This window comes from Sphingobium xenophagum NBRC 107872 (genome assembly GCF_000367345.1).
GTDB lineage: Bacteria > Pseudomonadota > Alphaproteobacteria > Sphingomonadales > Sphingomonadaceae > Sphingobium > Sphingobium xenophagum.
This window is the reverse complement of sequence record NZ_BARE01000006.1, coordinates 115,343-172,617: the sequence shown is the minus strand read 5'-3', so window position 1 is coordinate 172,617 and position 57,275 is coordinate 115,343. Positions and strand designations below refer to the sequence as shown.

Sequence of the window (57,275 nt, the reverse complement as noted above, 5' to 3'; positions counted from 1 at the left end):
GGCGGCCTTGCCCCGGTCGGCGCGATGCTCGACACGGTCGGCATCAGCCTTGGCAAGCGGCGCATCACCCTGCTTGGCCTGCTTTCCATCGCCGCGACCTGCGTCGCGCTCTTCGCGCTCGTCCGCCTCGCCAACCGGTTGATCGGGCGATCGATCGACCATACGCAGGGCTTCGACCCGACCCAGAAGCTGCTGGCGCAAAAGCTTGCCGCGATCGCGGTCATTGTCGCCGCCTTCTTCATCGGCGTCGACCTGCTGGGCATAGACCTCACGGCCTTTGCCGTCTTTTCCGGCGCGCTGGGCCTGGCCGTGGGCTTTGGCCTGCAAAAGACGTTCGGCAACCTGATCGCGGGGATCATCCTGTTGATGGATCGCTCGATCAAGCCGGGCGACGTCATCGTTGTCGGCGACAGTTTCGGCTGGGTGAACAAGATCGGCGTCCGTGCCGTCAGCGTCATCACCCGCGACGGCAAGGAACATCTGATCCCCAACGAAAATCTGATGACGCAGGAGGTTGAGAACTGGTCCTATTCCAACCGGAACGTGCGCGTCCGCATTCCCGTGGGAATCAGCTATGATTGCGATCTTGCGCTGGCGCAAAGCCTGATGCGGCAGGCCGCGCTCGATTGCCGGCGGGTGCTGCGCGAACCCGAACCCAATGTCTGGCTGATCGGCTTTGGCGACAGTCGCGTCGATCATGAGATTCTGGTGTGGATCAGCGACCCGGAAGGCGGCGTCAGCAATGTGAAGTCGGACGTCCTCAACCGGCTGTGGCACCTGTTCAAGGATAATGGCATCATCATCCCTTACCCCCAGCGCGTGATCCACGCCGCCCCGGTGCGCCCGGCCTCGCCCGGCCCCGACCTTTCGTCCACCTCGTAGCTTTACGGGTCGCGCCAGCGCGCCCGCCCGCCTATATGGATGCCATGTCGATCCTGCTGCCAGCCCTCGTCTTTCTAGCGACCGTCATTGCGATGGAGGGCTTTGCCTATGTCATGCACCGCTGGGTGATGCACGGGCCGGGCTGGTTCCTGCATGCCAGCCACCATCGCCCGCGCTTGGGATTGTGGGAGGCCAATGATCTCTATTTCGTGATCTTCGCCCTGCCCTCCATCATCCTGCTGCTGGGCGGGGTGCAATGGGGCTGGGGCAATCTGGCCACCGCTTGCGGCGCCGGGATCGCGGCCTATGGCGCAATTTACCTGGGCTTCCACGACATCATCGTCCACCAGCGGGTGAAGAACCGTTATGTCGCCCGTTCTCCCTATATGAAGCGCATCGTGCAGGCGCACCGGCTGCATCATGTGGTCGAGACCAAAGAAGGCACGGTCAGCTTCGGGTTTCTCGTGGCCCCGCGCCCGGAGGATCTGAAACGCGAACTTGCCAGCCGCAATCGGGCGGGCGTGCGGACAGCGACTGGCGCAGCGAAAGGCGGCTAACACAACAATGTCTATTTACTCCGCCGCGTCCGGCAACGCCCGCAGCGCCTCGGCCGAAGCTGGATCACGCACCAGCGCATCGACCGGCGCCAGTTCCTCCAATTCCTTGCCGCCCGTCTCGATATTAAGGTCGCGCAGCTTGCGCCCGGTCACCAGCACCCGGCTTTCGAAGCTGCCGACAAAGGCATTATAGTCGCCCACCGCGCCGTGCAGCCGGTTGCCAAGCTTCTTGAGCGATGCCGCCGCCGCCGCCAGCCGCTCATATAATTCCTTGCCCAACTGGCCGACCTGTCGCGCCTGATCCTGCAACTTGGCCTGCCGCCAATGCCCCGCCAGCGTCCGCGCGAGCGGCAGGAAGGTCGCCGGGCCACAGATGATGACCCGGTTTTTCGCCGCCCGTTCCCACAGGTCCATGTCCGCCTCCAGCGCGGCGGTGACGAAATTATCGCCCGGCACATACATGATGACGAAATCGGGCGCCTTGTCGAACTGCTCCCAATAGGCTTTGCGCCCCAGCGCGTCGGCATGGGTCCGCATTGCGCGGGCATGGTCGGCCATATGCGCGTCGCGAAGCGCGGGATCGACCTGATCGACGGCATTGAGATAGGCGACGAGCGAACATTTGACATCGACCACCATCTGCTGGTCGCCGGGCAGGCGGATGATGAAGTCGGGGCGCAAACGGCCATCCTCGACCGTCACCGAAACTTCCTCGCTGAAATCGACGAAGGGAGACAGGCCCGCCGTTTCGATCAGATTCTTGAACTGCTGTTCACCCCAGCGACCCCGCGTCTTTGGCGCGGCGCGCAGCGCATTGACGAGCTTGGCGGTTTCTTCGCGGACCTGCCCCTGCCCCAGTTGCACCTGGTTTACCGCCTCGCGCAGTTCGGCATAGCTGCCGACGCGATCCTTCTCGACCCGCTGGAGGCCTTCCTCATAGCGTTTGAGCGTCGTTTCGACCGGGGACAACAGCGTCTTGAGCTGCGCCTCGCTCTTCTCGTTCGCCTGGGCAAACCGCTGGTCGGCGCGATCGAGGAAGGTCTTTTGCGCTTCCCCCAACAGCTTGCCGCCAATTTCGCTGAACTGGGCCGACAATTGCTCCTTGGCGTCGCGAAGCGCTACGATCTGCGCTTCGAACGCTTCCGCCCGCGCCTGCGTATCCGACTGGAGCGCCGCCAGATCGCGCAAGGCTGCCTCGCGCTCGGCCTGCGTGGTGTCGAGCCGCTGGGCAAGCGCGGCCTGCGCCGCTTCCAGCCGCTGCGCCGATGCCGCCGCCTGCGCCACCCGCTCCTTCTCCACCGCCAGTTCGCTGATCGCTGCGTTGCGCTGACTGACCGCCATCTCCAGCCGGCCCGCAAGGTCGGTTTTCTCCGCCATCAGCGGGCCAAGCGCCTTCCCGCGCAGCAGCCAGCCAACCGCCAACCCGATGAGCAACGCAACGACAATCAACAGGATCGGCAGGATTTCCATGAGCAGCCCTTCTGGAACGAAAAGGGAACTTAGCGCCCTTCGCCAGACCCTGCAACCACCCGTCGGCGAAAGTCGGCCAGTCGCGCAACCGCCTCATCCAGCACAGCATCCGCCTTGGAAAAGCACAGACGGACCAGATGGGTGACGGGTTCGTCGGGATAGAAGGCGGAGATCGGGATCGCCGCGACCCCGGCGTCGCGCACGATGCGCTCGCAAAATTCGCGATCGTCCATGGCGATGCCGCTGGCGGGCAGATCGAGGCAGACGAACCATGTCGCCTGGCTGGGCAACAGGACAAACCCTGCCGCCCGCAGTCCCGTTACCAGCCGGTCACGCGACGCTTGATAGTCTGCACGCATCGCGCCGAACCATTCGGCCGGCTTGGCCAGCCCCTTGGCAACCGCCCATTGCAGGTTCGGCGGCGTGGTGAAGGTGAGGAATTGGTGCGCCCGCGCCAGCAGCGTGACAATCGGCGGCGCGGCGCACATCCATCCCACTTTCCAGCCGGTCAGGGAGAAAATCTTGCCCGCCGATCCGATCTTCACCGTCCGCTCGCCCATGCCCGGCTGCGCCATCAGCGGGTGGTGGCGCAAGCCGTCAAAGGTCAGATGCTCCCACACCTCGTCGCATATGGCGATCAGGTCGCGATCGACGCAGAAGCGCGCCAGCAGCGCCAACTCGCCGTCGCGCAGGACGATGCCGGTCGGATTGACCGGATTGTTCATCAACAGGAAGCGGGTGCGGGGTGACGCCGCCGCCTCCAGCGCCGCTTGCGTGATCCGCCACTCCGGCGGGGTAAGCCGCACGACCTTCGCCACACCCCCAGCCCGCTCGATCAGGGGCAGATAGGCGTCATAAAGCGGGGCCAGCACCAGCACCTCGTCGCCCGGCTGCACCAGCGCCAGCAAGGTCGCGGCAATCGCCTCGGTCGCACCGGACGTCACGATGACGTCCTGCGGGGTCAGCGCCAGACCTTGATGCGCCGCATAATGGCTCGCCACCGCAGCGCGCAGTTCCGGCAGACCAGCCATGGGCGGATATTGGTTGGACCGGCTGAGCAGCGCGTCGGCCGCGACGTTCAGAATATCCGCCGGTCCCGGCGTGTCGGGAAAACCCTGTCCCAGATTGATCGCCCCGGTTTCACGGGCGAGCGCCGACATCTGTTCGAAAATGGTGGTCGGCATGTCCCGATAGACGGGATGGCCAAGAGCGGCGCCGGTCATGTCAGTCTCCACCGCTGCGGCAGCTTGCGCAACCGGGGTAATCGGTGCCGTCCGATTATTCCCACTCGATTGTTCGGGAGCATATCAAGATATTGAATTCATTGTGGAGAATATCTTTCCCCAAATGGTGCCGACCTGGAGTCCGTAGCAATGCTATGCTGTTGATATCGCTGAGTTACTTTCAAAGACATCCGCAAACCATCTATCGGCTAATATCGTCCGGTCCTGATCCATTCCAGCCCTGACGGTTGACCCCCGATTGCGGCGAAAAATATCGCGAGCGCTAGCGGGCCGGTTAAGCGACCCTGATATTCGTTCGCGCTTGATAGCACCATTTTGAGAGCATCTGACTAGCGGTCAGGACCCATTGATATGACTGGCTCGATCTGATTCAGGCTTCGCGAGGAGATTGAAGATGAGCAACCTGCATTGGCTGACGGACGCCCCGAAAGCCATGGCAAACTGCGTGTTGACGATCGCCGGGTGTTGAGCGGAATCAATTTCGTCAACCGGAATGGGTTGCGCTGGAGGGATGCACCGAAGGACGACCGGCCGCACAAGACGCTTTACAATCGCTGGAAGCGGTGGGTTTCCTTCGGATGATGGAAGGTCTGGAAGCGCCTCAGGCTTCCGAACGCAGGACGGTGATGATCAACGCGACCTATCTCAAAACTGTCCTGAGCATGTCGAGTTCGACATAAATACGAATCAGATGCCCGACGAATGGTGGAACGGTCCCGTCATCCGGATTGGGTGGAAAGTTGAGTTGCTTAGGCCTCAAGACAAGTGCGCAGACCTGTCGAACCAGATACAATGCTCATCGGAATTATGACGTGCTTTGCCCATCAACACGCAACTAGACAAAATGGGGTGATCGCTTCGCCAGGAATGCGGCGACGCCTTCCCGGCCTTCGACTGCACCGGCGGACTTAGCGATCGAGGCGGCCTCGCGATCCAGTTGGTCGTGCAAGCCAGCGTTCGCCGATTCCATCAGCAAGGCGCGGCATCGGGCCAGGGCGCGGACTGGCCCCTTTGCCAGCGCCGTCGCAACCGCGGACGCTTCGACATGCAGTGCATCGTCAGGGACCACGCGCGTAACAAGGCCGATGGATACCGCTTCCTCCGCACCGATCCGTCGATTGGTGAACAGCATCTCCTGCGCCCGCCGCATGCCGATAAGCTGTGGCAGCCACCATGATGCGCCGCCGTCCGGCGTCAGTCCAACAGCGCTGTAGGCCGAAGTAAAATGGGCAGAATCGGCAGCAAGTGCGATATCCCCCATGATGGCAAGACTTAGCCCCGCGCCGGCGGCAGGCCCATTGATCGCCGTGACCAGAGGCTTTTCCATCGTGGCAAGCCGATAGATGCCGGCGTGGAAACTCCGCGCGAGAGCGCCAACCGCCGCTTCGGCATCGTCGCCAGCTGCAGAGAAGGCGTCAATGTCGCCACCGACGCAAAAAAATTTGCCGCTTCCGGTAAGGACGACACATCGTATCGCAGGGTCTGCCGCGCATCGCTCCGCCAGTTCATGGAGACGCAATGCGAATGCGGGATCGACCGAATTGCGCTTGTCCGGCCGCGCCAGCGTCAGCCATGCGACGCTGTCCTGGACGTTGAGCGTGATGGCCGGACTGCTCATCGGGCACCTGCTTTTTCCGCCTGCTGCCACGCAAGGCGCATAAGTTCCGGCAGCACCGCAACGCGCTCACGGGCCTGCGCGGAGGAGGCATTGCCGCGGATCACCCTGCCCTTGATGCCATGAAAAATCGCCGCGAGCCGAAAGAAATTGAAAGCCATGTAAAAGTCGTACCCCGGCATGTCCGCTAGTCCCCTGCGCCGACAATAGGCGGCGAGATAGGCCTCTTCATCGGCGATACCGAGTGCGGCCGGGTCCTGCCCGCCAAGCCCCGCGACGATATGGGGTGGCATGCGGTACATCATCGCATGATAGGCGAAGTCGGCGCCCGGATGCCCCAGGGTGGAAAGCTCCCAGTCGAGCACCGCCAGCACGCGCGGCTGCGTTGGGTGGAAGATCAGATTATCGATGCGAAAGTCGCCATGGACGATGCTCGTTTCTTCACCCGGCGGGATATGGAGGGGGAGCCATTCCACAAGACGGTCCATATAGGGATCACGGCCTGCCTCTGCATCTTCGGCATATTGGCGGGACCAGCGCGCGATCTGCCGTTCGAAATAATTGCCGGGCCGGCCATAGTCCGCCAGCCCGGCTGCGACATGGTCGATACTATGAAGATCTGCGATCGTCGCGTTCATCGCATCGAACAGCGCGGATCGTTCAGCGGTTGATATGCCCGGAACCGCTGCGTCCCAGAAGATGCGCCCTTCCACCATGTCCATGACATAGAATATGGTGCCGATAATGGCTGGATCGCTGCACAGGCCATGGACGGTGGCGACCGGGAAACCGGCGTGTGCAAGGCCGGTCAGCACGCGTGCTTCCCGATCGAGCGCATGGGCGCCCTTGAGCAAGGGGCCGGGCGGCTGCTTGCGCAAAACATAGGTCTTGCCGGGCGTGATCAGCTTGTAGGTCGGATTGGACTGGCCACCCTTGAACTGCTCTAAGCCGAGCGGTCCCGCATAATCGGCAACATTGGCGCGCATCCACAGGTCCAGCGCGCCTAGGTCCAGTTCGTAACCAGGGCGAACGGCGGCGGTGCCGCTATTGGCATCGACCAAAGCGCTCATCGCTCGCCCTGCTCCTGCGCAATGGCCGGCGGCAACCAATGGCCGTCGAGCATTTCCGGTTTTGGTCCATAGGCGCGAATGACGACGAAAAACGGCCCGGCCGGAGCGGGAAGCCAGTTCCCGCCGACAGGGGCTTTGTGCTGAATCCGGATGTCGATCGATCCATCCTTCTGCACCTTCAACCCCTTGGTCCGATCGCTTACCAAATAGCGGTTCAAAGGATTGGGATAGAGAGCGAATGTCTTTGCGTCGTATAGCGTGACGGACCAGAAGCTGTTGACGGGTGGCGGTGTTTGCAGCCGGAGCGTGTAGCGGGACGACGCGCCATCCAGCACCGCGCCCTTACCATCGACGAAAGTCGTGTAGGAGGCATTTTCTTCGCGCACATTCGCGCCCAGCCCCGCGATATTGATGACGGACCGGCGGACATAGTTGAATCCATAGACGCCCTTGTTGACCTTCATCCAACCAGTGCCGGTGGGTTCGCCCAATTGCGACTTGGCACGGGTAAGCATGGCCAGCGCCTCTGTATAACCGCTTTCAATCGCCGCCCGCGCCGAAGGGCTCAGCGCGGCGGGATCAAACCCCTTGTCACCCAATATGCCGATCGGCCGGAAGCGCGATACCAGCGCGTCCTCACCCGGCTGCCAGCCATCGGCCCGAAGAACATAGTCGAGAACGCGAAGATAGCCGATGGCCCCCGGCGCAGGCGGCGGCGGGGCTGGAATGCCGGATTCGTTCGCCATTCCAACGCCATGCGGACCAATAATCCTGACCGCGTCCTGAAAGGCCCGCGCCTTCTGCACATCGCTGTCGGACTGGGCGAAGGCGCGCATGAGTATCCAGAGCTGGGGCGTGGCCGCCCGATATATGCGCACGCCTTCGGGCGGGGTTCCACTCCAGTCACGCGGGACCAGCAGAAAACGACCGCCTTCAAATCCGATCGTCCGGTTGCTCAGATTGCTGGGATTACCGAAGATGTCGAAGATGTTGAGCGTGAAATATTTGAGCTGCGTCGCCGGAATATCGATTTCGACCGGCCCCTTGCTGAGGTCGATCCATGCGGTCGAATAGAGCGTATCGGTGTTGGGAACCTTGAACGTGGCATAGTCAGGCCCGGCAAGGTTGCGATCATGGGCGAAGCGGTTGAAGCCGGTGTAGTTGTCCGAACTGCGATCGAACACCTGCCGATAAAGCTGCTCATAATGCAGATAAGCCGACATGCCATAGACGGTCGCATCGAACGCGATGGTGTGAAGCAGGGCGGCGCGGTCCTTCTCGTCCCTTGGCAGCAGATCCTCGCCATAGCCGGATTGCGTGGCGGGGGCTTCGGGTGCGGCAAAATTCCCAGCCTGACCATGTAGCGACGTCGATGCCAGGAGTGGCAGGAGCAACAGCAGCGATTTCGCGGCGCGCGCATATCGTCCGGCGATCATGCCTGCCCCCCCTTCCAGTCCCGCTTTATCTTTTTGGCGAGGCTCCATTTGTGGACCTCGGTTGGACCATCATAGATACGAAAGGCACGGATTTCCCGGAACGCCTGCTCGACAATAGTGTCGCCAGACACGCCTGTTCCGCCCATCACCTGAACGCATCGGTCAGCGACACGGAACAGCGCGTCCGACACGGCGACCTTGGCCATCGAGCTTTCGGCGGTGCCGAGCGATCCGGTGTCGAGCACGCCCGCGCACCAGTCGATCATCAGTTCCGCCTGCTTCAGATCAATGAGATTGTCCGCCAGCATGAAGCCGACGCCTTCATGATCGACGAGCGGCTTGCCAAAGGCATGGCGACGGCAGGCATAGTCCGTCGCGATTTCGTGCGCGCGCATCGCAAGCCCGAGCCAGCGCATGCAATGAGACAGCCTGGCGGGGCTGAGGCGGATTTGCGCATAGGCAAAGCCTTCACCGCTCGCGCCCAGCATCTGGTCCGCCGACACGCGCAGGTCCACAATGTCGACTTCCGCATGCCCGCCGGGCATTGAACTGTCGATCGTATCGATCACGCGCACTGTTCGGATGGCAGGGTCGGGCAAGTCGACCAGGAACATGCATGCGCCATCGTCGGATCGGGCCATGACGATGCCCACGCGCGCACCATCCGCGCCGGTGATGAATTTCTTGCGGCCGTTGATCACCCAGTGATTGCCATCCAGACGGCAGGTCGTCTGCATCATCGACGGGTCGGACCCTGCCCCCCCGGTTTCGGCAGGCTCCGTCATGAAGAAGGCCGATCGCGCTTCGCCACTCACCAATGGTTCAAGAAAGCGCGATTTCTGTTCCGCGCTCCCGACCTTACCCAGCAAATACATGTTGCCCTCGTCAGGCGCGGCCGTGTTGCACGCGAGCGGACCGAGAGGCGACAGCCCCGTCTTTATGAGGACGATGGCTGTCTCCCGCTGCGTCAGATGCGACCCGTCTTGCAGGATATGCGGCGTGAGAACGCCCGCCATGTGCGCCTTTGCGCGCAACTCCCTGACCAGTGCATCCTCCGGGCCATGGAAACCCAGCCGACTGTCCTTTTCATAGGGGATTACTTCATTGCGGACGAAGGCTTCCACCTTCGTTGCGATGGCCATGGCTCGATCGGTCATTGTGCGGTGCTCCCCCCATCGATCACCAGTTCGGCGCCCGTCATGTAACGGGATTCATCGCTTGCCAGGAAAAGGATCCCGTCCGCGATCTCCTCCGCCTGCCCGATCCGGCCAATCGGGACGTCCGCCAGCAGGGTCTTGGCGATCTCCGCATCGGCATAGGCCGGCGCGGTCAGGGGCGTGGCGATGTGGCCGGGATGAATGGAATTGGCGCGTACCCCATTGCCGGCCTCCGCGCATTCAATCGCGGTCGCCTTGGTGAACATACGAACGCCCCCCTTCGCGGCACTGTAGGAACCGGTGCCGGCGCCGGCCACGATACCGCGAATCGAGGACATGTTTACGATCGCGCCATGACCGGAGGCAGCGAGCAAAGGCAGCATATATTTTGTCCCCAGGAACACGCTGTCCAGATTGACGGCCAGGATCGACCGCCACTGCGCCAAAGTCGTGTCGGCAATGGACGCGAATTTGCCGAACCCGGCGTTGTTCACCAGAATGTCTAGTTTCCCGAACCGTGCGCCGATCCTATCGGCAAGCGCCGCCCATGCCTGCTCGTCGGTTACGTCCATCGTCGCCATATCATGCCCGTCACCGCGCAGCGATGCGCAAGCCGTCGACAAGGCGTCGCCGTTGCGGTCCGCCAACACGACTTTCGCGCCCTCCTCCGCAAAACGCCGGGCCGTAGCGAGCCCGATGCCAGAGGCGGCGCCGGTAATCAGCGCGATCCGCGAGTCCAGCCTGCTCATAATTTTTCCTTATCCAGATCAGCCTTGCCTTCGCTGAGTGAGATCAAACTGTCGAACTGGGGATTTTCCCGGTTCAAAATGGCTTGCGTCCTTTGTGCGATCGCCCCGTCGTACCGCGCGGAGGTGAAGACGTAGAACTGATCCTTGCGGATACCGTCAAATGCCTCCGCGGCGACCTGTTCCGGAGACGGCGCGTTCTGGAACAGCTTGTCGGAAATAGACTGAAATTCGGGCGCTTCCACAGGGCGCCCAAGGGCTGATCGCAAATGGGCGGGCCGTGATCGCTCGGCCTCGTAAATGCGCGTCGCGACCAGACCAGGACATAGCATAGTGACACCGATCGGAGCATTGCGCGCACGCAGACCGGCATACAGGGCTTCGGTAACGCGCACGGCAGCATGTTTTGACGCGCCATAGACAGCCGAGCCTTCGCCACTCACGAACCCGGCGACGGATGCGGTATTCAAGATATGCCCCGACCGTCCCTCTGCCAGCATCCTGGGCACGAAGCTGCGGATGCCGTTAATTACGCCATCCACGTTCACGCCAAAAGCCCAGCGCCAATCCTCCAGCGCATATTCCCAGACGGGCCGGTGACGCCCCCCAGGCACGACGCCGGCATTGTTGCACAGCAAGGATACCTCACCAAAACGGGACCAAGCGCTGTCGGCAAGAGCCTGGACCGCCTCCGGGTCGGCCACATCGGTCCTTTGGAGCATGATTGCCGAACAGTCGATGGTCGCTGCTACCGCTTCAAGGTCGGCAAGATTGATGTCGGCAAGGACCAGGTTCATGCCCTCTTGCGCGGCGACATGCGCGAGCGCCGCGCCGATGCCGCTGCCCGCGCCGGTAATGACTGCCGTCCGGCCCTTGAAGTCTTTCATCGGGAGCGTACTCCTCTCATGTCGGCCGAATTGGATCGGCCCGTTATAGGGTGCGATGTAGTCGACCGTCCGGTCGGACGTCAACCACCTATGGGACAGTTGACCCCGCGCACGAAGCGGCATAGCCATGTTCAACCGACCGGACGGTCTGTATTTTATCGGAGAGACGATGTCTGATCATCTACCCACCCTCGCCAGTCTGGGCCGCCTGCGTCGCGACGCGCCGAAAACGGTCGCGGGCTTCCGTCGCTGGCGCTCCATCATTGATAGCGATGGCGCCGTTCCAGCAAAGGTGAAACGATTGTTCGTGGCCTGCGCAGCCACGGTGAAAGGCTATGGGGAGCTTGCAGCGCGGGAATTGGCGGCAGCGCAGGCGGCCGGGCTGACCGAGGCGGAAGCCGGTGCGGCGATCGCGATCCTGGCTAGCGTGCGCGGTGAGGGCGCGTCGTTGCGTTTCCATGCTCTTTTTTGCGAGATATATTCCGGAGCCGCAGATCCCGATTGGCCCGACGACGACATGATCGTGGAAGAGGGCGCAGCAGAGGCCAACTTCCTTCAATATTTCGGCACGATGCCGCCATCCTTGGCCAAGCTGTTGGAGGTCAAGCCGCTGGGTGCCGACGCATATTATCTGATGCGCGAGGGCACGTTATCAGGCACCGCGCTGGGGCCGATTTACGCCGAGTTGCTGCTCGTCACCGTGCTTGTCGCCGACTATAGTTCGTGGGCGTCCGTGCACATGAAAGGCGCGCGCACCGCAGGCGCCAGCGAGGAGGCGGTAGCGGAAGCCGTGATCTGCGCTGTGCCGACCGCCGGCCTCTCCGCTTGGGTGATCGGCGCGACAGCCATGGACGCCTGAAAGACGCCCCCGTTCAAAGGCCGCTTACGAGATGCCCGCCATCCACGGCGATGACGGAACCTGTCATGTAGCGCGACTGATCGGAACATAGCAGCAGCAGCGGCCCATCCAGATCCTGCATCTGACCCAGCCGCTTTTGCGGGATGCGCGAGATGAGTCGCTGGCCCGCTTCTGACGCGAAGAAATCCCGGTTGAGGTCTGTCTCGATATAGCCGGGCGCTAGCGCATTGACCCGGATGTCGAGCGTGGCCCATTCCAGTGCGAGCGCCTTCGTCAGCTGGATAAGGCCGGCCTTGCTGGCGGCATAGGCTGCCAGTCCCTTGGACACGCGCTCCCCAAGGATAGAGGCCACATTGACGATCGTGCCACCCCTGCCCCGCATTGCTCTCGCGGCCTGTTGGGCCACAAGGAACGCGCCGGTCAGATTGGGCTGAAGCACCTGTGCCCATTCGGTCGCGTCAAGATCGAGCGCCGCACGGGTATGCGCGACGCCCGCATTGTTGACGACGATCGAAAGCGCGCTTGGGATGTCCCGTTCAATCTGCCCAAAGGCTGCCATGACCGCCTCCGGATCGGTCACGTCCATGGCGACAGGGATGCAAGCTCCGCCCTCCTGCTCAATTTCATCGGAGAGCGCGCGAAGCGCGTCGATGCGGCGCGCCGCAGCCAAGACCGTTGCCCCCTCCCGCGCCAGCAGGCGAGCGAAATGCCGGCCCAAACCCGAACTGGCGCCGGTGACCAGCGCTGTCTTGCCTTCAAGTTGCATTGTTCGCGTCCTTATGCTTGCAATCCTGTGATCCAGCCGTCATCCCTAGAACGAACCGACCAGACGGTCGACTTACCTTTTGGAGAGGTGGGATGCATCCGCTCGGTCAGTTGGGTCATCATCGATTGTGATCCGGCGACCGTTCGGGCTATCCAATGGCCAGAACGAAAGGCGTCGGCCAGGCTGACCGGCGCAGACATAGGGAACAAAGCCGACAATGGCGCGACAAGCAGCAAAGAAACGGCAGACGACTGAAGCGCATGACGAAAAACGCAATGAGATATTGAGGCATTGCGCGGCGCTGTTCGACCGGGTCGGATATCACAAGGCGTCAATGCAGATGCTCGCCGACGAGGTAGGCCTCGGCAAGCCGACCCTTTATCACTATTTCCCAAGCAAGAATGCCATTCTCTTTGCGATGCACGATGCGCACATGAGCGCGCTGCTGGCCGGACTGGATGGCGAGGGAGAGTCGGACGATCCGCTCGATCGCCTGCGCGCCGCCTGTATCGACATATTGCGGCAGATAGCCGAGCATCCGGGTTATGTCCGGGCCTTCATGGATCATTATGAAGATCTTGAAGGCAAGATGCGCGACCATATCCGGACGCAACGCAACGCCTATCTTCAGCGGATGCGCGGGATTATCGAACAGGGGATCGCAAATGGCCATTTCCGGCAATGCGATCCCGGCCTTACCACGCTTGGCTTCCTGGGCATGTGCAACTGGGCCTATAAATGGTATCCTCCACTGGCGAAGCGCAGGCCACCCGAAGATGTCGCCGACGCCATCTGCCAGCCTTTCTTCGAGGGGCTGAGCCTCAAGAACCACTGACCATGTCCGCAACCAACCATTCCTGCACGATGCCGTCCCGCGATTTGATCGACGCGGTCCGCTTTTCGGAACCTGGCGGCATAGCACCGGCGGCGGAGCGGCTGCGCGACGCCGTGACGGAGATTTGCGGGCTAAGCACGGCAGTCACGCACAATGTGGCTTCACGCGAACCAATGCGCGACGACAATGGGGCTATTCTTGCAAGCGAGATATTCGGCTTTCGTGGCGCCGAATCGCGCTGGTGGGACGTCCCCCAACTCGCCCTTTCCTCCCCGATCGTTCACGCATGCCGGGTGGAAGCCGAACCCTTCTGGTGTAACGCGCACGGCTTTCGAACCCGCCTGCCCAACCCGCTGCTCGACATCATCGATCTGCACGATTTCCGCATCCGGGCAATGACGGCGGCGGCGATCGTGGTTCCGATCCACCTGCCATTCGGACAGATCGGCGCGGCGAGTTTCCTGTCGCCCGATCCGGAAACCAATGACCTATCCGATGCCTATGTCCGCGCCGCCGATACACTGGCGGTGCTGGCCCGCGCGTTCGTGCAAAGCTATGTCAAGGTGACGGCGCGCGCGAGACCGGGTCTGGGGAGCATATCGCTGACAAAGCGCGAAGTGGAATGTCTGCGCTGGGCGGCTGCCGGAAAGACGAACGAGGAAATCGGAATCATCCTGGGCCTGCAACGCACGACGGTGCGGTTCCACATCCGTTCGGCGTCAGTAAAGCTGGACGCCGTTAACCGCGACCAGACGATGTTCAAGGCGGCGCAGCTCGGCTTTCTGGGGATGATCAACTAGCCGCTGTCGCATTGGTCAGAAGCCGACCGAACGGTCGGGCGCTATATCTTCGGAAGGAGATAAGCCGTGCCCGAAACGATGTCCATTCCGATCGCCGATGACCTGATCTGCCCCTATGGCGCGGGCATTGCCCTGCTTGCATCCCGCGATCGTGCGACCGGTCGGCTCAGCTTCCCGGCGCGGCCAGCGAATGACACGCGCTACGCCCAAGTGGTGCTGCCAGGAACCGGCCGGCTTTGGTCGTGGACGGTGCAGCGGTTTCGCCCCAAATCGCCGCCTTATGCTGGCCCGGAAGCGTTTGAGCCTTACGCTGTGGGCTATATCGAACTGGACGACGCCTTGATCGTCGAGGCCCGCCTGGTCGACGTGGCATTTGACGCTCTGGAAATCGGCATGGCAATGCGGGTCGTCCCGCTGCCGTTCATGCTGGCGGACGGCACGTCGCGCACCAGCTTTGGCTTCGCTCCCGATAAGGGCGCACAGGCATGAGCGAGGATGTCTTCATCGTGGGCGTAGGAATCCATCCCTTTGGCCGTACGCCGGGCCTGTCGGGCCTTCAGCAGGGCGTGTTCGCCGTCCGGCAGGCGCTCGACCGTGCGGGGCTCTCATGGCCCGATGTCCAGTTCGCCTTCGGTGGATCGGACGCAGCCGGGAATGCGGACACGATGGTGTCGGAACTGGGGCTGACGGGCATCCCCTTCATCAATGTTGCCAACGGATGCGCGACTGGCGGTTCGGCCATGTTCGGTGCCTACAGCACGATAAAATCCGGCGAGTTCGACCTTGGGCTGGCCGTGGGTTTCGACAAGCATCCGCGCGGCTCCTTTTCCCCTCTGCCGGCGGATTGGGGATTGCCGGACTGGTATGGTGAGACGGGGCTTATGCTCACCACCCAATTCTTCGCCATGAAGATCCGGCGCTATATGAGCCTGTATGGCATAACGCCGCCTATGCTGGGCGCGGTCGCCGAAAAGGCGTTTGCCAACGGCGTTCTGGCCGACCATGCCTGGCGGCGCGAAGCCGTCGACATCGATACGATCCTCAATTCGCAAATGGTCAGCGATCCGCTCACCAAATTCATGTTCTGCTCGCCGGGAGAAGGCGCTGTGGCGCTGTTGCTGGCCAGCGGCAGAAAAGCCCGCGAACTTGGCCTTCCGGCCGTACGGCTACGCGCCGCAGCCGTTCGCACCCGGCCTCCTGGCTCATTCGAGGTATTCTCGCCAGCGCTTGATCTGGAGCGGGGCGGATCGCCGACCAGCGTGGCGTCCCAGGCGGCCTTTGCCATGGCGGGGGTCGGGCCGGAGGATATTGATATTGCGCAGTTGCAGGACACCGAAGCGGGCGCCGAAATCATGCACATGGCCGAAAACGGCTTTTGCGCGGATGGCGATCAGGCCGCATGGATAGCAGAGGGACGCACGCGGATCGATGGCCGCTTGCCAGTCAATACCGATGGCGGGTGCCTCGCCTGCGGAGAGCCGATCGGCGCATCGGGCCTGCGCCAGGTCTATGAAAATTATGTGCAATTGACCGGACAGGCCGGCGCGCGGCAGGTGCCCGGCAAGATTCGCCTTGGCTACAGCCATGTCTATGGCGCGCCCGGTGTTTCCGCCGTTGCGATCGTGGAACGCTGAAGCGATGGATCTGGCTCTTACCGATCAGCAGTGCGCATTCCGGGACGATGTTCGCGCATTTCTGGCATCTTCCCTCTCGGCGGGGCTGCGACGCGGGGCGGCGCTGACATCGGGCGTGTTCGCCGAACCCGATATAGCGCGTGAATGGCAGGCGATCCTGGAAGCCAAGGGATGGCTCGTCTATCACTGGCCGACGGAGGCGGGCGGGCCGGGATGGACGCCGATCCAGCGCTGGATATTCGAGAAGGAATGCGCGGACGCAGGCGCGCCGGTCCTGCCGGGAATGGGCCTGAAGCTGGTGGGGCCAGTGCTCTACACATTCGGCACACAGACACAGAAAGACCAATATCTTCCGCACCTGCGCACAGGTGAACATATATGGGCGCAGGGTTTTTCGGAACCGGGATCAGGCTCCGACCTTGCCAGCCTGCGGACCCGCGCTGTGCGCGACGGCGACCATTATGTCGTGTCGGGCCACAAAATCTGGACGACGCAGGCCCAATATGCAAACCGGCTGTTCGCTCTGGTCCGCACCGATACCGAGGTAAAGCCGCAGCAAGGCATCAGCTTCCTGCTGATCGACATGGCCTTACCAGGCGTGACGGTAAAGCCGATCCTCAGCGCATCGGGCGATCATGAACTGAACGAGGTGTTCCTCGACGAAGTCCGGGTGCCGGTTTCGGAGCGCGTTGGCGAGGAAGGGCAAGGCTGGTCGATCGCCAAATTTTTGCTGGAAAACGAACGGGGCGGCTCCAGCTTCGCCCCGCTGCTTCTGGCTGATCTTGAACGATTGCGCGCATCGGGAGGGCCGCTGACCGGCGAACTGGCCCATCGCGCCATTCGCCTTCAACTGGAGGCAGAAGCGCTTGAGATGACCGAGTTGCGGACGGCGATGGAGATCGAGCAGGGCGCAGCGCCTGACCCGCGCAGCCTGATCACCAAGCTGTTGGCGTCCGAAATCCGGCAAGGTATCGAGGCGTTGGCGGTCGACGCCTTTGGCCTGGCCGGCCTTCAACTACCCGTCCAACGCCCATTTTATGGCGAGGACGTGCCGACCCCTGTCGAGTCGGCCCAGGCTCAGATCGCGGCGGCGCGCTACCTCAACGCCCGCGCCTGGTCGATTTTTGGCGGCACCAGCGAAATTCAGCTCACACTCATCGCGAAGGCCGCGCTCGGCCTTTAGACAAAGAAGGATGCATCATGCCTGAAGCCTATATCGTTTCCGCACGCCGGACCGCCGGTGGCCGCCGCAATGGCCGCCTTGCCGGTTGTCATCCAGCCGATCTGGGCGCACTGATACTGGATGCGCTGGTGGCGGACGCGGGTGTCGATCCTGCGGCGATCGACGATGTCATCATCGGCTGCGTCAGCCAGGTGGGCGAGCAGACATTCGCCTTCGGTCGCAATGTCGTGCTCGCTTCAAGCCTGCCCGACAGCGTCCCGGCCGTGACGATCGACCGGCAGTGCGGATCATCCCAGCAGGCGGTGCATTTCGCAGCGCAGGCGGTCATATCCGGCCTTCAGGACATCGTCATTGCAGGCGGCGTCGAAAGCATGACGCGCGTGCCGATGGGATCAGCCATCACATTGGCCAAGTCTGGCGGTATCGGCGCCAATCCCTTCTCCCAAGCCATCCAGCAGCGCTATGGCGTTGCGATGTTCAGCCAGTTTGACGGTGCGCAGATGATCGCCGACAAATATGACTTCACCCGCGACGACCATGACCGTTTCGCGCTCGCCAGCCATCAGAAGGCGACCGCAGCGATGAAGGCGGGCGCTTTCGACCGGGAGATCGTGCCGGTGCCCATCGTAACTGCGGACGGCGAGCAGGCGGTGCATGATCGCGACGAAGGGGTGCGGGCCGATGCATCACTGGAGTCGATTGGCTCGGTCAAGCTGATCAGCGAGGGAGGCACGCTGTCCGCCGCCGCTGCAAGCCAGATTTGCGACGGCGCTAGCGGTGTGCTCGTCGCATCCGAAGCGGCGGTTCGGGCGCATGGTCTGACGCCCATCGCCCGCATCGTCAATCTGGCGGTGACGGCTGGCGACCCGGTGATCATGCTGGAGGAACCGATCCCTGCAACCCGCCGCGTTCTCGATCGCGCGGGCATGACGATGAAGGACATCGACCTGTTTGAAGTGAACGAAGCCTTCGCATCCATCCCGCTGGCCTGGATGAAGGCACTTGATGCGGACCCGTCCAAACTGAACGTCAACGGCGGCGCAATCGCGCTGGGTCATCCGCTCGGCGCGACCGGCACGAAGCTGATGGCAACGCTCATCCATGCGCTCAAGGCGCGCGGCCAACGTTACGGTCTCCAGACCATGTGCGAAGGCGGCGGTATCGCCAACGCCTCGATCATCGAGGTGCTCTGAACCATGAACCTCGCGCTCAGCGATGAGCAGGCCATGGTGCGCGACATGGTCCGCCGCTTTCTGGCGGACCGATATGACGCCACGACCATGGCGAAGGGGCCGATGCCGCTTGATGAGTGGCGCGCGCTCGGCGAGCTTGGCCTGTTCGCCTTGCTGATGCCGGAACAGGCAGGTGGCCTGGGGGGTGGCGCAGCGGAAGTGATGATCGTGTCGGAGGAGATGGGACGCGCCCTCGCCATCTCCCCGCTCGCTGAATCGATCCTGCTGTGTGGCCGAGCGATCGTCGGCAGTCCGGCTGCTGAACGCTGGGGCGAACGGCTGTTGCAGGGAGATGCCCTGCTGGCGTTGGCACGCGGCGGAGAATGTGCGGACGGAAAGCTCCGCGGATCGGCGGCCATCGTCCGTGACGGGATGGATGCTGACGCTATTGTGGTGGAAACAGCGGCGGGCGGGCTATTTCTGGTCGACGCCATGGATAGCGCAGTCCGCAGGACGCCGGTTCGCCTGGTCGACGGCAGCATGGCGGCCCAAGTGCAGTTCGATGCGGCGGAGGCCGTGGCGCTCACACTGCCCGCGACGCAATGGGATGAAGCACAGGCTCTTGCCGGGCTCTCGATAGTTGCCGAACTGGTGGGTGCGATGGCGACTTTGCTGGACCTGACGGTCGATTATGTCGGGCAGCGGCGGCAGTTTGGCAAGCCGATCGCCAGCTTTCAGGTCGTCCAGCATCGCTGCGCCCGGATGTACACCTGGCTGGAGCAATCCCGCTCAATGCTTTTGAAAGCGGCGTTGGTCGAGGAGGAGGAGCGGGTCCGGACCGTCACGGCGGCGAAGGCCTATGTAGGGGATGCCGCCTTGAAGCTTGCGGAAGAGGCCGTGCAATTGCACGGCGGCATGGGCGTGACCGATGAACTTGCGGTCGGGCGCGGCCTGCGCCGTGTGCTGCTGCTATCGCGCCTGCATGGCGGCGGATCTGCCGCGCGTGAAGCTCTGGCAGCCTGAAAGACTGGTCGTGGCAGCAAAAGGCAGGGTTGAAGGCAAGGTCGTCCTCGTAACTGGAGCTGGGCACGGCCTGGGTCAGGCCGATGCCGCAGCCTTGGCGCGCGAGGGCGCGCGCGTCGTCGTCGCCGACGTCGACGAGCAGGCGGCGCGGCGGGTCGCCGATGCGCTTCCGGCGGCCATGGCCCTGCATCTGGACGTGACCTGCGAAACGCAATGGCAGGCTTCGTTGGCGAAGATCATGCAGGTCCATGGCCGTCTTGACGCCCTGGTCAACAATGCCGGCATCGCCCGCTTCGAAACCGTCGAGCAATCCTCGCTTGAGTCGTTCCGCCGCGTGACTGCGGTTTCGGCGGAAGGGACGTTCCTGGGCTGCAAGACATGCCTGCCAGCGCTCACGGCAAGCGGGGCCGGGTCGATCGTCAATATCGCATCGGTTGCAGCCATTCGCGGCAATCCGGCAGTATTCGCCTACAGCGCGGCCAAGGGAGCCGTCCTCTCCATGACGCGCAGCCTGATCGTCCATTGCCAGCAGCAGGGCTATCCCGTTCGCGCCAACATGGTTCTGCCTGGCTCTCACGACACGGAGATGGTCCGTCAGGCTTATCATTTTGCTGCACCCGAATTGCGTGAAGCCGCCCGTCGTCATGAGGGCAAGCCGCAGCATGTCGCGGATCTGGTCCTGTTCCTGGTATCCGATGAATCGATCCGGTTGAACGGCGCGGAGATCGTCATCGACAATGGCCGGACCGTGGCCTGATGTCAGGGCGTTCCGCAGCCTTCTGAACCGGGCGTGCTGGCCATGTCGATCGGCTGGATGGCTGGCGGATGCCATTGCGCGTCCACCGCCCGATGTTGGGGCCGGTAAAGGCGCATCATCAGCATGAATGGTTCGCGCGGCGCCGGAAGCCAGTTGCTCCGCTTGTCCGCGCCGGGATCTTCATTCTGGATAAGGAGCCCAAGCGAACCATCCCTTCCGTAGACAATGCCCGGCGTCCGGTCGCCTATCGAATAGCGGTTGATAGAGTTGGCCGCCAGAAATCCCTTTTCATAGTAGAGCGTGATTGACCAGAAACCGTCTACTGGCGGCAGATCCTGCTTGCGAAAGCAGAGGATATATGTGTTCCGACCGTCAAGCTGTCGCCCCTGCGCATCGAGATGGGCGACCGGATACAGCGCCTCGTCCTTGTCCAGCACATAGATTTGGTCCATCGCCACAGCCGCCCGCAACAGGAAGTCATCGCCAAAGCGGGAACCGGCATAGCTGGTCGACCATCCGCCTGACATCGTACCCAGATGGCGTGTCTTCTCCCGAATGATCGCCAGCCCGTCGGCGACGCCACGCTCCATGGCGGCACGCACGGTCGGCGACAGCTGCGCGTAGCGAAAGCCATTGTCTATCGTGAGGCCGATCGGACGTAGCGACGCAATCAGGCCAGCATCCTCTTTTGAAACGCGCCAGTCTTCAAGCACCGTGCCGAGGTCGGCGAGAAGCGCCAGTCCCTTGGGCACATCATCCGCCTCACTGGCCAGAATGCGCTGGGATGCAATGGGTGCCGGAACGAGCCGGTTCGGACCCAACCATTGCCGCAGCCTTATCTGGTCCTGCAACCGGTGGACCTTTTGCAGATCCTGCGGTCCATCAACAAGGACGCGGCCCGCCACCATCAGATAGCGCTGCGTGCTGCGAACAATCTGTGCGCCCTTTGGAACATGACCCCGATAATCCGGTCCGACGATGAAAATGGGGGGCAGCTTGCTGCCATGACTGCTCTGGCCAAAGGATGTCCGGGTCGAACTATCAGCCTCGCCGAACTGAAAGACGTAGTAACGATGCTTGAAGTTCGGCGTGTCGAGTTGGAACGGCCCATCCTTCGTGTCCAGAAAGGCAAGGCTGTACAACGTGTCGTTATTGGGTGCGACGCCGATTCGCGTATCAGGTCCGGCAAGGTCGCGCGCCTGCCCGATCCGGTTGATCGGGGCCGTGGCGACAGTCTTGGAACGCGGCGCTAGGGGGTGGCTGGGCAGGGTTGCCTTCTCCCGCAACTGCGCCGCGCGCACCAGGGGATAGCCCCATATCGTGGCCCGAACGGCCAGCATATAGGGATCCGTGCTCTCTCCCGCAAATAGCTGCTGCGTATTGGCCGCGCTGGACGTCTGCCCTGCGCAGACCGGCGTGACGATGATATTCATCGCGAGCGCAAGCCGCACCGCGAAGGCGCGCAGGGATGGTACGGATATGCTCAAGGCTTCCGAAGATCCGCCGCGTAGAAGCGGCAGGCCCAACCAATACAACCGGCGCCCGCAAGCGAAAACAGGATGACTGTCGCCAGTGCATAACGCAGCGACGTGACCTGCATCCCGCCCGTCGCTGCCAGATAATCGCTGAGGAATCCCGTCACCGCTGGCCCCAGGCCCAACCCGAACAGGTTGAACACGAGCAATGTCACGGCAGAGGTCAATGCCCGGATACGGGGCGGGACGATGGACTGCGGCACGCCGATGATCGGGCCATAATAGAAGAACATGAGCATCGTCGCGACGAAACCGAACGCCAAGGAAGCGGTAAGCGATGGGACGAGAAACTGGGCCAGCGCTGCTGGCACCATCAGCAGCATCGCGACAGCGCTGACCCAGATGCGGCCAGAGGGATCGCGCGATCCCGCAGCGTCCGACAGGCGACCACCCAGATAGATGCCAACGCCGCCCCCCAGTCCGTTCATCAGGGCCAGCCAGGACGCAACATCGGCAAGCGGCATGTGATGGACACGCATGTAGAAGGGCGCGGACCAGCTCATCATCGCATATTGGGCAAAGGCGTGGAGCGTGGTGCCAATCAGCATGAAGCGATAGGTCCGCAGTCGCCACAGGAAAAGCATCGCTTCGCCCACGGGAGGCGCGCCGTCCGCCTTCGCAGACGCCGCCGATCCAGTGCGTACAGGCTCCTTGACCAGCAGCAACACAAGCGGGGCCAGAGCCACTCCCGCAACGCCAATCACACCGAAGGCGAGCCTCCATCCCAATGCCGAGGCGATCCAGCCGCCCGACGCATAGCCGAACATAATCCCCGCCGGAAGCGCCAGCCCCCAAAGGGCTAGCGCCGTGACCCGCTTTTCGGGCGGATAATAGTCAGCGATGATGGAATGGGACGCGGGCACTGAACCCGCCTCCCCCAGCGCGACCCCGATGCGGAAGGCCACCAGAGACCCAAAGCCGGTGGCCAGGCCCGAAAGTGCTGTCATCCCGCTCCACGTTGCGAGCGAGGCGGCGATGATGTTGCGGCGATTGAATCGATCCGCCAGGCGCGCGATCGGAAGGGATAGCGTGGCATAGAACAGCGCGAAGGCAAGGCCGGTGAGCAGTCCAAGCTGGCCGTCGCTCAGCCCAAGTTCACGCTTGATCGGTTCCTGAAGCACCGACAGTACCGTGCGGTCGATATAGTTGAACATGGACACGAGGCCCAGCATGACCAGCATCGTGCGGCGCAGCCTCGCATCGGACGTCGGCGGCGGCACGGTGAGGCCGATGGGAGGGCTGTTCATGCGACTACCTCTTGAAAGGCTTTGTGATTGAAGGGAGGCCCGCAGCTGGCGCGCCTCCCCGAATTATCGAACATCCCTGTCCAGTGGGCCATCAGAACTTGAAACGAACCCCCGCCGTCAGCGTGCGTCCGGCGACATTGTAGAGCGTGAACAATGTCGGGTAGAGAAGTCCCGGCGCGGCGGCGGCGGCTACCAGCGGGGGCTTGCGATCAAGCAGGTTCGTCGCCGTCACGAACAGCTCCGGCTCCCCGCGGACGTCGAATTTATAGGAAGCCGTCGCGTCGGTATAAAAGACAGGCTTGATCGCCGGCACCGCGTAGAAGGAGGTCGGATCATTCTTCAGGTTGCCGATGGTCACCTTGCCGATCATCTGCTCCTGCACGAAAAGCGTCAGGCCACCATTGGTGTAGTTGGCGCTAAGCGTCCCCCGGAACTTGGGATAGGCATAACCGGTCTGGCTGTTGACGCCATGGCCCGCATAATCGATCACTGGCGCAATCGAGTTGGTCTGCGTCTTGTAGCGATCCAGATAGTTCGCAAAGGCGCGCAGCGTCAGATCACCCTCGCCCAGCTTGGTGCGATACGACATGGTGATGTCGAGACCGCTGGTGCGCAGGAAACTGATATTCTGTGTAATCAGGCTCACGGAAATCGGATAGTTGGCGGCTGTCCGGTCGCTGAATGGCAGCGGCCGTTCGATCAGGGCGCAAGTGGGCGAGGTGCCGTTGGACGTTTCGCATTCATTGACCACGTCGTTCAGCCCCTGCGTGGCGATGGCGCCCTTGATCTTGAGGTCATAATAATCGACCGAAATGTCAAAGCCAGGCAGGAAACTGGGGCTGAGGACCACGCCGGCAGCGAATGTATCGCCGGTTTCCGGATCAAGGTTGGGATTGCCGCCGCTGAACTGGCGGATCGAACCCGGCGTCCCGGTGTGGGGATCGTTGAAGTTCACCGGCTGGGTCTGAACGCCCGCAAACAGCTCGAACAGCGAAGGCGCGCGAATATCGCGTGAGCGCGTCACACGGAACATGATGTCGTTGATCGGCTTGTAGACAGCGCCCACCTTCCAGGTCTTGACGCTTCCGCTCGTGCTATAGTCGGTGATACGGAAGGCACCGTTGAGGCTCAGTTCCTCGGCAAAAGGCTGGCCTTTGAATACCGGAACCTGCGCTTCGGCAAATGCTTCCTTCACGTTGAGTTTGCCAAAGGCCGATCCGACATTGGTGTTGTTGAAACGGGTCTGGCGATTGGCCGGCACGCCACGCAGGCCGGTGAAATCCACAGGCACGGCGGGGTCGGAATTGGACGTGAGATCAAGCTTCTGCCGACGATATTGCGCACCGATGGCGACCGTGACCGGCCCTGCCGGAAGCTCGAAAATATCTCCGCGCGCCGAAACCACGAAATCGTCCGTGCTGTTCATGGCCCGATAGCGCGAAACGCCAAGGACCGTTTGCAGATCGGCGGCAGAGGGCGTCCCCGCCCCGAACACATTGAGCGGCGTGCAATTTGGATACAGGCCGGGGTTGGTCAGCGTCACGCGGCATACGATCGAGCCGTTTGGCGCACGCACTGCGTCAAGCGCGGCTGCAAGCTTGGGAACCTCAACCTGCGTCTGTGCAAATTTGGTGACGGATTTGCCGTGGGTGTAGTCGGCGGTGACGTTCCATCCGCCAAGGTTCCACTCAAGCCCGCTGTTGATCAGATAGGCGTCGGTCGCTTCGCGCGTCGGGATCGGTCCCTGTTCAGCGATGAAGCGGAACATGGCGAACGAATCATTGGGGCCCATCTGAGCTTGCACCGCGGGATTGAGGAAGGCGTTGCCACTGAAGAAACGGAAACCAAGCACCGATTGCGCCTGCGTGTCATAGCTGGTGACGCTGCGCGAATAGCTGCCCTGGACATGGGCGGTGAGCGTATCCGTCATGTCATAGGCGATGCGGCCAAAACCCTGCGTCGTCGTCAAGGGGGCGATCAACTGGTTGAAGCCGGGGATATAGAGGCCATCGCCGCCGACATTGGTGCCAGGCGTGCCGGTGGGCGTGCCGCGCTGGATCGGCCGCACGGCCCCGCCAGGCAGGAAGATCGAATTTGTGAGCGAGGGGACCGTGCTCGACGTGATGATGCCATTATTATAGTCGTTCGTCGTGAAGCGCAGGTTGGGCAGGAAGGTGAACGGGTTGCCCGCCCGACCCGGCGCCACTGTCGATCCGGGAACCGACCCCACGGCTGCATAGGCGTCATCGCCATAGACGCGCGCGCTGCGATTGATGCCGTCGCTGTCAAAACGCTCGATGGAGGCAAGCACATGACCCCGGTCGCCTGCAAAACTCATGCCCCCAGCGATGCCGATGCGATAGTTGCCAAGATCTCCGCGCGTCGAAACGCCGCGCTGCGCCACGCCCTTCACGCCCGTGAATTTCTTGTCGAGAACGAAGTTGACGGCGCCGCTGACCGCGTCGGACCCATAAACGGCTGAAGCACCGCCGGTCACCACATCGACGCGCTGGATCAGCAGCTGGGGAATAGTGTTGACGTCCACCGCGCCCCGGAAGGTCGTGGGCGGCACGCGAATGCCGTCGAGCAGGATCAGCGCACGGGTCGGGCCAACACCGCGCAGATTGAGCAGGTTGCCATGCTCGCCGCTATTGCCCTGCAACTGACTGTTGGATTGCGGGCTGACCGAATTGGCGAACTGCGGCAGCTTGTTGATGGCATCTGCCAGATTGGTGGGCGTCGCCTTCTCCAGTTCCGTGGTAGGCGCGACGGTGACGGGCGTCGGCTGGTTATAGCCGTCGCGCACCACGCGCGTTCCGGTGACGATGATGTCTTGCGCGGATGGCGCAGCGGCATCCGCCGCTGGCGTGGCGTTGGCTGCGGTCGCGGCAGATTGCGCATGCGCCGGCGCGACTATCCCGGCAAACGCGCATCCGGAAAGGAGCGCTACTCGGCCTATTTGAAACCTTTTCATCATCATCTCTCCCTCAGATTTGAGCTATTTTGTCTTGCGCCCAGATATTTCTTGTTGCCCCATCACACGGTCAGCCTGCGCCAGCCTCCTGCGCTGCCAGCCAGGCCGCCTTGGCGAGTGGCTCGATCCGCGTGACGATGTCGCTGGCATTGTTTGCGGTCTGCACGCCGTCGCGGGCACGCCCCGCAATCCCTTGCAGGATCGCCGCAACCCGGAACAGGTTGAACGCGCGGTAGAAGGGGTGGGTCGGATCGCCCCGAAGACCCGTTCGCTCGCAATAGCGACGGGCATATTCGTCTGCGCTCGGGATGCCGAGCGCGGCGAGATCAGCCCCCTGCAACGTCCCGCGCACGTCCACCCCCTCCGGCCTGAACCATTCCATCATATGATAGGTGAGGTCGCCGAGCGGATCGCCGAGCGTGGACAATTCCCAGTCGATGACCGCCAACACCCTGGGCTCGGTCGGATGCACCAGCAGATTATGGAAGGAATAATCCCCATGGATGATCGTGGTGCGTTCGTCGGTGTCCGGGATGGCATCGGGCAACCATGCGAGCAGCCGGTCCATCTCTGGAATGTCGCGGGTGCGAGATGCCTCATATTGCCGCGACCAGCGGGAAATCTGCCGCGCAAAATAGTTGCCCGGCCTGCCATAGTCGGCAAGCCCAAGCGCCGCGAAATCGACGAGGTGCAGGCGGGCGAGCGTTTCATTGGCCGAATCATAAATGGCGGCGCGCTGGGCATGGTCGAGGCCGGGCATGCGCGGATCCCAGAAACTGCGCCCCGGCACATAGCGCATCACATAGAAGATGCTGCCGATGACATCCTCATCCTCACACAGCAGCAGCGGCTCCGCCACCGGCAGCCCGGCTTCGTGCAGGACTTTGGTTATCCGATATTCGCGATCCACGGCATGGGCGGACTTCAGCAGGATGCCGGCCGGTTTGCGGCGCAGGACATAGCTGTGATCCGGCGTCGACAGGAGGAAGGTCGGATTGGATTGCCCGCCTTCAAACTGCTGAACCCGCATCGGCCCCGAAAATCCGGTAATCCGGCCAGAAAGATAGGCGGCCAGGCGGGCCTCGTCGAAGGCACTGTTGACGGCGACATCGACCGTCGAGCCGATCGTCGCGGCAGGCTGCGCGCCGCTCACGCCCCCTTCCCTTCGGCATATTTGGCCAGTTCCATTCGGGCAAGCTGCCGCTCGTGCACCTCGTCCGGCCCATCGGTCAGGCGCACGATGCGGGTATTGGCCCACAGTTCCGCCAGACCGAAATCATCACTGACACCGCCGCCTCCATGCGCCTGAATTGCGTCGTCGACGATCTGCTGCGCCATTTTGGGCGCGGCGATCTTGATCATGGCGATCTCCGCGCGCGCGGCCTTGCTGCCAACAACATCCATCTTGTGGGCCGCCTTGAGGCAGAGAAGGCGCGCCATCTCGATCTCGCAGCGCGCTCTGGCGATCCGCTCCTCCCAGACAGAGTGTTCGGCGATCACCTTGCCAAAAGCCCTGCGCGACAGGAGGCGGCGGCACATTTTTTCCAGCGCCACTTCCATCGTCGCGATGTTGCGCATCGTGTGGTGGATACGACCGGGACCAAGACGGCCCTGCGCGATTTCAAACCCGCACCCCTCGCCCAGCAGCATATTTTCCGCCGGGACGCGAACATTGTCCAGCGCCACTTCGAAATGCCCGTGCGGCGCGTGATCATAGCCAAAGACAGGCAAATGGCGCACCAACGTCACACCAGGCGTGTGACGGGGCACCAGGATCATCGACTGCTGCCGATAAGGCGCAGCGTCAGCATCTGTCTTGCCCATGACGATGAAGAAGTCGCAACGCGGATGTCCAGCACCCGACGACCACCATTTCCGGCCATTGATGACGTAGTCACTGCCATCCCGGCGAATATCGGTCTGGATATTGCGCGCGTCGGAGGAGGCGACGGCCGGCTCCGTCATCAGGAAGGCGGAGCGGGTTTCCCCATCGCGCAACGGCACCATGAATCGCTGCTTCTGGTCTGCTGTGCCATAGCGGTGCAGCACCTCGAAATTGCCGGTATCGGGCGCCATGCAGTTGAACACTTCGCTGGCGAAGGAAATCCGCCCCATCAATTCGGCGATCGGGGCATATTCGACATTGGTGAGGCCAACACTGGTGAAAAATTCATCGTCATGCTCAGATGGCGGCATGAAGATATTCCACAGCCCCGCTTGTCGTGCCTTGTCCTTGAGTTCGTCGAAAATCGGCGGAATCTCGGTCCAGCGATCAATCGCGGCGGACTGCTGGTGATAGAGGGGAACGGCAGGAACGATGTGCTCCTCCATGAACGCTCTTACACGCTCCATCCACTCCATGGATTTAGGCGATTGTTCGAAATCCACGCATCCACTCCAGATATACCGCCGGATTCGAGCCGGCTCGCCCCTTTCTTTAGGACTCACCCGACCGATCGGTCGAGAAATAAATAGTCGACCGACTGGTCGGCTGTCAAACTGGTCAGGAGAGAAATTTTCGGTTGACGCCCGACCAGTCGGTCGATCATTTGGATGGCAGGAGAGCATGCGATGACGAATAGCCCATTGATGGATGTCGCCCTGCTGCGGGGCTATGCGCCCTACACGCTGGCTGGCTATGCCAGTTTCCGGTCGGTCATCGAGTCGGATGGCGCGGTTCCCGCGAAACTGAAAGCGCTGTTCGCGACCGTGGCTGCGATCGATCGCCGCCACCTCACCCTTGCCCGGCAGGAAATGGAACGGGGCGTCGCACTCGGCCTGACCGCGAAGGACGCGACCGCCGGGCTGATCGTGCTCTCCAGCCTTCGCGGCGAAGCGGCGGCACTCGATTTCGCACAGATCATCAGTGACAGCTTTGACGATGTGCAGGCTCCGCAGCCGCAACCATTGCCAAAGGCTGGCCATGGAGAGGCAGAGGCGAATTTCCGCGCCTATTGGGCAGGCGCTATTCCAGCGCCATTGGGCGCCCTGATGCGGCTCGTGCCCGAAGCGGCGGACGCCTATTACCTGATGCGGCGGGGCAGCATCGACGCCAACCCATTGTCCGCCAAATATGGCGAGCTGCTTTTGCTCACCATTCTTGCGGCCGGATACAGTCCGATGGCGGCAACCCATGTGCGCGGCGCGCGCAATGCGGGCGCCAGCGACGAGGAAATTGCCGAGGCGGTGCTTTGTGCCGTCCCATCTGCGGGAATTGCTGCGTGGATGGCGGTGGGGGGCATGCTCGCCCCGCCGGAAGAGGGCGGCATAGCACGTTGAAACAACCAGTCTTTTTACATCTTTGCCAAGGAGAAGTTACATGGAACCGGAAAAGGACGTCATCCAATATGAAGTGGCCGATAACGGCATCTGCACGATCTGGCTCAATCGCCCCCATGTGAAGAATTGCGTGAGCCCGCAGCTTCTGCGCGACCTTGAAACGGCGGTGGACAAGGCGGCAGAGGATAATTCGGTCCTGGCCGTCGTATTCCGCGGTCGCGGCAACACCTTCTGCGCGGGTGCCGACCTCGGTCAGCTGGTCGGTCCGGTGCTGCACGAAACCAGCACGTCGCTTCAGCTCGCGATCGACTCGGCGCGCACCTACGACAAGATCTACAACATGAAGAAGCCGACCATCGCCTGCGTCGAAGGCTATGCGGTCGCCGGGGGCTTCGAGCTGTTCATCTCGTGCGATTTCGGCATCGCCGCCGACGACGCCAAGATCGGCGACTTCCACATCCGCCGCGCACTGTTCGGCGGCGCCGGCCCGATCTATCGCCTGCCGCGCTACATCGGCATGCGCAAGTCGAAGGAACTGATGCTGACGGGCAAGCTGCTTTCGGGCAAGGAATGCGTCGAATGGGGCCTGTGCAATGCGTCCGCGCCCAGCGATCAGCTTGAGCAGCTGATCCAGGATTTCTGCGCTCCGCTGATCGACAAGAGCCCCTTCTGCATGTGGATGACCAAGATGGCGGTGAACCGCGGTATGGACGCCGACACCAACTCGCTCATCACGCTGGAAACCATGACCTGCAACGTGGTGCACCATTCGGCCGATGCGAAGGAAGGCGTCGCGGCGTTCCTCGAAAAGCGCCAGCCGGTCTGGACGGGCAAATAAGCCATGGCGGTCAGCATGGTCGTCCTGGCCAGCCGGCCGCAGGACTGGACTCACGAACAGTTCACCACCTGGTGGCGTGGGCCGCACGCCGACGCCGCCAGGGTTCTGCCCGGCCTTATCGCCTATCGGCATGGGGCGGTGACAAAGGATTATGACAGTCCGGAAGCGCCGGGCTGGGACGGCCATGCCGTGCTGACATTCGCTGACCAGGCGGCGCTGGACATCGCCTTTGCCTCGCCCGAATGGAAAGCGGCGACAGCGCAGACCAGGGGCATGGGCGGTCGGCGGATCATCCTGATCACCGACGAAATCGATCTGCTTGCCGGAGGTGATCATGACTGACTGGAAACCCGGCTTCGCCGCCGCTCAGTTCCGTCTCGACGGCAAACGTGCGCTCATCACCGGTGGACGCGGGGCGCTCGCCGAAGCGATGGCCGCGACACTGGCCGATCTGGGCTGCGCCGTCGCGCTGGCATCACGGACGGAGGCGGATTGCGCCGATCTGGCGGCAGGGATAGCGGATCGCTTCGGAGTGCCAGCCGCAGGCCTGGCTTGCAATATCGCCGACGAAGCGTCCGTCGAGGCCACAATCGCCCGAACGGTAGAGCGATTGGGGGGGCTCGACATCCTCATCAACAATGCCGGCGCATCCTGGTGGGGTCTGCCGCAGGACATTCCGCTCAAGGGCTGGCAAAAGGTGATGGATGTCAACGTGACCGGCACCTTCCTGGCCTGCCGTCATGCTGCGCGCCACATGATCGCCCAGGGCGGCGGGGCGATCGTCAATATCGCATCGGTTGGCGCCTTCCTGTCTTATCAGCCGGACGCGGGACAGGTCGTCCCCTACACCACCAGCAAGGCGGCGATCGTTCACCTGACCAGCGACCTGGCCGCTCAATGGGCCGGGCACAATATTCGGGTGAATGCCATCGCCCCCGGATCGATCGAAACGGGCATGACGGAAACGCTGGACCCCGCCATTCAGGAAAAAACGCGGGCTGGCATATTGATGCGCCGCTTTGGCCGCCCCGACGAAGTGGCTGGCACGCTGGCGCTGCTGGCGTCCGATGCGGGCAGCTTCATCACTGGTCAAACCTTCCTCGTTGATGGAGGGCAATCCCTTGCCTGAAGAACAACGCCATCCGACGTTTCAATGGAACGCCGAGCGGCTCTGGCCGCAGTTCGCGCGCCTTGCCGACGCTGAACCGGACGCGCTCGCGCTGGCCGATTGCAACGACCGTTTATGGAGCCGGGCCGAATTGCGCGCGCAAGCGGTCGACATTGCGGCGCGGCTCAGGTCTGTGGGGGTAGAGCCGGGCGACCGCGTCCTCGTGACCGGGCACAAGAGCCCGGCGACGATTGCCACGGCGCTTGCCGTATCATCGCTGTGCGCCACATTTTGCCCGGTATCGCCAAAGCTCGGCGCGGGCGATCTTGCCGTGCTCGAACCCTTGCTCGGTCATGCTGCGAAGGTAAGCGGCGCCGACGACACCTTGCCCGAAGTTACTGCCGGGACAGGCACACGGTCGCGTGATCCGCGCGACGCCGATGCCGCACTCATCGGCTTCACCTCCGGCAGCACCGGCGTTCCCAAGGGCGTGATGCACGGCCCGGAAGCGCTCAACTATGCAACCCGCGCCTGTGCGGCCATAGCCGGCCTTGATCCGCGCGACGCGATATTGGGCATTGTCCCGCTCGACAGCGCCCCCGGCTTCACTTTCACGGCCCATTTCGCGCTGTCTTTGGGACATCCGCTCGTGCTGGTGGACCCATGGGTGCCAGCCGAAGCACTTCGGCGAGCCGAACGCTACGGATGTGGCTGGGCCATTGCCGTCCCGACCCACCTGTTCACGATGGTGGAAGCAGCCCGCCTCGGCGAATGGAGCGGTCGCCTTCCCCTCCGCGCCATGGCTGTGGGGGGCAGCGCCATGACTCCGGAACTGATCGCTGACGCCGACCGATTGCTGGGGCTCAAGGCGCTGCGCATGTTCGGCATGTCGGAATGCATGGGCCATGCCTCGACCAGCCCCACGGACCCGCTGGAGCGCCGCCAGCTTTTTGACGGCATCCCCTTTCCCGATACGCAGGAAGAGGCATTCGATCCCGATATGAAAGCGCTGCCTAGGGGCAGCCGGGGGCAGGCAGGCGTCCGCGGGCCATCCCTTTTCCTGGGCTATGCGCAGGGCTTGGGCGCCGGGCAGGAGCGCATGACGCCGGATGGCTTCTACCTGACCGGGGACGAAATCATCCGTGATGAAGAAGGGTTCGTCCGGGTGGTCGGCCGGATCAAGGACCAGATCATCCGGGGCGGCTTCAATATCGACCCTGCCGAGGTGGAGGCTGCGCTGTTGCGACACCCCGCCATTGCCGAGGTCGCGGTGGTCGCGGTGCCCGAACGCAAGCTGGGCGAGCAGGCCTGCGCGGTCTGCCGCCTCAGGGCACAAGGCAGCGGCATGGACCTGCCTGCACTGCTGGACCATCTTTCGCAGCAAGGCCTTTCCCGCAAGAAATGGCCTGAACATCTGGTGCTGGTCGAGGAAATGGCGGTGACCGCCACCGGCAAGCTCGACAAGAAGGCGATGGCCGCCATTGCCGTGGAAGAGGTCGCCCGCAGGCGCGCCGCACCACCCGCCACACAGGACGCATGACATGAACCAGACCGCCAGCAGCGTCGTCACGGACGGCATTGCGCTCATCACGCTGGACAATCCGCCGGTGAACGCCTTGTCAGCTCCCCTGCGGCAAGCATTGCAGTCTGAACTCGATCGGGCGTTCCGCGATGATCAGGTGCATGCGATCGTGCTGATATGCGCGGGGCGCACCTTCATCGCCGGCGCGGACATCACCGAATTCGGCCAACCCTGGCAGTCGCCGTCCTTACCGGACCTGTGTGCCATGCTCGACGCCGCGCCCAAGCCTGTCGTTGCCGCCATTCACGGCACTGCGCTGGGCGGAGGTTTTGAACTGGCGCTCGCCTGCCACTATCGCGTCGTCGCAGCAAGTGCGCGCGTAGGCCTGCCCGAAGTCAATCTTGGCCTGCTTCCCGGCGCAGGCGGAACCCAGCGCGTGCCAAGGGTCGTCGGTGCTAAGGCCGCGTTGGACATCGTCACATCGGGTCGCCAGATCAAGGCGAAAGAGGCGCTGTCGCTCGGTCTGGTGGACGCGATCGCCCATGATCCATCGCTTCAATCCGAAGCGCTGGCCTTTGCCCGGCGCGTGGTGGCGGATGGCGCGGCGAAACCGCGGATCAGAGATCGGACCGATGCCATCGAAGGCGACCGGAACGCCCCGGACCTCTTCACGACTTTTGGAACGACGAACGCACGCCGGTTCAAGGGTTTTCCCGCGCCTGGCGCGATCATAGAGGCCGTGCAGGCGGCGGTGATGCTTGATTTCGATGATGGCCTGGAAAAAGAAGCGGCCTTGTTCGAGCAGCTGGTCGCCAGCCCCGAATCCGCCGCCCAGCGCCATGTCTTCTTCGCCGAGCGGGAGGCGGCACGGGTGCCGGACATCGGGCCGGAGACGGCGGCGATCGATATAGCGGCGGTTGGCGTTATCGGCGCAGGCACCATGGGCGGCGGCATCACGATGAATTTCCTGAATGCCGGCATCCCGGTGACGCTGGTCGAAACCAGCCAGGAGGCGCTGGATCGCGGGATCGCCACGATCCGCCGCAACTATGAGGCAACCGCCAGCAAGGGGCGAATGACCGGCCAGCAGGTCGAGCAGCGCATGGCGCTGATTTCGCCCAGCCTGGAGCTTGGCGCGCTTGCCCATGCCGACCTTGTTATCGAAGCCGTCTATGAGAGCATGGACGTCAAGACCGATATTTTCGCGCGGCTCGACCGGATTGCCAAACCGGGTGCGATCCTGGCGTCCAACACATCCTTCCTCAATCTAGATCGCATCGCGGCAGCGACCAGTAGGCCCGAATGGGTCGTGGGGCTCCATTTCTTCTCGCCCGCCAATGTCATGCGCCTGCTGGAAGTCGTGCGCGGCGCCGCCACCGCAAAGCCCGTGATTGCGACGGCGATGCGGCTCGCCAAGCGGATCGGCAAGGTCGCCGTGCTCAGCGGCGTGTGTGACGGTTTCATCGCAAACCGGTTGCTCGCGCCCCGCGGGACACAAGCCGAAGCGATGATGCTGGAAGGCACGCCCATTGAAGCGATCGACCGCGTGTTGGTCGATTATGGCTTCGCCATGGGGCATTTCCAGATGATGGATCTGGTGGGGCTCGATGTTATTGGCCGGAACGCGACCGAACGCACCGTCATGGGCGATCTGGTCGCCGCCGGTCGGCTGGGCCAGAAGCGCGGTGCGGGCTACTATGATTATGATGAGAAGCGGCGCCCCCATGCGTCAGACCTGACCGCAACCTTGATCAGCCAAGTTGCGGCGGCAGGATCCGTTGCGCATAGCCCAACGGTGGGGGATGGGGCCATTCTGGCGCGCCTGCTCTATCCGGTCGTCAACGAGGGTGCGAGAATATTGGAAGAAGGCATCGCGCTGCGGGCATCCGACATCGATATAGCAGCGGTGCTCGGCTATAATTGGCCGGTCTATCGCGGCGGGCCGCTCTTCTGGGCCGATCAGGTCGGGTTGGGCAAGATCGTGGCGGACATGCGTCGGCTTAAGGCGCTGCATGGCGAAACCTTCCGCCCGGCTCCGCTGCTCGTGCGACTGGCGGAGGGGGGCAAACGGTTCGGCGACCGGTCATGAGCCTCAATCGCTCCTGGCTATTGGCGCGCAGGCCCGAAGGTGCGGTGCAGACGGACGATTTTGCCTATCATGAGGAGGCATTTGAAGCGCCCAGGCTGGACGAGGGAGAGATTCTTGTCCGTACGCGGATCATTTCCTGCGCCCCCACGATCCGCAACTGGTTGAATTCGCCCGAACGCAGCTATCGCGGTGCGATCGGCATCGGCGAACCGATCCGGGGCATGGCAGCGGTTGAAGTGCTGGCGTCGCGTCATGCGCGGTTTGAAGCCGGACAATGCGCCACGGCCGTGGCGCCCTGGCAGGATTATGCAGTCCTACGCCCCGATGCGGCAGTCGTCCCGGTCACGCCTATCCAGGCGTGGATGGACCCGGTCGACGCCATGACACTATATTCGCCGAACAGCCTGACCGCCTATTTCGGTCTTTTTTCGGTGGGAGAGCCAAAGCCCGGCATGACCGTCCTTGTGTCCGGTGCGGCCGGGTCGGTCGGTGCGATGGTGTGCCAGATGGCTCGCATCGCAGGCTGCCGGGTCATTGCAGTTGCCGGAGGTCCGGAGAAATGTCGCTGGCTGGAAGAGGAAGTCGGCGCAGACATCGCGATCGACTATCGCTCGACGGACTTTTCAGCGGCTTTGAAGGACGCCACGCCTGTCGGCGTAAACATCTTTTTCGATAATGTAGGCGGGGACGTGATGCAGGCCGCTATCGACAGGATGGCGCCACATGGCCGCGTCGTGCTGTGCGGACAATTGTCCGCTTATGATTCGAACAGCCTGGCGGCTGGCCCCAGAGATATGATGAAGCTGGTCTATGGACGGATCAGGATGCAGGGCTTTGTCGTTGGCGACTATGCTGACGAATATGCGTCGGCGATAGCCGCCATACGCCAGTGGGAGGCAGAAGGGCGCCTACGCAATCGTTATGATATGCGGGACGGGTTCCATCATATACCCGACGCCTTCGTCGATATCTTCCAGGGACGAAATGCCGGAACACTGATCGTCCGAATCTAGGTGTTTAGCCCCCTTTGGAGGGGCCAAAATCATTCCCACTCGATTGTTCAGGTTCATCATAAGTTACTGTAATTGCTAGAGAAAATATTTATTTTTATGTGGGCTGCCGAAAGTAGGTCCGTCAAATGCTTAACCTTATGATTTTAAAGCAGAAAATTGCCGAATTTACGGGACCAGGTTTTCAGCAACAATCGCCATCAATCGGCTACTTTGCCGCACTGGTTTGGTGAAACGACCTCGAATTTTACTTTAGCAATTTACCGTCGAATCGGAAACCGGTTTCGACGCACCTAATCACCGAATTTCCCATCAGGATGTCTTCCGCACTTCAGCCAGGCCTACCTCGAAACCGAGCGGCAGCAGCAACTTGGAGATCAGCCGTGCCTGACTGGCATGAAAAGAGTCGCTCGGTCCCTTGACCTCGACGAATTTGACCTTGCCGTCTTGCCATAGCGTGAGGTCTGGCCAGCCAGCGCGCAGGTCATAAGGAGCTGTTGCGAATATGGCGGCGATTTCGGCGAGACGATAGGGTCCCAGCGCGTCAAACAGACTGGTCACGTGATGCTCGCGGACGTTGGGGTAATATGCCGGAGAATTGCCGGCGCTCGCAGCAATCACTTTCCAGTTCCTCTCGATTTGGCGCCGAGTCGCATTCGAGACGGTTGCGATCAGTCGTTCCGGCGCAAAGCGATCCTGGTCGAAGGCCACATTCTGGGCATAGAGTGCCTCGATGAAGGTGTCAGAATTGCGGACATCGACCGCTTCGAATGAAGCCGCCTTGATGAGCGTCAGGATCAGCCCGCCTTCCGATGCGGCACCCTCCCATCCGATTGACCTGTAGTGGTCGAGAGCGCCGATTTCGACCGTCGTCCACGGACCGTTTGCTTCGTGCCTCCAGTCTTTGCCGTCTCCCTTTTCAAGCAGGACCACTTCGTGCTGGATTCCAAGCCGCCCTGCCTGTTGCTCGAATCGGCTCAGCCGTTTGGCACCCGGTTTGGCGACGGTTGTTCCCAGCGTTTTTCGGAGCTGCTCGACGCGGCGGGCAACACCCACCTTCGGATCGATGGTAAGCGCGTCGTCATAGGCCTTCACGGCCTGAGCGATCTCGCCCGCCTGTTCATGGAGTTCGCCGAGTAGCCGATGGGCCCGGGCCTGTTGCCATACCTCGCCGTCCCGGGCGGCGACCCCCAGGCCTGCGATGATCTCGCTGCGAAACGGATGATCGTTTGCGCTCGTTGCAACCAGGACGGACTGGATGACGTTCAGGTCACCAGCGCCAATCCTGCGTAGCTCCCAGGCTTCGCGCTCGACCATGGTCCCAGTGAAATCATAACAGGCGCGCTCACCATCCTTCGTGCAGAGATAGACCCGCCGGTCTTCGCAATCCCACTCATAATGCTCGGCCCAGCCGGTCTCGACTTCCCACCGCGCCATCTCGCTGCCGGCAGCAAGATCGAAGAGCATGTAGCGGCTGCTGTCAGCGCTGCCGGGCGCATTTGCCGTCTGGCAGATCGCGAACTGCCCGTCAGGGGACAGACTGTTGCTCATCAAATTGGCGGCAAACTGCTGTGTTACCAACTGGGTTCCGTCTAATGCGAACGCGACAAAACGCCCTTTCAGACCCTCGCCGAACATCCAGTCGTGCAGGATCACTGTGCCGTTGTCAGCAACACAGCCCTCCTGCGGTCGTTCAAGACTTCCAGTCGTTACGATCCTGTCATCAAGAAGCAGCGACCATGACCCGTGTCCTTCACTTCGATAACCGCCCCGGCTGCCATCAGGCGTCCTGTCTGCCCAGATCAGGCGGTAGCGCCTGTTCGGCGAAACGGCCTGGTGGCCAATGAAATCGAGCGCATCGATGCTGACAAGATTATGCCCGAACTCCTCGATCTTGAGCTGGCCTGCGTGTGGAGGGGGCGAAGGTTCATGTGCAGCTTCCCGCTTCGAGAAAAGCCGTTGAAAGAAGCCCGTCACGATTGCGCCCCTTGAGCGTTCAATTCAGCCTCCAGCGCGGCAATGGCCTCAATCACCGCGTCAAACTCGGGCGGTTCGCCAAAGATCATCACGCTCATGGCGCGATAGTCCTGCCGCAGATCGTCCACCATCGCTCCATCGGGGCACAGAGCAAATGTTGGTGGTTGCGCCGAGGCCAAGTCGAAATCGGGTCGATTGAAAAACATTCGGGCATGGGCGACGCAATCTGCCCCCAGCGCAGCATCCTTCGTTGCTGCTTTGCCGCTGTCGGACTGGAGCATGCGGAAGAGATCGTAATAGTGCCGTGAAATGCGCTGGCCATTGCCGCGGAGCAGTCCGCGAATGTCATACCAGCGGCGCAGACCATGAAGGATCACGACCTTGTCCCAGAACGTCCGTTCCGCATCGACTACGGTGATCCCTGGCACCGCGAGGTCAATCCTCGGAACGTCGGCGTCGACATAGGGCGTGATCGTCCGCACCGAATTGGGATCGAGCGCTGACTTTGCGCCGGATTCGATTTTGACCGACTTGGCGATGTAGGCATCTGTTGGCGTGACGCTGGGATAGCCAAGCAGCAATGTCTGCCGGTCATGCGCATCGGCTTTTACTGTAAGCGCATCTTGACCGAGGCCGGTGCGCGCGCACGTTTCAGCGCATATAATCGCCAGACGCTCTGCAAGTGGGCCATTGATATAGACTTCACAGGCTTCCTTGATCGCATCGAGCGCTGCAGAGCGCTTTTTTCCGCTCAACGCAGCTAGTTCATCGACGGTCGCCGGAATCCCGAGATCGTCGCGGAAGACCGTGACGTCGATGTCTTCTGAAAAGCGCTGGATCAATCCAAAGGCTTTGGAAAGCGATGTGCCGCCCTTGAACAGCAGACGGGGGCCGTCGCCCAGCCCGTTGAACAGGGCATCGAGCGTCCAGCATACCCAGAAGTCTTTTTCGACATTCTGCGGGGTCGTACCAAGGCGCTGCGCGGTCGCTGCGAACAGGCCGCTTCGGGTCTGCGCCTCTGCGCGCAGAATATCGTCAAAGGCGGCATTCATGCAGCGGACGCTTTATCGGCGATGAGTGGCCGCAGCATGTCCTGCATCCAGGATGGAAGTGTCGTCATTCCATCGGCAAGATCATCCCGCAGGTCTGCCCCATGGACGGGATCAGCCAGCAGACTGGCCAGTCTCTGGCGCCATTGACCATCATCGTCTCCCGGCATCGTGTCGCGCAGCCAGTGGAGGGCTTGGACGACGCGCATGGCGGGGCGACCCGCCCAATGAAGTTTGCTGGCAGCCGTGTGCTTGAACGTGATGGCGAGATTGCCGAGCTTGATCGACTTGGGCCGGGCTTCGCTGTGCACGACGATTTTTGCCGGCACGGCATTGGTGAAGCCGAGATCGTTGGCAGCGGTCATGCCGTCAACCAGCACGCGGATCTGGTCGCGCCGTGCAACGGCGTCGATGACAGCCCTTGGATCGGGAGCACTTTGCTGCTGGGTCAGGCTGTTAAACAGCGGCTTGTCATAAAGCCCACGGTCGATCCGCCGCAATTCACCCCATTTAACGAGGCGCTGGAGCGTCTTGTCGACCGCGTCGCGTCCGCCAAGATCGAGAAAATCCGTGGGCGTCCAGACAGCACTCGTCACGCCTTGGCCAATGCGGTCGAGGATGAGGGCTTTGAGACGGGGCGACTGGGTGTCCATGTCCGAAATTTGTATCACAATTTCGGACATTGTCTATGCCAGAGTGTCCGAAAAATGTAGACATATTTCGGACAGAAATAGAGCAGCTATAGCATGCCTGCGGGCAAGGCCCATCTCGGTAGCCGACCGAGATCCTGTAACTCGGCACGTACGACACCATTAAATACCTCCGGGAACAACCTGGCCATCGCCTGCCACAATGGATGTTCCACTCCGATTTGCACGTCACCATCGGCTGCTTCCGCAAGTTTACGGGTAAGAGACTCGACGACCAATAGAGGGCTAAGCGCTGTCTGACTCAAAAAGACCTCGATCAGTCGGCCACAATGCCGGAAATCGCCGGACATCAGCTTGCTGTTGAGCATCTGCAACACCGCATTTTCGCCCTTGAATTTGGTGATGTGCAGAACCGGCGCACCCTTTTCGGCACTATGTGCGACTGAACTCAATATGGCGAACAACATCGCTGTATGAGCCCGGGCGCGATCCGAACGCACGGCCCAAAACTCTGCTTCCCATGCTGGAAGCCCCGGCACATCAAGCGCAAGCGCCTCCCAGGCACTCGCCAATGCGTCACTATAGAATGGCCAATCCGGCTTAAGCTGTCGCGCCTCACGCAGTGCCTTCCACCAATGGTCACGCTCCTTCTTGCACCACGCTTCAAGCAGGTCACTGCGCCGATCTTCCAAAAAAACAGAACGCCCCGAACCGGTTTGCAGATCGTCAAGCGCCACCAAGCGAGGCAAAAGCCAACCGCCCTGGCCATCCTCCAACAAGCATTTGAGAACGATTGTACCACGTTCGATCGACGTGAATTCCGCCTCCTCATCGAATATGAACGCATTTCCTCGCTGCATCGTCACGACATCGTGAAAACCCTGTGGCATTGGATCTTCGAGCGCGTGGAATATCCAGACGAGTTTGACCCCCTCAGCCTCATAGTGAAGATGGCGGGCTGCAATTTCCGGCGCAAAGGGTTTGGACAATTGCACTTCAAGCGCGAACCGGCCCAATCCATCGAAAACAGCATAAACATCCGGCCAACGGCCACGGGCATGAATGGCCGGTCGCAAATAGGTGTTGACCGAGGATTCAAGGCATCGGGAGTCTAATTTTGCCAATTCTTCCAGCCTCGCACAGAGGCGACGGTGTAAGGCAGATTCTTGATGCCCCTGATATTGTGCAGCACGGGCATCATCAGGACGAAGATTACCGCCATCATACCAGGGACAATCCTTGCTCGCCTCCGGGAAGTGCGCATACATCGGAACATGTCCAGTCTGTGTCGCTTGTGACCGAATATACACCCCGCCTCCGCATAGTCTGCACTTAGCCAGAGGCTGAGACCGGTCCTGCTGACGGCGAAGATTTATCTCCCGCCTCAGGTGATCCCATCCCGTCCGGGGCATTCCCATCAACTGTTCGATCGAAACTGAGCCACGCGGCAATTCGAAATCGGCAATCTGGATGGTACGCTGACGATCACGCACTACAACTTCACTCCGGCAAGCGGGGCGTCGCAACCCAGTCAACCTTCTCATGGCCAGCCGCTACCTCGCCGCCAAAGCGGCGCAGATGGACCACTCGAAAGTCATCAACCTGTTCAGTCCGCACCATCGCCGCCTTCTCCATCCGATCGAGCAATTCGTCCATCGCCCGATGGGATATTCCAAGGCCAATCTTGCTCAACCATGTTGCCAGAATCTGTGAATTCGCCACGCGTTCGCGAGCGAGCACGTCCAAGATCTCTCGCGATTGTAGCGATTCCCGAATTATGTTGAACTGGTCTGGCAAGTTGCGGAGATTATTCACACAAATATCTATAGTCCGAGGCTGCTGCAAAGTAAACATAACGGGAACGATATGAGATTTGGGGAATGCCTTCCCCTGAGCCGGAGCCGCTGTGCTGTCTCCGGCTACCCCTTCTGCGGGGCTCACCCCGCAACGCCCCGAGAAGCGGAGCGGGGCTGGCGACGCGCTCTTTTCCGCAAGGCCGTTGGCCTTGCTCCTGAGGGCGCGGCGTTTTGAAGAGAATGGCCCTGCAAGCACTCTGAACCGGCGGTCATGGTGTCACGCGCGAGCTCGGAAATCCGACAAGCCCCGGCTTTCCGCCTGCACGAGCAATGGACCAATCTCCGCCTCCTTTCAGGGTGCGGTTTCCTGCTTTGGCAATCTCGCTGGTCGCTCGCGCAATGAGAAGCATGGGTAGGTTAGAGTAAGAGGATGGCGGGCTTCGCCGTGACGGGATGAGGGTCGAGAGAGAGGCTCCCGGCCGCCCGTCATGGAGGTTTCCCCATGAATATGCAGGTTCTGGATGCGCGCCGCGATGTGAGCGGTGGTTATAAGGTTGATGTTTCCCGCGGCCAGCGCGTCGGTCGGGTTTCGTCAGAATGGTTCTCGCGGCCCGATGACGAGCGGTTTCTCTCGCTTGGCGATCTGGCCCGATCCGTGCGCGGGCGTTCCGAGCGCAGTCGGACCCGGGTGGTCGAAAGCGCCCTGATCCATGTCGAGGCAAACCGCAACGACCCCGAGCGCCTGGCGCTGATCCTGCCAGGCAGCGATGCGCCGGTCACGCCGACCCACTGGAGCTTCGGCCAACTGGCAAGTCAGGTCGGCGCGCCAGCAGCCTATCTCCGCCAGCTTCCGGCCCCGCTCGCGGCGATCAACCTGCAATATGGTCTGACCACAAACAGGGCCGAGCAGATCAAAACACTGGAAACCGACGATCCTGTTTCTGGGAGAAGGCTGGAACTGCGCGCTGTGACCGGCCCCGATTACGGCCGGATCTACGACCATGAACTCGTCGAAGCGGTGCAGAAGATCGCAGGTAATGGCACCGGCGACACGCGCTGGAAGGTGCCGGGCGTGCTCGACTGGTCGACTGGCGTCTACAATCCCCGCGTCGACATCACCCGCGACACGACCACGCTCTACGCATCAGACCGGGACGTTTTCTTGTTCCTGGTCGACGATCTCAACCCGATCGAAGCAGGACGCCTGCCCGATGGGTCGCCCGATCTCTATTTCCGGGGCTTCTACTGCTGGAACTCCGAGGTTGGGGCCAAAACGCTTGGCATGGCAAGCTTCTACCTCCGCGCCGTCTGCCAGAACCGGAACCTCTGGGGCGTGGAAGACTTCGAGGAAATCAGCATCCGCCATAGCAAATATGCGGCGAACCGCTTTGCCCACGAAGCCGCACCGGCCCTGGAAGGGTTCGCCAACTCCTCGCCGCAGCCCTTCGTCAACGGCATCAAGGCGGCACGGGAGCGCATCGTCGCTCGGACCGACGAAGATCGCAGTGACTTCCTGCGGAACCGCGGCTTCTCCAAGGCCGAGACCGGCAAGATCATCGAGACCGTGCTGGCCGAGGAAGGCCGTCCGCCGGAATCGATCTTCGATTTTGTGCAGGGCATCACCGCGCTGGCGCGCGACAAGGCGCATCAGGATGCCCGCCTCGACATGGAGGGCAAGGCGAAGAAGCTGCTCGACCGGGTGCACTGATCCCGGACACCATCCCGGTATTTCTCCAGCGCGGCGCTGCCTTCTCCAGAGTGAAAGGGCGGCGCTTCGCTTCGTGACGGGTCGAGGCCGAGAGAGAGGCTCCCGGCGGCCCGTCATGGAGAAAACCCATGACCAAGTCTTTACCCAAGCTCGTGCTCAGTTCCTCGCGCGACATCCCCTTTTCCCAGCTGGTGCTGAGCCAGAAGAACGTCCGGCGCGTGAAGGCGGGCCTCTCGATCGAGGATCTGGCCGACGACATCTATCGCCGCACCCTGCTCCAGAGCCTCAACGTCCGTGCCATGCTCGACGATGGTGGCAAGGAGACCGGTATGTTTGAGGTTCCGGCGGGCGGCCGCCGCTTCCGCGCGCTTGAACTGCTGGTGAAGTCCAAGCGGATGGCGAAGGACCAGCCGGTTCCCTGCGTGGTGCGCGAAGCCGGCATCGCCGAGGAGGATTCGCTCGCTGAGAACGTCATGCGCGTCGGTCTTCACCCGCTCGACCAGTTCCGCGCTTTCAGCGCGCTGATCGAGGCAGGTCTGTCGGAAGATGACATCGCGGCACGCTTCTTCGTTTCGGTCTCGACGGTGCGGCAGCGGCTGCGGCTTGCTTCGGTCTCGCCCACGTTGCTCGATGTCTACGGCGAGGATGGCATTACGCTCGAACAGCTCATGGCCTTCTCGGTTACCGACAACCATGCCCGCCAAGAGCAAGTCTGGGAACAGATCAACCAGGGCCAACACGTTCCCGCCTACCACATCCGCCGCTTGCTGACCGAAGACGCCATCGCCGCCAACGACCGTCGCGTGCGGTTCATCGGCATCGATGCCTACACCGAGGCTGGCGGCTATGTGATGCGCGACCTGTTCTCGACCGATGAGGATGGCTGGCTGCAGGATCCGGCGCTGGTCGAACTGCTCGTGAACGAAAAGCTGTCCGAAGTGGCGCAGGAGATCGGCGCCGAAGGTTGGAAATGGGTTGAGGCCGCCATCGATCTGCCCTTCGGCTGCGAACGCGGCAACCGTCGCATCACCGGCACCACCGTTCCGCTGACCGACGAGGAGCAAGCCCGGCTCGACGCGCTCGTTGAAGAATATGACGCCATCGGCGAGCAATATCGCGATGGCTGCGACCTGCCCGATGAGGTCGATGCCCGGTTGACTGAGATCGACGCTGAAATGACGCCTCTGACATCTCGCCCCATCGTCTTCGAACCCGAAGAGCAGGCACGCGCTGGCGTGTTCGTCTCGCTCACCCACGATGGACGGCTTCGGATCGACCGGGGTTATGTGCGGCCCGAGGATGAGCCGGCTGCCGATTGCAATGATGCGACGGTCGCTGCTGAGGGTGCCAACCAGGCATCCGGTCCGGCAATCATGGTCGCCGGTCAGGCGCAGGACGAGCGGGCCGCAGATGACGAGGATGATGCCATCCGTCCGCTGCCGGATCGGCTCGTCTCCGAACTGACTGCGGTGCGCACTGTGGCGCTGCGCGATGCACTCGCAAATTCACCGGATGCGGCCTTCACCGCTCTGCTGCACGCATTGTGCCTGTCAGTATTCCGCTCGCATGGGCAGTCTGGCTGTGTGCAGATCGGTGTGACCCAGGCCTGGCTTGGCAATGTCGCGCCAAACCTTCGCGAAACCTCGTGGAGCGTGGCAATTCAGGAACGCCACGATCAGTGGTCTGAGCGGCTCCCCGACGAACCCGGCGCGCTGTGGGATGCGCTGACCGCACTCGCCCACGACGAGCAGATGGCGCTGCTCGCGCACTGCGTCAGCCAAGGGGTCAATGCGCTGTTCGAGCCAGTTAAGGGTTACGGCGGGCAGGTTTCCGCGCACGGCATTGCCCAGCGGATTGGCGCCGCCGACGCACTCGCGGCTGTGGTCGGGCTCGACATGGCCGAAGCGGGCTGGACGCCGACGGTCGACAACTACCTCGGCCGCGTGACCAAGCCCCGGATCATCGAGGCCGTGCGCGAAGCCAAGGGAGATGCCACCGCCGTACTAATCGAGCACCTGAAGAAGGACGACATGGCGCGCGAGGCCGAACGGCTGCTCGTAGGCACGGGTTGGCTCCCCGAACCGCTGCGGCTGCCGGCCGTCGAAACGGCGAGCGAAGAAATCGCAGACCTGCCCGACTTCCTCAATGGCGATGTCGGTGCCGAAGACGGCGATGCCGAACAGGCTGAGGTTGACGACGCATACGCGATCGCTGCCGAATGAACCTCTCGCGCGGGGCGGCACCATGCCGTCCCGCGCCCCATTTCCGACATGCGAAGGAGCCACGCGATGGCCGACTATTACACCCCAACGGTGATTGATCCGATGATCCCGCTTGCCGCCATGTTGCCGATCGAGCGACTGTTCCTGGCGCAGTTATTCGAAGAGGAACTCGACGGAGAAAGCGCTTACTATTGCAGCGAAGACGGCGCGAGAGATCTGATCTCGTTGCCGGCGGTCGAAGCCCGGGCTGCGCTCGGCGCGGCCACGCATGAAGCCAGCCGCCTGGCGCAACAGCTGATCGACGAGCAGCCTGACGCCATCCTGGGCGAGGACGACATTGACCTCGACATGTGCGGCGACCTGTGGGCCGACGTGCTGCAGGACATCGTGCGCCGCTCGTCCGATCTCGACCATCTGACCGTCACCATGGCGTTCACCTGTTCGAAAATGCGGCCCGATGGCTTCGGCGGGCTCGCCATGCTCATCACCGCCAGCACGATCCGGTCGGAATCAACCCACACGCTGTTCGACCGCTTCTACACGGAAGCCGCAGCCAATGGGGAGATCAGCCGTGGCGATCCCTGACTATGCCCGCGCCAATTTCGAAACGCTGATGAAGGCCGCCAAAGCTGGCGATCTCGCGTTGATGGAATGCACCGAGGTCGCCAGCGGCGAAACCCGCTACGTTCTGTGCGCAGTTGGCCGTGATAACGGCGATAACGTGATGACGCCATTTGGCCATCTTGCGCCCGGCAACCCTTACGAAACCTACATTCCGCCAGCCTGAACGCTGCTCCGGACCGCACAACTTCCCCAATCCAAAGGATCTATATCATGACCAACTCGCCATTGGCGGGTGCCTCCGCGCGCCCGCTTGCCTCCGCTTGTCCTGCTCAAACCGCCGCCTGCATCGTTGCTGCAGCCCATGACCTTCTCGGCCATTTTGCCGCCGGTCGCCGGATCGACGCCCCTGCCATTCGCACCGCGATGCAATCCGCCTTTGGCGCAAGCGATGCAAGCGGCACCTGGGACTGGAAGGCCGCTTACGAAGCGGTCGAGGTCGCGCAGTTGCTGTTCATGCGGCGCTATGGTCCAGCGATCCACGCCAAGACCGCCGATCCGTTCGAACGGCTCAAACTCGTCGAGCGCATTGCCCGACTTGCTCCGACCCAGACCCGTCGCAGCGAAGAAATGCAGGCCTACCAGCAATTTTCGACGCCGCTGGGCCTTGCATGGGTGGCTGGATTTGCGGCAGGCTTCCGTCCAGGAGAACTGGTACTCGAACCCTCGGCGGGCACGGGATTGCTGGCAATCCAAGCCGAGATGGCCGGTTGCAGGCTGGTACTGAACGAAGTTGCAGAGGTGCGTGCGGCACTGCTCGGAAAGCTGTTCGATGGCCAACCTGTGTCGATGCACGACGCCGCGCAGATCCATGACCGGCTCGACGCAGATCTGGTGCCGAGCTGCATCGTCATGAACCCGCCATTCTCGACCGCGCTTCATGTCGAGACCGATGTGGCCGACGCAGCCTTCCGGCATCTGTCCTCGGCGGTTGCGCGGCTTGGCAGTGGCGGTCGGCTCGTTGCAATAACCGGGGCGAACTGCGCGCACGACCACAAGGCATGGCGCGACGGCTTCGTCCGGCTGCAGGACAAGGCCCGCGTGGTGTTCACCGCCACCATAGCTGGCAGCGTCTTCGCACCGCATGGCACATCGGTCGAGACACGGTTGACGGTGATCGACAAGGTTCCCGCAGTCGATCCAGCGCAGTTTTCTGCATCGTTTGGGCTGGCTCCCGATCTCGCGACGTTGCTGCGATGGTTTATCGCCAACTTGCCGCCGCGTCAGCCAATCACGGCATCGGCAATCCAACCGCTGGTCCTCCCCCGCAGCTCGCCAGCCATCAAACCGGCAGGTTCGAAGCCGCGATTGGCTCCCGTTCTGTCACCTGAGCCATCAGGCGTGTCCCTCGAATATGAGTTGATCAACTGGCAGTCTCCCAGCGACGGCAAACTCTCCGACACGCTCTATGAGCCCTACACGCTCCAATCGATCCGCATCGCCGGTGCCCGACCGCATCCGACGCGATTGGTGCAATCGGCGGCGATGTCCTCGGTTGCACCGCCCAAACCGAGCTATTGCCCGCATCTGCCCGTGGGTCTCGTCGAACAGGGACTGCTGTCCGATGCCCAGCTTGAATCGGTGATCTATGCGGGCGACGCCCATGCCGACCATCTCTCTGGCAACTGGTTGGTGGATGCAACCTGGGACAGGGTCGAAGCCGCGCCAGATGACTGCGACACCGCAGTCCGGTTCCGCAAAGGCTGGTTCCTCGGCGACGGCACGGGCGCAGGCAAAGGTCGTCAAGTTGCGGGCATTTTGCTCGACAACTGGCTCAAGGGCCGCAGGCGGGCGGTCTGGATCTCCAAGTCCGACAAACTGATCGAAGATGCTCAGCGCGACTGGAAGGCCCTGGGGCAAGAGCCTCTACTCGTCACCCCACTCGCCCGCTTCCGTCAGGGCACGCCCATTGGCCTCGCGCAGGGCATCCTTTTTACGACCTATGCCACGCTACGCTTCGACGCGCGTGAGAACCGTGTTTCGCGGGTCCAGCAGATCGTCGATTGGCTGGGGACCGACTTCGACGGGGTCATTGTTTTCGACGAAAGCCATGCCATGCAGAATGCCGGTGGCGGCAAATCAGATCGGGGCGATTCTGCTCCTTCTCTGCAGGGGCGTGCCGGGCTGCGGCTGCAACATGCGCTTCCCGATGCCCGCATCCTCTATGTCTCCGCGACTGGCGCGACGACCGTCGAAAACCTAGCCTATGCCCAGCGGCTTGGCCTCTGGGGTGGCACGGACTTTCCGTTCGACAAGCGCACTGACTTCGTCGCGGCCATCGAGGAGGGCGGGGTCGCAGCGATGGAAGTGCTGGCGCGCGACCTCAAGGCTCTCGGCCTCTATGCCGCCCGGTCGCTCTCCTACGAAGGCGTCGAATATGAGCTCGTCGAACATCAATTGACCCCCGACCAGGTCCGAATCTACGATGCCTATGCCGGGGCCTTTCAGGTGATCCACAACAATCTCGACGCCGCGCTAGAGGCTGCGAATGTCACCAGCAGCAGCGAAGGCACGCTCAACCGCCAAGCCAAGTCGACAGCACGCTCGGCGTTCGAATCTGCCAAGCAGCGCTTCTTCAATCACTTGATCACCGCGATGAAAACGCCGACTTTGATCGCCGCGATCGACCAGGGGCTGGCCGATGGCCATTCCGCCGTGGTGCAAATTGTCTCGACAGGGGAAGCGCTGCTGTCGCGCCGCCTCGCCGACATCGATCCGGGCGAATGGAATAACGTTCAGGTCGACATCACACCGCGTGAATATGTCTTGGACTACCTGCTTCACAGCTTCCCGACCCAGCTCCATGAGAGCTTCACCGACGGCGATGGCAACCTCGCGTCGCGGCCTGCCTATGACGACGATGGCAATGTGGTGCAGTGCCGCGAAGCCATCGAACGGCGCGACCAGCTGATCGAAGGGCTGGCATCGATGGAGCCGGTGCAAGGCGCGCTCGACCAGATCGTCCAGCGTTTCGGAACCGACATGGTCGCCGAGGTAACCGGCCGCTCGCGCCGGATCGTCCGCAAGGTCGATGCGACTGGTGACCGGCTCGCCGTCGAAAATCGACCGGCCCACTCCAACCTTGCCGAAGCGCAAGCGTTCATGGAGGACCGCAAGCAGATTCTGGTCTTCTCCGATGCCGGCGGCACGGGTCGCAGCTACCATGCGGATCTTGGGAGCCGGAACCAGCGGCTTCGGCACCACTACCTGCTGGAAGCTGGCTGGAAAGCCGACACCGCGATCCAGGGCTTGGGCCGCACCAACCGCACCAATCAGGCGCAGCCGCCGCTGTTTCGGCCGGTCGCCACCAATGTGCAGGCCGAGAAGCGTTTCCTCTCGACCATCGCCCGGCGGCTCGACACGCTGGGTGCGATCACGCGCGGGCAACGTCAGACCGGGGGGCAAGGCCTGTTCCGCCCCGAGGACAATCTCGAAAGTCCCTATGCCCGCGACGCGCTCCGTCAGCTCTATGTGCTGATCTATGCGGGCAAGGTCAACCATTGTTCGCTTGGCACCTTTGAGGGCATGACCGGGCTGTCGCTTACCGACGGAAGCGGCTGCTTGAAGGACGAACTGCCGCCGATCACGACCTTCCTCAACCGGCTGCTGGCGCTGACGATAACGATGCAGAACGTCCTGTTCACGGTGTTCGAGCAGTTGCTCAGCGCCAAGGTCGAGAGTGCGATCGCAGCGGGCAGCTATGATCTGGGCCTCGAAACTTTAGTGGCCGACAGCTTCACTGTCACCGGCAGCGAGCCAATCTACACACACCCGGCAACAGGTGCCGAGACCCGGTTGCTCACCGTGGCAATGCGCGAACGCAACCAGCCGGTAACAGCGGAGAAAGCACTCGACCTGGCTTCAGAGCCGGGAGCGCGGCTGTTGGTCAACGCCCGTTCGAAACGCGCTGCGGTCCAGCTTCCCGCACGCAGCGTCATGCTCGACGACGGCGAAGTTGAACGCCGCATCCGGCTAATCCGGCCAATGGAGCGGCTGAACTTCGCCCTGAACCATCTGGCGGAGACCAGCTGGGAGGAAGTGGATGAGCGGACGTTCGCGTCAACCTGGCAGGCAGAAGTGGCGCAGGTCGATGAATTTACGACGAGCGAACTGCACATCGTCACTGGTCTGCTTCTGCCGATCTGGAAGCAGCTCCCTGAGGAATCGACCCGCGTCTACCGGCTCCAGACCGACGATGGCACGCGCATTGTCGGGCGCAGGGTTTCTCCGGTATGGGCAGCGAGCGCGACTGCCAGAACAGACGCGCCTGTGTTGTCGCCACCGCAAGCACTCGCCATGCTGCGCGACGGCCATACCATTCTCGACCTTGCCGATGGGCTGCAACTGCGCCGGTCGCGGCTCATGCAGGTCAACCGGATCGAACTCACCGGGTTCGGATCGACGGCGGTTGACCGGCTGAAGGCCATGGGACTGTTCTCCGAGATCATCAGCTGGAAGCTGCGTCTGTTCGTCCCCGACGATGTCGTGACCGGTTCGACAGTGATCGAGCGACTGTTCGAGCGGCATCCTTTGGCGCGCATCGCCGACCGGAAGGCCGCCTAACATGCATGTCCTGAGTAAATTCGAAGGGGGCAGGAATTCCAATCGCGCGGCGGAATTGTCGGAACGGCTTGCACAAAATGTGCAGGCCGTTTGCCGTCACTATTTGCCCGCAGGCAGGCGCGAAGGCCGCTACTGGATGGTCGGAGATATCGCGGGGACCCCTGGGCGCAGCCTTTACGTCCGCCTGTTCGAGACCGAGCGCGGCAGGATCGGCAACTGGGTCGATGCTGCGACCGGCGAACATGGGGATCTCATCGATCTCATCCGACTCAACCAACGGCATGGTCGACTGTCCGAAACCATCGATGAGGCCGAACGCTTCCTCAGCCTGCCACCATCGGCATTGGACGTCGAGCGCACTCCCGTAGCCTTCGCCAAGCCCGCACGAGCAGGGTCCACAACTGCTGCCAGACGCCTGTTCGCCGCCTCGAAGCCGCTGACCGGATCGCTGGCGGAAACCTATCTGCGCTCGCGCAGCATCACGCGGGCAATCAACCTGTCAGCCCTGCGCTTCCATCCGCGCTGTTACTACCGGCCCAATGACGATGATGTCCCTGGAACACCCGGCGCTTTCCCGGCACTGATTGCAGCTGTGACGGATGCAGATGGTGCGCAGACCGGCACGCATCGCACATGGCTCCATCCATCGGGCGGCATGAAAGCCAATGTCGCATCACCGCGTCGGGCCATGGGTGACATTCTCGGCAACGCAGTCCGGTTTGGAATTGTGGATGACGTCCTGATCGCGGGCGAAGGCATCGAAACCATGCTGTCGTTGCGCGAAGTCCTGCCGACCATGCCGATGGCGGCCGCCACCTCGTCGGCGCATCTCGCGGCCATCCTGTTCCCACCAACACTCCAGCGTCTCTATGTCGCGCGCGACCGGGATGCGGCAGGCGACGCGGCGTTTGGCATCCTGACCGACCGCACGCAGGCAGCAGGTATCGAACTCGTTTCGCTGATGCCTGAGCTGGGCGACTTCAACGACGACCTGCGCGAACATGGCGCATCGGTGCTTGGTCAGCAGGTTTACCTTCTGCTGCACGAGCAGGATCGGACACGCTTCTCCAACGACACTGGCTGAGCCGATACGGGGTCGGACGATCGAGCTGTGGTGGCGCGCACTATCCAGAGTTAGGTTCTCGGCGACGCCTGGCCTTCCGGGGAGGCGTCCGAGAGACCGGCTGCCGGGAGGCCGCAATGGCGGTCCTGCGGCTATTTTCCGGCGGCGCATACGCGCCTTTCCATCGCGAACCAAAATAGCCGCCCGTCCGCCATCCTCCGCTGCGCTTCGGCCCGAGCGGGTGCGCCCTCCCGTCAGCCGGTCAGAGGGACACCCATGAAGGCCGGGCAATGTGCCCGGTCCCAAGGCCCCAAGGATACGCGCCATGACCAAACTGCCCGACGCTGAACCCGAACACGAAATCTCACCCACCGCCCATCTCCTCGATGAAATCGCCCTCTACGGCTATCGCCCCTTCTCGGATGACGCCGACCCGCGACCACTCCCCGAAGAGCGCATCGCCGCGGGCGCAGTCGCCGACATGTTCGACGCCCTCATCGCCACCATGATCGACACAAGACTCGAACCCGACCTTGAAGACCTATGCTGGTCGCTCGCGAACATCTTCCACCGCGCCGAATTCCGCATCCAGCGCGAGCTCGACGACAATGAAGACGCCCAGAAGCGCAGCCAGCGCGAGCAGGACGGCTCCGAGGTCAAATCGGTCGAGCTTGAGCGTCAGATTCGGGAAGGCATCGGCCTGATCGAACGGCGCAACGCCATGGAGTTCATGCGCGAGGCCGCTTCCGACCAGTTCGAAGCACATTTCCGCAAAGCCTGGACGCCGCGCACCGGATCACTGGTGAATCATCGCACCCTGACCGCTGCCATGATCGACAGCCGTGACTTCCTTGCCGCCAAGCGCCGTTCTGAAACCGAGCCAATGCTGCCCGCCGGCACCCGCATCGCGTTCACATCTGGTCCCGCATATCAGGATCACAACCGTATCTGGGCTGCGCTCGACAAAGTTCTCGCCAAATATCCCGACATGGTCCTGTTGCACGGCGGCAACCCGACCGGCGGCGAACATATCGCCTCGCTCTGGGCACGCGCACGCAAGATCACCCACGTTCCGTTTCGGCCCGACTGGGATCGGTTCAAAAAGGCTGCTCCGTTCCGCCGCAACGATCAGATGCTCGAAGTCCTTCCCAAGGCCGTGGTTGCCTGTCCGGGCAATGGCATCAATGCCAACTTGGTCGACAAGGCGCGCAAAATGGGGATTTCGGTGTGGGCGCTCGAATGACCGATAATTTCAAATGTCGCCAACCTCACGAGAGTGCACTACGTGTTATGGTTGGGATCGTTGGGTCATGTCGCGATATTCCTGCGCAAAGTGCTTACTGGCTTCATCCAGATCAATTTCAAGATAGTCTTGCCGAACGGCTTTGATTACTTTTTCGAGATCGCGAGCAAGAGACGCGACGATTTTCCGAATTTCTGCAGCTGCTACCATTTCTTTTTGAAAGTCGCGATACGGGCCTGGCTGTCCGAAAGCCTGGACCCATATATTGTTCAAATCTCTATAGTGATTGTCATAGGTAAGCGATTTGCCGAGTTTCCGGACCATGGTTCGTAAAAGCTTTTCGAGACCGCCGTCATAGAGTTTGAAGCTAGGGCTATTCAACACCGCATCTAGGCCGTCAAACATTACCGGAGCAAAATAGTGCAGCATATCAGGCATGTCGCGCGTGTGCACGCCGAGCATGTCGATTGACATGTGTCGGAAAAACCAGCGGAGGTTTGCAATATCGCGCGCCCTTTTGATATCTGCGTCTGACTTGTCCTCCAAATCACGCGGACGCGGTGGGTCCTGATCAATTATCGTATCAATCGCTAAAGTGACAAGCGCGGCAAGTGAATTTTGTTTGGCGCTTGCAACCGTTTTCGCTTCGGCAATCCTATACTTCGATATTCTATGGCGATCAAAGTCGAATGGAAGGTCTTTGAACTCCGCAACAGCTTCATTGAACAGCAGAATAACACGGTCCCATCCAAGGTGAGCGGCAGCTAGCCCAAGCTCATATGCCACATTCGGATTTGGGACGCTTTTTGATGACGACGTGAGCGCTACCGTTGTAATGTCTGCAATAAAGATGTCGCTCTTTCGAATTTTCTCAGCCAATTTGAACGGGATGTAGGGAGAACCGGGCACATTTCTGGTCGCCTCTTCAGGAACAACGGTTGTGCCAAATTTGGCGGTAGCTGCAGCTGCCGCAGTCGCGATTGCATTTCGTATAGCGCGCGTTGTCGAATGTTGGGCAATGTCGCTTTGCCATGAAAAAAATACAGTCGTCATGCGGGTGGCATTAGTCGAAAGGAGCCGGTCGTCAAAGCAGCTTCAAGCACAGAGACGATGCAAGCTTCCCGCTTTTGGTGAGTTCAACCTGATCGGTCTACTTTAACCACCCCACTCTCAAAGGCCAATCCGTTGGCCGACCCCAAGCCTCATTCAATCAACCCGTGAAGGGTCCGCTACGCTGCGCGTGCGGCCACTGCGTCTGCGCCTTCGTGGTGATTGCGGCTTTGCGCCGTCTGTCCGGGGCCTGTCGAGCGGGGATGGTCCCTGCTCCGAGACAGGAGCTCGAACATGTCACTCACCATCGCACAGAGTCACGCCTGGAGCCTCTCCCGCACCCTGATGGTCTGCGTCACCCTGTTCCAGGCCGGTGATGGTTTCGCCGCTATTCCCACTTCCGAATTCGACGGCGATCCCAGCAGCATCGTTCGTGAATATGACCCGTTCAATCCTTGAGCGCGCCAAATCGCGTTGCGCCGCGTGGCTGGATGCCCATCGGGTATTCCAGCCGTTGCGCATTTCTGCTATGGATTCCATGCACATTGCGCTGCGGTGGAGGTGGAGAGCGCGTCCCTTACCCTTGGCTTCAGGGAGGACGCCATGCTGATCGGTTTTGCCCTGATGATTGTCGCAGTGTTTCTGTGCTGCGCGCTCCTGTTCCGCCTTTCGATCTACGCCCTGCCGCTGTTCGTGGCATTTCTCGCCGGTTCAGCCACCTACCGGGGGGGTAGTGGCATTGTCGCAGCGCTCGCCGCCGCAGCCATAGCCGCGATCATCCTGCTCGCAGTTGCGCAGCTCGCACTGGCGTTCGCGAAGTCCGACCTGACACGAGCGGTTGTCGGCATCGCCTTTGCTGCACCCGCTGCCGTCGCGGGTTATCACGCCGTCCATGGCATCGCTGCGGCGACCATGCCGCCAAGCGCGTGGCAACTCATCATATCCCTGCTCGGCGCTACGATCATCGCTTCTGCATCCTGGATGCAGTGGAGCCGCGTCCGCCCTTAGTTTCGTCGTTTTCCAAGCCCCGCCCGGCTAGTGCCGGGCGGGGCTGGCACGGCCAGTTCAGCCGGTACGAGGCAGGCGTGTGATCAAGTGTCAGTTCCTGCGTACCTCGTCTTGGGTCGGGCTGATCTGGGCAGTTGCGGAGTCGGAACAAGGCCGAGAACTCACAGCCAGTAAGGTACTGGGCCGTGGCTAGCCGAATGCGGGGATCCCTATCAAACCCGCGGTGGCGCATCGCCGTTAGCGACGTCTGGAGATGCGGTGACAACCTGCAAGCGCACCGTGTCACGACACCCTCTGCATCGCCGCCTGGTCTGGAACATCCGGAAAGTGCCATGGCTCCCGGTCAAGTGTGACCCAAGCCCAATGCCGCCTCTTCAATGGCTTTGGTTGGCAGGGGATGGCTTCGCCGCTTGATCCCTTGCTGCAACGCCGCCTGCGCCGACTTTCTTCCCCTGGGCGTGCCGCCCATTCCTCGCGAGACAAGAAAGCCGTCTGGTCGCCGTCCTCCACTCCGTTTCGGTCCTGCGGATGCAGCGGGCGCAAGCCCCTGCCTTCAACCAGCCATCGAGGCCGCGATGGGCGCGGGTTCGACAAACTTGAAGGAAATCATCATGGCAAACATCGGAACTTTCACCAAGACCGGCAACGAATATAAGGGCGAGATTGTCACCATGTCGGTGCAGCAGAAGAACGTCCGCATCGTCCCCGAAACCAGCGACAATGACAACGCACCGTCGCACCGGGTCTTCGTCGGCCGCGCAGAAATCGGCGCCGCCTGGACCAAGACTTCGAACGAAGGCCGCGACTATCTCTCGGTCAAGCTCGACGATCCCAGCTTCACCGCCCCGATCTTCGCCAACCTCTTCGATGACGAAGATAGCAAGAGCTACAATCTGATCTGGTCGCGCGCCCGCCGCACCAACGGCGACTGAGCGGAACGCCAGCCCCGCCCGGCACCTGCCGGGCGGGGCTTCGGCTTGATCAAGCCTCAGCTACCAGCGGGCGGATCGGCGAGAAGGTCGGCAGGCTTCACTTGAAGCGCCTGCGCAGCCTCGTGGACCGTGAGGAGTGTGGCATTTTGCGCACCGCGCTCGATTAGGCTCACATGAGCGCGATCAACGTCCATCCGTTCGGCAACCGCTTCCTGGCTGAGGCCCGCTGCCAGACGGTAATGACGCACATTTGCGCCGAACAATTTACGGATATCCATCCATAGCTTAGAAACCGGTCGCGTATCTCCGTGCTACGTATTATAATACGCGGTAAGTAGCCACACTGACCGTCAGTCTTAATCTCGAGACGACTCCCACTTATGCCAAATGCCGAACATCGTCGTGCGAGCAATCGGATAAGCCAAGATTTCTCCAAATCGGAGGAACCTCGTGCTATGTGTAACGGCATGCAAAACGAGTCGAAACGAAGGCTCGTCCCATGACGACACCGCCATTTGAGGACCGCCCACCAGCCGATGTTCGTATCACGGCTTATGACGAACGCCATTTTGTCACGTATTTACGGTTACTTGATGCTGACGACGAAGGGGCTGACTGGCGCGAAGCCGCTCAAATCATCTTCGAGCTCAACGCTGTCGAAGAGCCCGATCGCGCGCGCTTGGTGCATCACAGCCATCTTGAACGCGCGCGCTGGATGACGACACGAGGCTATCGCCATCTACTTGAAATGTCGCGAAAACACTGATTCGAGAACGAATAGCTCGGACAAGACCGTAATCGATTGTGAGTTTTTACTACAGACTCGCGCACAATATCCCGCACCATTGGTTACTTGCGGCTTATCCTTGATGAACAAAGACTTGAGGCTTGGCCTTTTCGCCTGTGCATTGCAGGGGTCTTTATGTCCGATGGTTCGTCATGGCGGTCACCATCGACCGCTGATCAGTATCGACATCATGACTATGCGGATTTTGCGCAGGAGTATCTGCAGCGCAATCCTGACTACCGCAGCGACTATGCAGAAACCGAAGCACGTGTCGCTGCACGCCCCGACGTTGAGCTGATAGAGCGGGAGGGCCTGGCCGGGCGGTGGGGCCTTTGCTTTCCCCACTGCGCCCGAATCCGATCCCAGAACAGCACCAGCCCTGTGGTCCCCAGCAGAAGCGCCCGACGTCGTTGTGTTGGCAACCGCCGATATAGAGGCAGCAGTATCACTTCCGTCCGACTGTGAGTCACTGGCGGAAGCAATTTCCAATAGCGAACACCACATGGTCATCGCACAGGGAATTGCTCGGCTTCGCCTTTGCCTGCGCCCCGTGCCATCCATGTGCCCCGAATGTCTGATTATTCTCCATGATCAAAGTACAGCCATCCGACTTGCCGCTGCGGCCCGCTTTGATCGGGCGACACACGGCGACCGTCTTATGCCCGATCGGATATCCATGCCTTCCGCTTACCAACGTGCGCGCCATATCCAGCTCCTGCGAGTCCACGATGCGCTGGAGGCTGGTGCCTCCTCGCGCGACCTCGCCTTTGGCCTTGTCTTTCGGGGCCAGCGCCCGCTTGTCGGGGCGATATGGAAGGGATCGGGCGAAAGGCGGCACGTGCTCCGGCTGATCGCCGAAGCGCGCGGCATGGTGGACGGCGGATACCGCAAGTTGCTCCGGCACGAATGAC

The 57,275-nt window shown here is 61.8% G+C and carries 52 protein-coding genes and 1 pseudogene (1 of these 53 cut by a window edge); 32 read left to right on the top strand and 21 right to left on the bottom strand.

From position 1 onward, the window contains the following. Both SX1_RS03455 and SX1_RS03450 read left to right on the top strand, forming a co-directional pair. On the top strand, positions 1-882 hold the 3' portion of the coding sequence (locus SX1_RS03455; protein ID WP_019051940.1) for a mechanosensitive ion channel family protein. Its footprint begins 399 nt before the window's first position; 882 of the gene's 1,281 nt are visible here — the last part of the coding sequence; its start codon lies off the left edge, out of view; the stop codon is at positions 880-882. Between the two features lie 44 nt (positions 883-926). Then, positions 927-1,439, top strand: a complete 513-nt coding sequence (locus SX1_RS03450; protein WP_026149474.1) for a sterol desaturase family protein — start codon at positions 927-929, stop codon at positions 1,437-1,439. A 15-nt stretch (positions 1,440-1,454) separates the two neighbouring features. Here the strand turns inward: SX1_RS03450 and SX1_RS03445 are convergent, their stop codons facing one another. Both SX1_RS03445 and SX1_RS03440 read right to left on the bottom strand, forming a co-directional pair. After that, complete coding sequence (locus SX1_RS03445; RefSeq protein ID WP_019051938.1) at positions 1,455-2,909, bottom strand: DNA recombination protein RmuC; 1,455 nt, start codon at positions 2,907-2,909, stop codon at positions 1,455-1,457. Between the two features lie 29 nt (positions 2,910-2,938). Then, on the bottom strand, positions 2,939-4,132 hold the full coding sequence (locus SX1_RS03440) for an aminotransferase (RefSeq protein WP_026149473.1): 1,194 nt from the start codon (positions 4,130-4,132) through the stop codon (positions 2,939-2,941). A 415-nt stretch (positions 4,133-4,547) separates the two neighbouring features. On the opposite strand from SX1_RS03440, the pseudogene SX1_RS22385 reads away from it, so the two are divergent. Continuing rightward, positions 4,548-4,824: pseudogene (locus SX1_RS22385) on the top strand (transposase); the annotation flags it as partial. Positions 4,825-4,988: 164 nt separating this feature from the next. Here SX1_RS22385 and SX1_RS03430 read toward each other — a convergent pair. Genes SX1_RS03430 through SX1_RS03405 form a run of 6 tightly spaced genes read right to left on the bottom strand, consistent with a single transcriptional unit; the run spans position 4,989 to position 11,064 of the window. After that, positions 4,989-5,771 (bottom strand): enoyl-CoA hydratase/isomerase family protein, encoded by a 783-nt coding sequence (locus tag SX1_RS03430; protein WP_019051934.1) that lies wholly within the window; start codon positions 5,769-5,771, stop codon positions 4,989-4,991. After that, entirely contained in the window at positions 5,768-6,838 is a 1,071-nt protein-coding gene (locus tag SX1_RS03425) for a phosphotransferase family protein (RefSeq protein WP_019051933.1), read from the bottom strand. Before SX1_RS03425 ends, SX1_RS03430 begins: the two co-directional genes overlap by 4 nt. Continuing rightward, the gene (locus SX1_RS03420; RefSeq protein WP_019051932.1) at positions 6,835-8,274 is read right to left on the bottom strand and encodes a DUF1254 domain-containing protein; all 1,440 of its coding nucleotides are present in this window, start codon (positions 8,272-8,274) and stop codon (positions 6,835-6,837) included. The genes SX1_RS03425 and SX1_RS03420 overlap by 4 nt, the downstream gene beginning before the upstream one ends. Continuing rightward, positions 8,271-9,431 carry an acyl-CoA dehydrogenase family protein gene (locus SX1_RS03415; RefSeq protein ID WP_019051931.1) on the bottom strand — a complete coding sequence of 387 codons (1,161 nt, stop codon included), beginning with the start codon at positions 9,429-9,431 and terminating at the stop codon, positions 8,271-8,273. The genes SX1_RS03420 and SX1_RS03415 overlap by 4 nt, the downstream gene beginning before the upstream one ends. Next, the gene (locus SX1_RS03410) at positions 9,428-10,180 is read right to left on the bottom strand and encodes an SDR family NAD(P)-dependent oxidoreductase (protein WP_019051930.1); all 753 of its coding nucleotides are present in this window, start codon (positions 10,178-10,180) and stop codon (positions 9,428-9,430) included. The genes SX1_RS03415 and SX1_RS03410 overlap by 4 nt, the downstream gene beginning before the upstream one ends. Continuing rightward, the gene (locus SX1_RS03405) at positions 10,177-11,064 is read right to left on the bottom strand and encodes an SDR family NAD(P)-dependent oxidoreductase (RefSeq protein WP_019051929.1); all 888 of its coding nucleotides are present in this window, start codon (positions 11,062-11,064) and stop codon (positions 10,177-10,179) included. The genes SX1_RS03410 and SX1_RS03405 overlap by 4 nt, the downstream gene beginning before the upstream one ends. 169 nt (positions 11,065-11,233) lie before the next feature. On the opposite strand from SX1_RS03405, the gene SX1_RS03400 reads away from it, so the two are divergent. Further along, entirely contained in the window at positions 11,234-11,923 is a 690-nt protein-coding gene (locus SX1_RS03400) for a carboxymuconolactone decarboxylase family protein (RefSeq protein WP_026149472.1), read from the top strand. A 13-nt stretch (positions 11,924-11,936) separates the two neighbouring features. Here SX1_RS03400 and SX1_RS03395 read toward each other — a convergent pair whose 3' ends face one another. Next, positions 11,937-12,689 (bottom strand): SDR family NAD(P)-dependent oxidoreductase, encoded by a 753-nt coding sequence (locus tag SX1_RS03395; protein WP_019051927.1) that lies wholly within the window; start codon positions 12,687-12,689, stop codon positions 11,937-11,939. Between the two features lie 217 nt (positions 12,690-12,906). Between SX1_RS03395 and SX1_RS03390 the strand changes: the two genes are divergently transcribed. From SX1_RS03390 to SX1_RS03355, 8 genes are all read left to right on the top strand, one after another. Next, a complete protein-coding gene (locus tag SX1_RS03390) occupies positions 12,907-13,524 on the top strand; it encodes a TetR/AcrR family transcriptional regulator (protein WP_017181703.1) in 618 nt (205 codons plus the stop codon). Between the two features lie 2 nt (positions 13,525-13,526). Continuing rightward, the gene (locus tag SX1_RS03385; RefSeq protein ID WP_019051926.1) at positions 13,527-14,324 is read left to right on the top strand and encodes a helix-turn-helix transcriptional regulator; all 798 of its coding nucleotides are present in this window, start codon (positions 13,527-13,529) and stop codon (positions 14,322-14,324) included. 66 nt (positions 14,325-14,390) lie between these two features. Beyond that, positions 14,391-14,813 (top strand): Zn-ribbon domain-containing OB-fold protein, encoded by a 423-nt coding sequence (locus tag SX1_RS03380; RefSeq protein ID WP_026149471.1) that lies wholly within the window; start codon positions 14,391-14,393, stop codon positions 14,811-14,813. Next, on the top strand, positions 14,810-15,958 hold the full coding sequence (locus SX1_RS03375) for a thiolase family protein (RefSeq protein ID WP_019051924.1): 1,149 nt from the start codon (positions 14,810-14,812) through the stop codon (positions 15,956-15,958). The genes SX1_RS03380 and SX1_RS03375 overlap by 4 nt, the downstream gene beginning before the upstream one ends. A 4-nt stretch (positions 15,959-15,962) precedes the next feature. Then, entirely contained in the window at positions 15,963-17,141 is a 1,179-nt protein-coding gene (locus tag SX1_RS03370; RefSeq protein WP_026149470.1) for an acyl-CoA dehydrogenase family protein, read from the top strand. A 17-nt stretch (positions 17,142-17,158) separates the two neighbouring features. Continuing rightward, a complete protein-coding gene (locus SX1_RS03365; protein ID WP_026149469.1) occupies positions 17,159-18,334 on the top strand; it encodes an acetyl-CoA C-acetyltransferase in 1,176 nt (391 codons plus the stop codon). A 3-nt stretch (positions 18,335-18,337) separates the two neighbouring features. Continuing rightward, positions 18,338-19,336 (top strand): acyl-CoA dehydrogenase family protein, encoded by a 999-nt coding sequence (locus SX1_RS03360; protein ID WP_019051921.1) that lies wholly within the window; start codon positions 18,338-18,340, stop codon positions 19,334-19,336. Then, on the top strand, positions 19,296-20,093 hold the full coding sequence (locus tag SX1_RS03355) for an SDR family oxidoreductase (protein ID WP_019051920.1): 798 nt from the start codon (positions 19,296-19,298) through the stop codon (positions 20,091-20,093). The genes SX1_RS03360 and SX1_RS03355 overlap by 41 nt, the downstream gene beginning before the upstream one ends. A gap of 2 nt (positions 20,094-20,095) precedes the next feature. Here the strand turns inward: SX1_RS03355 and SX1_RS03350 are convergent, their stop codons facing one another. From SX1_RS03350 to SX1_RS03330, 5 genes are all read right to left on the bottom strand, one after another. Then, a complete protein-coding gene (locus SX1_RS03350; RefSeq protein WP_026149467.1) occupies positions 20,096-21,580 on the bottom strand; it encodes a DUF1254 domain-containing protein in 1,485 nt (494 codons plus the stop codon). After that, on the bottom strand, positions 21,577-22,875 hold the full coding sequence (locus tag SX1_RS03345; RefSeq protein WP_019051918.1) for a spinster family MFS transporter: 1,299 nt from the start codon (positions 22,873-22,875) through the stop codon (positions 21,577-21,579). Before SX1_RS03345 ends, SX1_RS03350 begins: the two co-directional genes overlap by 4 nt. A gap of 91 nt (positions 22,876-22,966) precedes the next feature. Next, the gene (locus tag SX1_RS03340; protein WP_026149466.1) at positions 22,967-25,852 is read right to left on the bottom strand and encodes a TonB-dependent receptor plug domain-containing protein; all 2,886 of its coding nucleotides are present in this window, start codon (positions 25,850-25,852) and stop codon (positions 22,967-22,969) included. A gap of 67 nt (positions 25,853-25,919) precedes the next feature. After that, positions 25,920-27,002, bottom strand: a complete 1,083-nt coding sequence (locus tag SX1_RS03335; protein WP_019051916.1) for a phosphotransferase family protein — start codon at positions 27,000-27,002, stop codon at positions 25,920-25,922. Further along, on the bottom strand, positions 26,999-28,201 hold the full coding sequence (locus SX1_RS03330; protein WP_081609924.1) for an acyl-CoA dehydrogenase family protein: 1,203 nt from the start codon (positions 28,199-28,201) through the stop codon (positions 26,999-27,001). The genes SX1_RS03335 and SX1_RS03330 overlap by 4 nt, the downstream gene beginning before the upstream one ends. A gap of 219 nt (positions 28,202-28,420) precedes the next feature. Between SX1_RS03330 and SX1_RS03325 the strand changes: the two genes are divergently transcribed. The 7 genes from SX1_RS03325 to SX1_RS03295 all read left to right on the top strand — a co-directional run bounded on the left by SX1_RS03325 (position 28,421) and on the right by SX1_RS03295 (position 35,698). Then, positions 28,421-29,128 carry a carboxymuconolactone decarboxylase family protein gene (locus tag SX1_RS03325; RefSeq protein ID WP_026149464.1) on the top strand — a complete coding sequence of 236 codons (708 nt, stop codon included), beginning with the start codon at positions 28,421-28,423 and terminating at the stop codon, positions 29,126-29,128. Between the two features lie 73 nt (positions 29,129-29,201). Then, complete coding sequence (locus tag SX1_RS03320) at positions 29,202-29,966, top strand: enoyl-CoA hydratase/isomerase family protein (protein WP_241763581.1); 765 nt, start codon at positions 29,202-29,204, stop codon at positions 29,964-29,966. 3 nt (positions 29,967-29,969) lie between these two features. Further along, positions 29,970-30,308 (top strand): EthD family reductase, encoded by a 339-nt coding sequence (locus SX1_RS03315; RefSeq protein WP_019051913.1) that lies wholly within the window; start codon positions 29,970-29,972, stop codon positions 30,306-30,308. Then, positions 30,301-31,095, top strand: coding sequence for an SDR family NAD(P)-dependent oxidoreductase (locus SX1_RS03310; RefSeq protein WP_019051912.1), 795 nt, complete (start codon positions 30,301-30,303; stop codon positions 31,093-31,095). Before SX1_RS03315 ends, SX1_RS03310 begins: the two co-directional genes overlap by 8 nt. After that, on the top strand, positions 31,073-32,614 hold the full coding sequence (locus SX1_RS03305; protein WP_019051911.1) for a class I adenylate-forming enzyme family protein: 1,542 nt from the start codon (positions 31,073-31,075) through the stop codon (positions 32,612-32,614). Before SX1_RS03310 ends, SX1_RS03305 begins: the two co-directional genes overlap by 23 nt. Position 32,615: 1 nt before the next feature. Further along, positions 32,616-34,685 (top strand): 3-hydroxyacyl-CoA dehydrogenase NAD-binding domain-containing protein, encoded by a 2,070-nt coding sequence (locus tag SX1_RS03300; protein ID WP_019051910.1) that lies wholly within the window; start codon positions 32,616-32,618, stop codon positions 34,683-34,685. Beyond that, positions 34,682-35,698: an NADP-dependent oxidoreductase gene (locus SX1_RS03295; RefSeq protein ID WP_019051909.1), complete on the top strand. Its 1,017-nt coding sequence runs from the start codon at positions 34,682-34,684 to the stop codon at positions 35,696-35,698. Before SX1_RS03300 ends, SX1_RS03295 begins: the two co-directional genes overlap by 4 nt. A 309-nt stretch (positions 35,699-36,007) precedes the next feature. On the opposite strand, the gene SX1_RS23475 is transcribed toward SX1_RS03295, so the two are convergent. From SX1_RS23475 to SX1_RS24155, 5 genes are all read right to left on the bottom strand, one after another. Beyond that, positions 36,008-37,672: a VRR-NUC domain-containing protein gene (locus SX1_RS23475; protein ID WP_019051908.1), complete on the bottom strand. Its 1,665-nt coding sequence runs from the start codon at positions 37,670-37,672 to the stop codon at positions 36,008-36,010. Next, positions 37,669-38,724 carry a nucleotidyl transferase AbiEii/AbiGii toxin family protein gene (locus SX1_RS03285; protein ID WP_019051907.1) on the bottom strand — a complete coding sequence of 352 codons (1,056 nt, stop codon included), beginning with the start codon at positions 38,722-38,724 and terminating at the stop codon, positions 37,669-37,671. The genes SX1_RS23475 and SX1_RS03285 overlap by 4 nt, the downstream gene beginning before the upstream one ends. Continuing rightward, on the bottom strand, positions 38,721-39,374 hold the full coding sequence (locus SX1_RS03280; protein ID WP_026149463.1) for a DUF6088 family protein: 654 nt from the start codon (positions 39,372-39,374) through the stop codon (positions 38,721-38,723). The genes SX1_RS03285 and SX1_RS03280 overlap by 4 nt, the downstream gene beginning before the upstream one ends. 86 nt (positions 39,375-39,460) lie before the next feature. Continuing rightward, positions 39,461-40,639 carry a competence protein CoiA family protein gene (locus tag SX1_RS24160; RefSeq protein WP_157410100.1) on the bottom strand — a complete coding sequence of 393 codons (1,179 nt, stop codon included), beginning with the start codon at positions 40,637-40,639 and terminating at the stop codon, positions 39,461-39,463. 232 nt (positions 40,640-40,871) lie between these two features. Beyond that, positions 40,872-41,063 carry a hypothetical protein gene (locus tag SX1_RS24155; protein ID WP_167539632.1) on the bottom strand — a complete coding sequence of 64 codons (192 nt, stop codon included), beginning with the start codon at positions 41,061-41,063 and terminating at the stop codon, positions 40,872-40,874. 606 nt (positions 41,064-41,669) lie between these two features. Between SX1_RS24155 and SX1_RS03255 the strand changes: the two genes are divergently transcribed. The 7 genes from SX1_RS03255 to SX1_RS03225 all read left to right on the top strand — a co-directional run bounded on the left by SX1_RS03255 (position 41,670) and on the right by SX1_RS03225 (position 52,587). Continuing rightward, positions 41,670-42,875 (top strand): hypothetical protein, encoded by a 1,206-nt coding sequence (locus tag SX1_RS03255; protein ID WP_019051901.1) that lies wholly within the window; start codon positions 41,670-41,672, stop codon positions 42,873-42,875. Between the two features lie 128 nt (positions 42,876-43,003). Then, entirely contained in the window at positions 43,004-45,097 is a 2,094-nt protein-coding gene (locus tag SX1_RS03250; protein WP_019051900.1) for a ParB/RepB/Spo0J family partition protein, read from the top strand. 66 nt (positions 45,098-45,163) lie between these two features. Next, complete coding sequence (locus SX1_RS03245) at positions 45,164-45,682, top strand: hypothetical protein (RefSeq protein WP_019051899.1); 519 nt, start codon at positions 45,164-45,166, stop codon at positions 45,680-45,682. Continuing rightward, on the top strand, positions 45,669-45,884 hold the full coding sequence (locus SX1_RS03240) for a DUF6117 family protein (protein WP_019051898.1): 216 nt from the start codon (positions 45,669-45,671) through the stop codon (positions 45,882-45,884). The genes SX1_RS03245 and SX1_RS03240 overlap by 14 nt, the downstream gene beginning before the upstream one ends. A gap of 47 nt (positions 45,885-45,931) precedes the next feature. After that, a complete protein-coding gene (locus SX1_RS03235; RefSeq protein WP_019051897.1) occupies positions 45,932-50,281 on the top strand; it encodes a strawberry notch-like NTP hydrolase domain-containing protein in 4,350 nt (1,449 codons plus the stop codon). A 1-nt stretch (position 50,282) separates the two neighbouring features. Then, a complete protein-coding gene (locus SX1_RS03230; protein WP_019051896.1) occupies positions 50,283-51,365 on the top strand; it encodes a DUF7146 domain-containing protein in 1,083 nt (360 codons plus the stop codon). A gap of 304 nt (positions 51,366-51,669) precedes the next feature. Further along, positions 51,670-52,587 (top strand): DUF2493 domain-containing protein, encoded by a 918-nt coding sequence (locus tag SX1_RS03225; RefSeq protein WP_019051895.1) that lies wholly within the window; start codon positions 51,670-51,672, stop codon positions 52,585-52,587. 45 nt (positions 52,588-52,632) lie between these two features. Here SX1_RS03225 and SX1_RS24150 read toward each other — a convergent pair whose 3' ends face one another. Then, the gene (locus tag SX1_RS24150) at positions 52,633-53,640 is read right to left on the bottom strand and encodes a TIR domain-containing protein (protein WP_157410096.1); all 1,008 of its coding nucleotides are present in this window, start codon (positions 53,638-53,640) and stop codon (positions 52,633-52,635) included. Positions 53,641-53,931: 291 nt separating this feature from the next. Here SX1_RS24150 and SX1_RS24465 point away from each other — a divergent pair, with 291 nt between their 5' ends. The 3 genes from SX1_RS24465 (at position 53,932) to SX1_RS03200 (ending at position 55,577) form a co-directional block, all read left to right on the top strand. Further along, positions 53,932-54,096 (top strand): hypothetical protein, encoded by a 165-nt coding sequence (locus SX1_RS24465; RefSeq protein WP_167539631.1) that lies wholly within the window; start codon positions 53,932-53,934, stop codon positions 54,094-54,096. 144 nt (positions 54,097-54,240) lie between these two features. Beyond that, entirely contained in the window at positions 54,241-54,645 is a 405-nt protein-coding gene (locus tag SX1_RS03205; protein WP_019051891.1) for a hypothetical protein, read from the top strand. Positions 54,646-55,256: 611 nt separating this feature from the next. Beyond that, a complete protein-coding gene (locus tag SX1_RS03200) occupies positions 55,257-55,577 on the top strand; it encodes a DUF736 domain-containing protein (protein ID WP_026149458.1) in 321 nt (106 codons plus the stop codon). A gap of 56 nt (positions 55,578-55,633) precedes the next feature. Here the strand turns inward: SX1_RS03200 and SX1_RS03195 are convergent, their stop codons facing one another. Beyond that, entirely contained in the window at positions 55,634-55,855 is a 222-nt protein-coding gene (locus SX1_RS03195) for a helix-turn-helix domain-containing protein (protein ID WP_019051889.1), read from the bottom strand. A gap of 221 nt (positions 55,856-56,076) precedes the next feature. Between SX1_RS03195 and SX1_RS23705 the strand changes: the two genes are divergently transcribed. The 3 genes from SX1_RS23705 to SX1_RS23695 all read left to right on the top strand — a co-directional run bounded on the left by SX1_RS23705 (position 56,077) and on the right by SX1_RS23695 (position 57,274). Beyond that, positions 56,077-56,343 (top strand): DNA -binding domain-containing protein, encoded by a 267-nt coding sequence (locus SX1_RS23705; protein ID WP_081609923.1) that lies wholly within the window; start codon positions 56,077-56,079, stop codon positions 56,341-56,343. Positions 56,344-56,499: 156 nt separating this feature from the next. Next, entirely contained in the window at positions 56,500-56,829 is a 330-nt protein-coding gene (locus tag SX1_RS24745; RefSeq protein WP_255209689.1) for a transcriptional regulator domain-containing protein, read from the top strand. Between the two features lie 37 nt (positions 56,830-56,866). Beyond that, a complete protein-coding gene (locus SX1_RS23695) occupies positions 56,867-57,274 on the top strand; it encodes a DUF2285 domain-containing protein (RefSeq protein ID WP_081609922.1) in 408 nt (135 codons plus the stop codon). The last annotated feature ends 1 nt before the right edge of the window (position 57,275 follow it).

What these genes read in the sequence shown, in the direction of transcription:
- SX1_RS03450 (WP_026149474.1), top strand. Translation starts at nt 927, where the DNA reads ATGTCGATCCTGCTGCCAGCCCTCGTCTTTCTAGCGACCGTCATTGCG.
- SX1_RS03445 (WP_019051938.1), bottom strand. Translation starts at nt 2,909, where the DNA reads ATGGAAATCCTGCCGATCCTGTTGATTGTCGTTGCGTTGCTCATCGGG.
- SX1_RS03440 (WP_026149473.1), bottom strand. Translation starts at nt 4,132, where the DNA reads ATGACCGGCGCCGCTCTTGGCCATCCCGTCTATCGGGACATGCCGACC.
- SX1_RS03430 (WP_019051934.1), bottom strand. Translation starts at nt 5,771, where the DNA reads ATGAGCAGTCCGGCCATCACGCTCAACGTCCAGGACAGCGTCGCATGG.
- SX1_RS03425 (WP_019051933.1), bottom strand. Translation starts at nt 6,838, where the DNA reads ATGAGCGCTTTGGTCGATGCCAATAGCGGCACCGCCGCCGTTCGCCCT.
- SX1_RS03420 (WP_019051932.1), bottom strand. Translation starts at nt 8,274, where the DNA reads ATGATCGCCGGACGATATGCGCGCGCCGCGAAATCGCTGCTGTTGCTC.
- SX1_RS03415 (WP_019051931.1), bottom strand. Translation starts at nt 9,431, where the DNA reads ATGACCGATCGAGCCATGGCCATCGCAACGAAGGTGGAAGCCTTCGTC.
- SX1_RS03410 (WP_019051930.1), bottom strand. Translation starts at nt 10,180, where the DNA reads ATGAGCAGGCTGGACTCGCGGATCGCGCTGATTACCGGCGCCGCCTCT.
- SX1_RS03405 (WP_019051929.1), bottom strand. Translation starts at nt 11,064, where the DNA reads ATGAAAGACTTCAAGGGCCGGACGGCAGTCATTACCGGCGCGGGCAGC.
- SX1_RS03400 (WP_026149472.1), top strand. Translation starts at nt 11,234, where the DNA reads ATGTCTGATCATCTACCCACCCTCGCCAGTCTGGGCCGCCTGCGTCGC.
- SX1_RS03395 (WP_019051927.1), bottom strand. Translation starts at nt 12,689, where the DNA reads ATGCAACTTGAAGGCAAGACAGCGCTGGTCACCGGCGCCAGTTCGGGT.
- SX1_RS03390 (WP_017181703.1), top strand. Translation starts at nt 12,907, where the DNA reads ATGGCGCGACAAGCAGCAAAGAAACGGCAGACGACTGAAGCGCATGAC.
- SX1_RS03385 (WP_019051926.1), top strand. Translation starts at nt 13,527, where the DNA reads ATGTCCGCAACCAACCATTCCTGCACGATGCCGTCCCGCGATTTGATC.
- SX1_RS03375 (WP_019051924.1), top strand. Translation starts at nt 14,810, where the DNA reads ATGAGCGAGGATGTCTTCATCGTGGGCGTAGGAATCCATCCCTTTGGC.
- SX1_RS03370 (WP_026149470.1), top strand. Translation starts at nt 15,963, where the DNA reads ATGGATCTGGCTCTTACCGATCAGCAGTGCGCATTCCGGGACGATGTT.
- SX1_RS03365 (WP_026149469.1), top strand. Translation starts at nt 17,159, where the DNA reads ATGCCTGAAGCCTATATCGTTTCCGCACGCCGGACCGCCGGTGGCCGC.
- SX1_RS03360 (WP_019051921.1), top strand. Translation starts at nt 18,338, where the DNA reads ATGAACCTCGCGCTCAGCGATGAGCAGGCCATGGTGCGCGACATGGTC.
- SX1_RS03355 (WP_019051920.1), top strand. Translation starts at nt 19,296, where the DNA reads ATGGCGGCGGATCTGCCGCGCGTGAAGCTCTGGCAGCCTGAAAGACTG.
- SX1_RS03345 (WP_019051918.1), bottom strand. Translation starts at nt 22,875, where the DNA reads ATGAACAGCCCTCCCATCGGCCTCACCGTGCCGCCGCCGACGTCCGAT.
- SX1_RS03340 (WP_026149466.1), bottom strand. Translation starts at nt 25,852, where the DNA reads ATGATGAAAAGGTTTCAAATAGGCCGAGTAGCGCTCCTTTCCGGATGC.
- SX1_RS03330 (WP_081609924.1), bottom strand. Translation starts at nt 28,201, where the DNA reads ATGGAGCGTGTAAGAGCGTTCATGGAGGAGCACATCGTTCCTGCCGTT.
- SX1_RS03325 (WP_026149464.1), top strand. Translation starts at nt 28,421, where the DNA reads ATGACGAATAGCCCATTGATGGATGTCGCCCTGCTGCGGGGCTATGCG.
- SX1_RS03315 (WP_019051913.1), top strand. Translation starts at nt 29,970, where the DNA reads ATGGCGGTCAGCATGGTCGTCCTGGCCAGCCGGCCGCAGGACTGGACT.
- SX1_RS03310 (WP_019051912.1), top strand. Translation starts at nt 30,301, where the DNA reads ATGACTGACTGGAAACCCGGCTTCGCCGCCGCTCAGTTCCGTCTCGAC.
- SX1_RS03305 (WP_019051911.1), top strand. Translation starts at nt 31,073, where the DNA reads ATGGAGGGCAATCCCTTGCCTGAAGAACAACGCCATCCGACGTTTCAA.
- SX1_RS03300 (WP_019051910.1), top strand. Translation starts at nt 32,616, where the DNA reads ATGAACCAGACCGCCAGCAGCGTCGTCACGGACGGCATTGCGCTCATC.
- SX1_RS03295 (WP_019051909.1), top strand. Translation starts at nt 34,682, where the DNA reads ATGAGCCTCAATCGCTCCTGGCTATTGGCGCGCAGGCCCGAAGGTGCG.
- SX1_RS03285 (WP_019051907.1), bottom strand. Translation starts at nt 38,724, where the DNA reads ATGAATGCCGCCTTTGACGATATTCTGCGCGCAGAGGCGCAGACCCGA.
- SX1_RS03280 (WP_026149463.1), bottom strand. Translation starts at nt 39,374, where the DNA reads ATGGACACCCAGTCGCCCCGTCTCAAAGCCCTCATCCTCGACCGCATT.
- SX1_RS24160 (WP_157410100.1), bottom strand. Translation starts at nt 40,639, where the DNA reads ATGTATGCGCACTTCCCGGAGGCGAGCAAGGATTGTCCCTGGTATGAT.
- SX1_RS03255 (WP_019051901.1), top strand. Translation starts at nt 41,670, where the DNA reads ATGAATATGCAGGTTCTGGATGCGCGCCGCGATGTGAGCGGTGGTTAT.
- SX1_RS03250 (WP_019051900.1), top strand. Translation starts at nt 43,004, where the DNA reads ATGACCAAGTCTTTACCCAAGCTCGTGCTCAGTTCCTCGCGCGACATC.
- SX1_RS03245 (WP_019051899.1), top strand. Translation starts at nt 45,164, where the DNA reads ATGGCCGACTATTACACCCCAACGGTGATTGATCCGATGATCCCGCTT.
- SX1_RS03235 (WP_019051897.1), top strand. Translation starts at nt 45,932, where the DNA reads ATGACCAACTCGCCATTGGCGGGTGCCTCCGCGCGCCCGCTTGCCTCC.
- SX1_RS03230 (WP_019051896.1), top strand. Translation starts at nt 50,283, where the DNA reads ATGCATGTCCTGAGTAAATTCGAAGGGGGCAGGAATTCCAATCGCGCG.
- SX1_RS03225 (WP_019051895.1), top strand. Translation starts at nt 51,670, where the DNA reads ATGACCAAACTGCCCGACGCTGAACCCGAACACGAAATCTCACCCACC.
- SX1_RS24150 (WP_157410096.1), bottom strand. Translation starts at nt 53,640, where the DNA reads ATGACGACTGTATTTTTTTCATGGCAAAGCGACATTGCCCAACATTCG.
- SX1_RS24465 (WP_167539631.1), top strand. Translation starts at nt 53,932, where the DNA reads ATGTCACTCACCATCGCACAGAGTCACGCCTGGAGCCTCTCCCGCACC.
- SX1_RS03205 (WP_019051891.1), top strand. Translation starts at nt 54,241, where the DNA reads ATGCTGATCGGTTTTGCCCTGATGATTGTCGCAGTGTTTCTGTGCTGC.
- SX1_RS03200 (WP_026149458.1), top strand. Translation starts at nt 55,257, where the DNA reads ATGGCAAACATCGGAACTTTCACCAAGACCGGCAACGAATATAAGGGC.
- SX1_RS03195 (WP_019051889.1), bottom strand. Translation starts at nt 55,855, where the DNA reads ATGGATATCCGTAAATTGTTCGGCGCAAATGTGCGTCATTACCGTCTG.
- SX1_RS23705 (WP_081609923.1), top strand. Translation starts at nt 56,077, where the DNA reads ATGACGACACCGCCATTTGAGGACCGCCCACCAGCCGATGTTCGTATC.
- SX1_RS24745 (WP_255209689.1), top strand. Translation starts at nt 56,500, where the DNA reads ATGTCCGATGGTTCGTCATGGCGGTCACCATCGACCGCTGATCAGTAT.
- SX1_RS23695 (WP_081609922.1), top strand. Translation starts at nt 56,867, where the DNA reads ATGGTCATCGCACAGGGAATTGCTCGGCTTCGCCTTTGCCTGCGCCCC.